Consider the following 56,191-nt stretch of genomic DNA (forward strand, 5'->3'; position numbering starts at 1 on the left):
CGGTGGCGGCAACGGCGCCCGTTCGGCCTCTATCGTTTCGGCGACGGCAACGTCGGCTGACTTTCCGGTCCGCCGCTATGCCATCGGCTTCGTTTCCTCTCCTGCGGTGGTCAACATCAACGCGCGTGTCTCCAGCCAGATCGTGTCGATCGACGTCAAGGACGGGCAGATGGTGAAGGCAGGCGACCTCCTGTTCTCGCTCGACGACCGGGCGCTGAAGGCGCAACTCGCCAAGGACCAGGCAGCGCTTGCCAAGGACCAGGCCCTGCTTGCCAGCTCGAATTCCGATCTTCAGCGCGCCAAGGACCTTGTCGCCAAGCAGGCCGGTACGCAGCAGACCTACGACCAGGCCGTTGCCGCGCAGAAGGCGGCGGCGGCCACCGTCGATGCCGACAAGGCGACGATCGACGCGGACAATGTCCAGCTCGGCTTTGCCGCCATCGCCGCGCCGATCGCCGGCAGGCTGGGTGCGGTGAATGTCGCCGTCGGCGACCTCGTGACTGTCAGCAACGGTAACAGCAGCACGGCGACGCCACTGGTGACCATCACCCAGATGGACCCCTTGCAGGTCAACTTCAATCTGCCGGAAAGCAACCTTGCCCTGCTGCACAAGGCGCTTGCCAATCCACAGCAGAACGCGGTGACGTTGACCCAAAGCGGCGACCCGACGCCGATCGGCAAGGGTACGCTCGATTTCGTCGATTCCAGCGTCGACACCGCGTCGGGCACGATCGCCACACGGGCAAGCATTCCCAATGCCGATCTTTCCTTGTGGCCCGGCCAGTATGTGAATGTCGTCCTTGACGCCGGCATCATGCCGCAGATGACCTCGGTTCCGACCGTCGCGGTCCAGCCCAGCCAAAAGGGACCGTTCGTCTATGTGGTCAAGCCGGACAACACCGTCGAGATGCGGCCAGTGCAGGTGGCGCTGACCGAAGGCCAAAACAGCGCCATCAGCCAGGGACTGAAAAGCGGCGAGAAGGTTGTCACCGAAGGCCAGACAAAGCTGAAGGACGGCGCCGCGGTGCATGAAGGCAAGGAAGCCGCGCCCAAGGTTGCCCAGGCGAACAACGCCGGCGAGGCAGGCCAATGATCTCCGAATTCTGCATCCGCAGGCCAGTCGCCACCCTTCTAATGTCGTTCGCCCTCGTGCTGGGCGGGCTGTTCGCGTACAAATTCCTGCCGGTCGCCGCATTGCCGAGCGCCGAATTTCCGGTGGTCAACGTCTCGGCCTCGCTGCCTGGCGCGTCGCCGGAAACCATGGCCACATCGGTGGCGACGCCGCTGATCAAGCAGTTCGCCACCATCGCCGGCATCGATTCCATCTCGACCACCAACGCGCTCGGCCAGACCTCGATCGCCATCCAATTCGTCCTCAACCGGAATATCGATGCGGCCGCGGCCGACGTGCAAGCCGCGATCGCGCGCACCCAGAAATCACTGCCGCCGCAGATGACGTCGCCACCGAGCTATCGGAAGGTCAATCCGGCCGATGCGCCTATCCTGCTGATGTCGCTGGTCAGCGATACGGTTCCGCTGACCGACCTCGATGCCTTTGCCGAAAACGTCATCTCGCCGTCGCTGTCGACCATCGACGGCGTCGCGCAGGTGTCGATCTTCGGCCAGCAGAAATACGCGGTGCGCATCCAGATCGATCCGACCGCGCTTGCGGCGCGGGGCATTTCTATCGATCAGCTGCAAGCGGCCGTGGCTTCGGCCAACAGCAACACGCCGCTCGGCGTGCTGCAGAACAACAAGCAGCAGCTGACCATCACCGCCAACACGCAGCTTACCGATGCGGCCGGCTTCTCCAACCTCATCATCGCCACCAAGAACGGTCATCCGGTGCGGCTGGGCGAGGTGACCCGTGTCGTCGATTCGGTGCAGACGACCACGACCGCGAGCTGGTACGACGGTACCCGCGCGATTATCATGGCCGTGCAGCGCCAGCCCGACGCCAACACGGTCGACGTCGTCGACAAGGTCAAGGCGATGCTGCCGTCCTTCAAGGACCAGATGCCGGCCGCCGCCCAGATCAAGCTGCTCAACGACCGCTCGAGCTCGATCCGCCAGGCCGTCGACGACGTGCAGTTCACGCTGCTGTTGACCATCGCGCTGGTGGTCCTGGTGATCTTCGTGTTCCTGCGCCGGGTGACGGCGACCATCATCCCGGCCGTGGCGGTGCCGATCTCGCTGATCGCCACGCTGGGCGCGATGTTCCTGTTCGGCTTTTCCATCGACAACATCTCGCTGATGGGTCTGACGCTCGCCGTCGGCCTCGTCGTCGACGATGCCATCGTGATGCTCGAAAACATCTTCCGCCACATGGAAGAGGACGGGCTGTCGGCCTTCGATGCGTCGCTGAAGGGCGCGCGCGAGATCGGCTTCACCATCATCTCGATCTCGATCTCGCTGGTGGCGGTGTTCATCCCGGTGCTCCTGATGGGCGGCGTCATCGGACGCATCTTCAACGAGTTCGCCGTCGTGGTGACCGTCGCCATCCTGGCTTCCATGTTCGTGTCGCTGACGCTGACGCCCATGCTGTGCTCGCGGCTGCTGTCGGTGACCAAGGCCGACCGCGAGGCGCACGGCGCCGGCCACAAGCGCGATTTCATCACGCGCGGCTATGACCGAATCCTGAGCTTCTGCCTGCGGCACACCTTCCTGGTGTTCCTCGTCTTCATCGGCACCGCGGCAGCCTCGGTGTGGCTGATCGAGGTCTCGCCGAAGGGCTTCTTCCCGCAGGAGGATATCGGCCAGATTTCGGTGACCACGATCGCGCGCCAGGACATTTCGTTCGACGCCATGGCCAAGCTGCAAGGGCAGGTGGCCAGCGTGTTCTCGAAGTCGCCCTATGTCGACCATGTGGCGTGGTCGGCGGGCAGTGGCAACAATGCCCTCAACCAGGGGCAGCTCTTCGTCCAGCTCAAGGGCAAGGACCAGCGTCCCGATATCGAGAAGGTGCTTTCGGACCTGCGCAAGCAACTGGCCGGCGTGGCGGGCATCGAGACCTACATGCAGCCGGTGCAGAATCTGCGGCTCGGTTCGCGGTCGTCGGCCAGTGCCTACCAACTCGTGGTTCAGGGCCTCGATACCGGACAGACCGATATCTGGGCGCAGAAGATGAATGACGCGATGGCGGCCGACCACGCGACCTTCGCCGATGTCACCAGCGACCTGCAGAACAATGCGTTGCAGGCGTCGCTGGTGGTGGATCGCGACAAGGCCGCGCAGCTCGGCATCGATACCGACACGCTGCGCTCGGCCCTTTATGGCGGATTCGGCACCGACCAGGTTTCAACGATCTTCGGCTCGGCCGACAGCTACGAAGTCATCACCGAACTCGATCCCAAGATCGAATGGTCGCCGGAGCGGATGCTCGCCATCCAGATGCGGACGGCGAGCGGCAGCCTGGTGCCGCTCGGCGCCTTCGCCCGGGTCGACCGCACGGCCGGCGCCTTGACGGTCAATCAACTCGGCCAGCTTCCGGCCGTGACCATCTCCTACAACCTGCCGCAGGGCGTGGCGCTGGGCGACAGTGTGAAACGCATCGACGCGCTGAAAGAGCAGATCGGCATGCCGACGGCAATCTCCACGACCTTCGCCGGCACGGCCAAGACCTTCCAGGATTCGCTCGCCAACCAGGGCCTGCTGGTCGGCGGCGCCATCCTGACCATCTATATCGTGCTCGGCATTCTGTATGAGAGCTTCATCCACCCGCTCACCATCTTGACGGGCCTGCCGTCGGCTGTGCTCGGGGCGGTTGTCGCCTTGCGCTTCGCCGGCATGGATCTGTCCGTCATCGCGGTGATCGGCATCCTGATGCTGATCGGCATCGTCAAGAAGAACGGCATCATGATGGTCGATGTCGCGCTTGAACTGCGACGAGAAGGCATGTCGGCCACGGATTCGATCCACAAGGCCTGCCTGATGCGGTTCAGGCCGATCATGATGACGACGCTGGCAGCACTGATGGGCACGTTCCCGATCGCGCTCGGCACCGGCGCCAGCGCGGAACTTCGCCAGCCGCTGGGCGTAGCCGTCGTCGGCGGCTTGCTCGCTTCGCAAGCGCTGACTTTGTTCGTGACGCCGGTGATCTATGTCTACATGGAGAATTTCTCAGGCTGGCTGGTCGGGCTCATGCCGAAGCGCAAAGCCGAGTTGCACCTGGTCGAAGAGGGCGATCAGCCTTCGCTGTTCGGCACCAATGACGACATCCCGGGCGAGCCACAGAAAACAGCTGCCGAGTAGCAGGCAGGCAAGGCGCCGGTCCCCGTTGGCCCAAGCCATGGAGCTTGCGGCCGGCGGGTCGGATCCGTAATTTGCGGCCATGTCCCACGATCATGACCACGACAACGAACTCGATCCGTTTGCCGCGCGGGTGCGGGCGCTGGAAACCATCCTGACCCGCAAGGGGCTGATCGATCCGGCCGCGATCGACGTCATCGTCGATACCTACGAGACGAAGATCGGCCCGCGCAACGGCGCCAGGGTGGTGGCCAAGGCCTGGAGCGATCCCGCTTTTGCCGAGTGGCTGAAGCGCGACGCGACGCGGGCGATCGGGTCGCTGAGCTATACCGGCCGCCAAGGCGAGCACATGCAGGCGGTGTTCAACATCGGGGACACCCACAACCTCGTCGTCTGCACGCTGTGTTCCTGTTATCCTTGGTCGGTGCTCGGCTTGCCGCCGGTGTGGTACAAGGCGCCGCCCTATCGGTCGCGCGCGGTGATCGATCCGCGCGGCGTGCTCGAGGAATTCGGGCTGGTGCTGCCGGCCGGGACGAAGATACGCGTCTGGGATTCGACGGCGGAACTGCGCTATCTCGTCGTGCCAATGCGGCCGGAGGGCACCGAAGGCTGGAGCGAGGAGCGGCTGGCGGAACTGGTGAGCCGCGATGCCATGATCGGCACCGCGCTGGCGAGTCAACGGGCATGAACGGGCCGCAAGATCTCGGCGGACAGATGGGGTTCGGGCCGGTCGCGCCCGAAAAGGATGAACCCTATTTCCATGCTCCGTGGGAGCGGCGGGCGCTCGGCGTGACGCTCTGCGCCGGCGGCATGGGCGCCTGGAACATCGACGAGAGCCGGCACGCGCGGGAATCGCTGCATCCTGCCGACTATTACAGCTCCAGCTACTATCAGATCTGGATCAAGGCGCTGGAGACCCTGCTCAAGCGGCATGGTTTCGTCAGCGAGCGCGACCTCGGGGCAGGCGAGGCGATCGATCCGGCGGCGACCCCGAAACGGGTGCTGAAGGCGGAAAACGTTCCGGCCGTGCTGGCCAAGGGCGGTCCGTGTGACCGGCCGGTCGAGACAGCGCCGCGCTTCAAAGCGGGTGATTCGGTGCGGACCAAAAACTTCAACCCGACCGGCCATACCAGGCTGCCGCGCTATGCGCGGGACAAGCAGGGCACGATCGAAGCGGTGCGCGACGGCTTCGTCTTCCCCGACAGCAATGCGCATGGGCAGGGCGAGAATCCGCAGTGGGTCTATACCGTGGTTTTCGACGGCACGGAAATCTGGGGCGAGGGTGCCGACCCGACACTGACCGTCTCGATCGACGCCTGGGAGAGCTATCTTGAACCGGCCTGAAGCAAAGGGGCCTGCCGGCGGTTTGCCCGCCGGCCTCGACGCACCGGTGTTCGCCGAACCCTGGCAGGCCGAAGCCTTCGCCATGACGGTGGCGCTGCACGACAAGGGCCTGTTTTCGTGGAGCGAGTGGGCGGATGCCCTGTCGGCCGAGGTGAAGAAGCCAGGTGCCGCGGCGGACGGCCATGATTACTACGAGCATTGGCTGGCGGCGCTTGAAACCCTGCTTGCTTCCAAGGGGCTGGCCGCCAAACCCGATATCGATGCGATGGCGCAGGCCTGGGAGCGCGCCGCCCACGCCACGCCGCATGGCAAGCCGATTCTTCTGGAGAACGATCCGCGCGCTGCCAGCTGAATGCAGGCTGTTTCGTTCCCTTTACGTTCTTGGTTGCGGCTGATAGCCTGAACCGTAGGGGAGTTCGCCGCCGGCTATGTCGATGCTGGTGGCGGCTATCTTGTGTTTGCCTCGCGAATCCGGTCACACGATCAGATGGAATTTTCACCCCAACAGGACGAGGCGCTGCAGGCGGTCGCCCGCTGGCTGAAGACCGGCAAGCCGCAGCTGTTCCGGCTGTTCGGCTATGCCGGCACCGGCAAGACGACGCTGGCGCGCTATTTCGCCGAACATGTCGACGGCCAGGTGCAGTTCGCCGCCTTCACCGGCAAGGCGGCGCAGGTGCTGCGCTCCAAGGGGGCGGTCAACGCCCGCACCATCCATTCGCTGATCTACCGGCCCAAGGGCGAGGAATCGGTGGCTGACGAGGTGACCGGCAAGACGTCGATGTCGCCGACCTTTTCGCTCAACCGGCAAAGCCCGATCTCGCGCGCGAAACTGGTCGTCATCGACGAATGCTCGATGGTCGACGAACAGCTCGGCCGCGACCTGATGAGTTTCGGCACGCCGATCCTGGTGCTGGGCGATCCCGGCCAGTTGCCGCCGATCTCCGGCGGCGGCTTCTTCACCGATCACGAGCCCGACTTTCTGCTGACCGAGATCCACCGGCAGGCGCGCGACAATCCGATCCTGCGGCTGGCGCTCGACGTGCGCGAGGGCCGCGAATTCATGCGCGGAGACTATGGCAGCGCGCAGGTGATCGGCAAGGAAGACGTCAACCAGGAACTGGTGCTCAGGGCGGACCAAGTGCTGGTCGGCACCAACCGGACGCGGCGGCGCTATAACCAGCGCCTGCGCGAGTTGAAGGGCTTCAATGCGGATTACCCACAAGCGGGCGACAAGCTGGTGTGCCTGCGCAACGACCCAGCCAAAGGCCTGCTCAACGGCTCGCTGTGGAAGGTGATGACCTCGTCGCGCGAGACGGTGAAGCCCGGCATCAACCTTCTGGTGTCGCCTGAAGAGGACGATCCGGATCGTGGCGTCGCCAAGATCAAGCTGCTCAAGGCGGCGTTCGAGGATCCGGACGCCGAAATCCCCTGGCAGCAGAAGAAGCGCTTCGACGATTTCGACTATGGCTATGCGCTGACCGTGCACAAGGCGCAAGGTTCGCAGTGGAACGAAATCGTGCTGTTCGACGAAAGCTGGGCCTTCAAGGAAACGCGCCAGCGCTGGCTTTACACAGCCATCACCCGGGCCGCCGAACGATTGACCATCGTCAGATAGAAGGGGTCGGCGGGTAGGCGGAAAGCCGTTTCATCCTCTTTCTGGAGCGGCCGTGGCCTCCTGGCCGGTCGGCCGCGCCCCGAGCCATTCCCAGGCAGCAGCTTCGTCCTCGATCCTGAAATGCCTGAATTCGACGGGCGACGCAGCGGGCAAGGCGCGTCGTGCGTTCGGCGTCCAGTCAGGGGCGCCGATCGCCGCGCAACGGCCAATATGTTCCAATGCGTGGACGGCACCCTTCTTGATGGTCTCATCGGAGATGTCGGCCCAGTCGACGCCCTCGTGATCGACTATGCGCACGGCCACGTCGATTCTCTGATGGAGCAAATAGGCCGCCTCGAGCAGGCCAAACAGGTTCTCGGCATCGGCGGCCGAGACATGGCCGACCACATCGATGGCAAAGAGGTCGTCGCGGCTGGTCTCGATGCGGCGGATCGCCGGCACGGATTGGAGGAAATTCAAGGCGGTGCCTCCCTTTCGTGGAGGATGTTGGTCTTCTGGAACACCGGAAAGGCCCTATCTGTTCCCGTCAAAGACGCTATAGATGCGCCGTTTCAAATGCGCCGCGCCGGAACGAATGAGCGTGGCGCGCCTCGATTGCCTGTTTCAGGGACGCCAGACCATGCCCGCCAAGCTTTCCGTCAACCTCAACGCCATCGCCATGCTGCGCAACCGGCGCGACCTGCCATGGCCCAGCGTAATCGGTGTCGGCCGCCTTGCCCTTGCCGCCGGAGCGCATGGGCTGACGGTGCATCCGCGCCCCGACGAACGTCACACCCGGCATTCCGACCTGCCCGAGATCAGGGCGCTGGTCGACGACGAGTTCCCGCAGGCGGAATTCAACATCGAGGGCTACCCAAACGAGGATTTCCTGGCGCTTGTGGAGAAGCACCAGCCTGAGCAGGTGACGCTGGTGCCCGACGATCCGGCACAGGCAACCTCCGACCACGGCTGGAACTTCATCGCCGATGCGGCGTTCCTGGCGCCGATCGTCAAGCGTCTGAAGAAGGGCGGTTTCAGGGTCTCGCTGTTTTCCGACGCCGATCCCGCCGGCATAGGGGCTGCGCGCGATACGGGCGCCGATCGTATCGAACTCTATACTGGCCCTTATGGCAGCTACCATTCCGATTCCGGTAAGGCGGCCAAGGAATTGGAAAGGCTGGGAAAAACCGCTGACGTGGCATTTGCCGCCGGCCTCCAGGTCAATGCCGGGCACGATCTGACGGTGGCCAATCTGCCCGCGCTGGCAAAGCGCATTCCGGCATTGGCCGAAGTGTCGATCGGACATGGGTTGACAGCCGACGCATTGGAGTATGGCATGGCCGGCACGGTGGGGCGGTTTCTCAGGGCTTGCGGTTGGTAGGGGTAATGCTTCGTATTGGTATGGCAGCCATCGCGTGCATTTGATAGCTTATCGCCGCATGCATAGAGCACCGCGCGCTTGTCGGAGAGTGGTCGATGGCCCTTGCCAATAGCGGGAGCGAGGCTGAAACCGTCGAGCAATCAAGCCATGCCGGGGTCGAGCAGCACAGCACCAAGGTTCTGATGCTGGGCGCGCTCGGTGTCGTCTATGGCGACATAGGCACGAGTCCGATCTACGCCTTCCGAGAGGCGCTTCACGCTTCGCCCGGCATCGCAACGCGCGTTCACGTGCTTGGCGTGCTGTCGCTGATCGTCTGGGCGCTGACGATCATCGTGACCATCAAATACGTCGCCTTCGTGCTTCGTGCCGACAACAAGGGCGAAGGCGGCACGCTGTCGCTGATGTCGCTGGCACGCAGCGCCTATCCCAAGGGCGCCCGGCTGATCCTCGTGATCGGCCTTTGCGGCGCGGCGCTGTTTTTCGGCGATTCGATCATAACGCCGGCCATCTCGGTGCTGTCGGCGGTCGAAGGCCTGACGGTGGTGACCCCGACGCTGGACGCCTATGTCGTGCCGGTCACGCTGGTCATCCTTGCCATCCTGTTTTCCGTGCAGCGCTTCGGCACGGGAAAGGTGGCGGCGGTGTTCGGGCCGGTGACGGCGCTGTGGTTCCTGGCCATCGGCGTTGCGGGCATCTATCACTTGATGGATGATCCATCGATCCTGCTGGCCATCAATCCCTATTACGCGGTCGCCTATCTGGCCAGCACGCCCACCGCCGCCTTCGTCACTGTCGGCGCTGTCTTCCTGGCCGTGACCGGGGCCGAGGCGCTCTACGTGGATCTCGGCCATTTCGGACGCAGGCCGATCGTGCTGGCATGGTTTTCCGTGGTGTTTCCCTGCCTGCTGCTCAACTATTTCGGGCAGGGCGCCTTTGTGCTCGCCAACGGCGGAAAACCGACCAATCCGTTCTTTGAGATGCTGCCAGACTGGGCGCTGATGCCGATGGTGGGACTTGCAACGGCGGCTACCGTCATCGCCAGCCAGGCGGTCATCTCAGGGGCTTTTTCGCTCACCCGCCAGGCGGTGCAGCTCAATCTTCTGCCACGCATCGAGGTGCAGCATACGTCGGAAATGCAGTCCGGGCAGATCTACATGCCGCGCGTCAACCTTCTTATTGCGTTGGGAGTTATGCTGCTGGTGGTCGGTTTCGGCAGTTCGAGTTCGCTGGCTTCCGCCTATGGCATCTCGGTGACCGGCGAAATGCTGATGACGACGATCCTGCTGTTCGTGGTGATGCGCAAGATGTGGAAATGGAAGCTGGGGCTCGCCCTGGCGCTAACCTTGCTGTTCGGCATCATCGACAGCGGCTTCTTCCTGGCCAACGTCGTGAAGATCGTGGAAGGCGGCTGGGTCTCGATCACCGTTGCCTGCCTGATGGGGCTGATCATGTGGACGTGGATACGCGGCACCCGCTATCTCTTCGACAAGACGCGCCGCAACGAGATCCCGCTCGATTTCCTTGCAGGCAACCTGTTGAAGAAAAAGCCGCAGCTGGTGTCCGGCACCGCGGTGTTCCTGACCAGCGATCCGCTCAGCGCGCCGACCGCCTTGATGCACAGCCTCAAGCACTACAAGGTTCTGCACGAGCAGAACGTTATCCTTTCCGTGGTGACCGCGCCGCAGCCCGTGGTGCCCGACAGCGACCGCGTCAAGATGGAGACGGTCAACGAGCTGTTCATGCGGGTGACGCTGACCTTCGGCTATATGGAACAGCCCAACATCCCGCGCGCGCTGGCGATCTGCCGCAAGCAGGGCTGGAAGTTCGACATCATGACGACGTCCTTCTTCCTGTCGCGGCGCTCGCTCAAGGCTTCGCCCAATTCCGGCATGCCGGTTTGGCAGGACCGGCTGTTCATCGGCCTGGCGCGCTCGGCGGCGGACGCGACGGAGTATTTCCAGATCCCGACCGGCCGCGTCGTTGAAATCGGCACGCAGGTTGCCATTTAACAGACACGTGCTCGCCGGCCCGCAGGTTGTGCCGTGGGTCCGGACGTGAGCCTGCGTAGGAATCGACGTTCGCGGGAAGTCGCCGACAAGGAGCCGCGCGCTGCCGACATGAGTGCCATAACGTTACGGCACTTGATATTGCATTGCAGCAAGCGTAGAGCACCGCGCGTTTATCGGAGTGTCGTACATGGCCCTTGCCAATGCTGGTAGTGAGGCAGAACCCGTCGACCAATCGAGTCATCCCGAAATCGAGCAGCACAGCACCAAGGTGTTGATGCTGGGCGCACTCGGCGTGGTCTATGGCGATATCGGCACCAGCCCGATCTATGCGCTCCGGGAGGCGTTGCACGCTTCGTCCGGCAGCGATGTCGCCACCCGTGCCGATATTCTCGGCGTGCTGTCGCTGATCATCTGGTCGCTGACCATTACGGTCACGGTAAAGTACATCATGTTCGTGCTGCGTGCCGACAACCGCGGCGAGGGCGGCGTGCTGTCGCTGATGGCGCTGGCCCGCGGCAGTTTTCCGAAGCGCTCGGCGGTGATTCTCGGCATCGGCATCGTCGGCGCCTCGTTGTTTTTCGGCGACGCGGTCATTACGCCGGCGATTTCGGTGCTTTCGGCGGTCGAGGGCATGAATGTCGTCACCCCCACCTTCCAGCCCTATGTCGTGCCATTGACGCTGGTCATCCTCGCTGTGGTGTTTGCCGTACAGCGCTTCGGTACCGGCGGCGTTGGGCTGGTGTTCGGCCCGGTGACCGCGGTGTGGTTCCTGGCCATCGGCTTGTCCGGCATCAATCACATCATCGTCGATCCGGAAATCCTGTGGGCCGTCAGCCCGCACTATATCGTCGCTTTCCTGATCAATTCGCCCGACGTCGCCTTCGTCACTGTCGGTGCTGTGTTTCTGGCAGTGACCGGCGCAGAAGCGCTCTATGCCGATCTCGGCCATTTCGGCCGCAAGCCGATCGTGCTTGCCTGGCTTGCGATCGTGTTCCCCTGCCTGCTGCTCAATTATGCCGGGCAAGGCGCCTTCATACTGGCGAATGGCGGCGTGGTGGGCCATCCGTTCTTCGAGATGAACGGGGGTTGGACTCTTATCCCGATGGTAGTGCTGGCGACGGCGGCTACCGTCATCGCCAGCCAGGCGGTCATTTCAGGGGCTTTTTCGCTGACCCGCCAGGCGGTGCAGCTGAACATGCTGCCGCGGCTGGAAATCCTCCACACATCGGAAAAGCAGTCCGGCCAGATCTACATGCCGCGCGTCAATCTGCTGCTGGCCCTGGTGGTGATGATGCTGGTGGTCGGCTTCGGCGAATCGAGCAAGCTGGCCTCCGCCTACGGCATCTCGGTAACCGGCAACATGCTGGTGACGACGGTGCTGCTCTATGTCGTCATGACCCGCATCTGGAAGTGGAAGCTGTCGCTGGCGATCCCGCTGACCGTGCTGTTCGCCTTCATCGATGTCGGCTTCTTCGCCTCCAATATCGTCAAGGTGTTCGAAGGCGGCTGGGCGTCGCTGGTCGTGGCCTTCACCATCGTGCTGGGCATGTGGACCTGGGTGCGGGGCAGCCGCTATCTCTTCAACAAGACGCGCCGCAACGAAATCCCGCTCGATTTCCTCGCCGGCAACCTGTTGAAGAAGAAGCCGCAGCTGGTCTCGGGCACCGCGGTGTTCCTGACCAGCGATCCGCTCAGCGCGCCGACCGCCTTGATGCACAGCCTGAAGCACTACAAGGTTCTGCACGAGCAGAACGTTATTCTTTCGGTGGTGACCGCCCCTCAGCCGGTGGTGCCCGACAGCGAGCGCGTCAAGATGGAGACGGTCAACGAGCTGTTCATGCGGGTGACGCTGACTTTCGGCTATATGGAACAGCCCAATATTCCACGCGCGCTGGCGATCTGCCGCAAGCAGGGCTGGAAGTTCGACATCATGACGACGTCCTTCTTCCTGTCGCGGCGCTCGCTCAAGGCCTCGCCCAATTCCGGCATGCCGGTGTGGCAGGACCGGCTGTTCATCGGCCTGGCGCGCACGGCGGCGGATGCGACGGAATATTTCCAGATCCCGACCGGACGTGTGGTAGAAATCGGCACGCAGGTGGCGATCTGACGAGTTCGATCGTCTCGACCTAAACGGGGAGGCTGAGATGAGCGGCGAATTGGTGCTTGTCACCGGCGGATCGGGTTTCCTCGGCGCACACTGTATTCTTGCCCTGCTGCAGGCAGGCTATCGCGTGCGCACGACGGTGCGCTCCGTCAAGCGCGAAGCCGACGTTATCGCCATGCTGAAGGCCGGCGGCGCCGAGCCGGGCGACAGGCTCTCCTTTGCCATCGCCGACCTCATGGCGGATGCCGGCTGGCCCGACGCTATCGCCGGCTGCGACTATGTCCTGCATGTCGCGTCACCGTTCCCGCCCGGCGTTCCGAAGCATGAGGATGACCTGATCATCCCGGCTCGCGAAGGCGCCTTGCGCGTGCTCAGGGCGGCGCGAGACGCCGGCGTCAAACGCGTCGTGCTGACATCGTCCTTCGCGGCCATCGGCTATGGCAAGATGCCGCCCGACGGCCGGCCCTTCACCGAGGAGAGCTGGACCGATCCAACGGCCAAGGTCAGCGCCTATGTGAAGTCGAAGACGCTCGCCGAACGCGCGGCCTGGGATTTCATCGCCGCCGAGGGTGGCAGCATGGAATTGGCGGTCGTCAATCCGGTGGGAATCTTCGGGCCTGTGCTAGGGTCCGACCATTCGACCTCCACCGCATTTGTCCAGCGCATGATGAACGGTGCCATGCCAGGGCTGCCGCGCCTGTCCTTCGGGGTGGTCGATGTGCGCGACGTGGCGGACCTGCATGTGCGCGCCATGACCAACCCCGTCGCCAAGGGCGAGCGGTTTCTGGCAGTCGCCGGCGATTTCATGACTGTGCGGGCGATTGCGCAGACGGTGCAGATGCGGCTCGGCGCCGCCGCCTCGCGGGTCTCGATGCGGGAGCTTCCCGATTGGCTGGTGCGGATGGTGGGGCTGTTCAACGCGGAAGCCGCGCAACTCGTGACGGAACTCGGCAAGGTCAAGAATGCCACCAACGCCAAGGCGGTGCGCATGCTCGGCTGGGCGCCGCGCTCGCGCGAGGACGCGCTCGCCGCCACCGGAGAAAGCCTGGTCCGGCTCGGGCTTGTCAAAACGCCGAAATAGCGCGGCGGGAGAAAGACTTCCCGCCGCGCTGGTTTCAGCCTGCCAGTGCGGCCTTGTTGGCCTCGAGGAACTGCTTCAGCGGTACCGACTTCCGGCCGGAAAGCTTTTCGACGGAGTCCGTCACCATGCCAAGGCCGCCAACGCGCGTGGCAGCGTCGAAGGATACGAGAAGCCGGGCGATGGGCTCGGGAAGGCCTGCGCTCTTCATCCCCTCGGTCAAGGCTTCGTCCGTGAGCTGAATGACCTGGATCGGCTTGCCGGTGACTTCGGTGACAAGTGCCGCGACTTCGGCTGACGTATAGGCCTTGGGGCCAGTCAGCGTATACGTCTTGCTTTCGGTGTTGTCCGAAGCCAGCCCCGCGGCTATGGCGGCGGCGAGATCGTCACGCGCGCCATAGGAAATGGCGCCGTCGGCCGCGGACGTATACCATTGGCCCGAAGCGAGGATCTGCGGCATCGCCATGAACAGGTTCTCGTCATACCAACCATTGCGGAAGATCGTGTAGGGGATGCCGCTCGCCTTGATCGCCTGTTCGGTGTCGTAATGGTCGGGCGCGAAGAGCACCGGCGAACCCGGCTCCGTGTTGGGCATCGAGGTGTAGAGCAGGTGGGCGATGCCCGCCTGCCCGGCTGCCGCGACGGCGGCAAGCTGCTGCTCGCGCCGCTTTCCCTGGATCGCCAGTTCGTTGGTCGAAATGATGAGCGCCCGGTCGGCGCCGGCGAAGGCTTTGGCAAGCGAGGCTTGATCGTCGAAATCGGCCTCGCGAACAGTGACGCCGCGCGCCGATAGCGCGGCAAGATTGGCGGGCGTGCGGGTCGTGGCGATGATCCGGGCCGCCGGCACCTCTAATGTGTCCAGCAGATGGTTGATGACGCTGCGGCCGAGCTGGCCGGACGCGCCGGTGACGAGAAGAGTTGCGGTCATGGAGGATCCTGACATTGCGCCGGAAAGGCGGTTCGGGTGGTGATCTCAAAAAGAGACCAGCACTAAAATAGGAATTGACCCGCTGCCGTAAAGAAGGCAGTTTTTCGGGAGGTAGGCACACGCAGGGAACCAGTCATGGACAGCCGGACCGTCAATCTGAAATCCAAACTCGAAGTTTACAAAGCGATGACCGAAGGCGGAAACATTGCCGATTGCCCGGTCCGCGACGTCATTCAGGGGCTCAATGGCAAATGGAGCTCGCTGTTGACGGCGGCCCTGGCCGAGCAGCCCTATCGCTTCGGCGAGCTGCGGCGGCTGGTTCCCGACATTTCGCAGCGCATGCTGACCCAGACGCTCTATGATCTGCAGCGCGACGGCTATGTGCGTCGCGAAGTGTTTCCGACCAAGCCGCCCAGTGTCGAATACAGCCTGACCGACCTTGGGCGCTCGATGTTCGACGCTTTGCAGCATTTGTTGCAGTGGGCTGAAAACAACCACGATGCGGTGCGCGATGCCCGCACTGCCTTCGATTCAACACCGGCTTGACCAGCCGGTAGCCTTCGGCGTCGCGACTTGATTTCATCCGGCGGCTGAAGGATTGTCCCGGCCAGTTCGGCTTGGGGGCAGCGGCATTTTCTACGATATCGCAATTGCAGGCGCCGGTCCGGCGGGATTGGCCATGGCGCTCTATCTCAGGCGTGCCGGGCACCGGGTCACCATCTTCGAGCGCTTCGAGGAACCGAAGCCGGTCGGCTCCGGGTTGATCCTGCAGCCGACCGGATTGACGGTGCTTGCCGACCTCGGTCTGCTCGACGACATCATGGCGCTGGGCAGTAGGATCGACCGGCTGCATGGCGCCGATGCCTCCACCGGCCGCACCGTGCTCGACGTCCGCTACGACGCCCAGCACGGCGGTCGCTTCGGCCTGGCGGTGCACCGGGCGGCCCTATTCGGCGTGCTGTTTCGCGCTGCCCGGCGTGAGACCATCGCCATCGAAACCGGCGTCGAAATCGAAACCCTGGAGACCGGCGACCGGGCGACGCTGGTCCGTGCCGATGGACGAAGGGCGGGACCATTCGATCTTGTCGTCGACGCCAGCGGTTCGCGTTCGAAACTGCGGCAGTGCGCCGGCAATGCCGGGGCGCCACGACCACTCACCTATGGCGCATTATGGGCATCGCTGGATTGGCGAGGCGAGGGCTTTGACGAGCACGCGCTTTTGCAGCGCTACGACAAGGCCAGCGTGATGATCGGCGTGCTGCCGATCGGCCGGCCAGAGCCGGGTTCCGAAAGGATGGCGGCATTCTTCTGGAGCCTGAAACCGGCGGATGCCGATGCCGTGCGCAACCTTGGCATCGATGCCTGGAAGGAGCGGGTGGTGCGGCTGTGGCCGCAGGCCGAGGCGTTCACCAGCCAGATCGACAGTTTCGACCAGCTCTCGCTGGCCCGCTATGGCCATCACACGATGAAGTCTCCGGTTGGCCGGCGTTTGGCCGTGATCGGCGACGCCGCGCATTCGACCAGTCCGCAGCTTGGCCAGGGCGCCAACATGGCGCTGCTCGACGCCGCGGCGCTCAGCCATGCGCTGGAGCGAACGGGCAGCGTCGAGGCTGCGCTCGAAGGCTATGCGAAAGCGCGGCGCTGGCATGTGCGGGCCTTCCAGGCGCTGTCGCTGGCATTCACGCCCTTCTATCAGTCGGACTCCGTGGCGCTGCCTTTCATCCGCGACAGGCTGGTGGCGACGATCGCCAAGATTCCGCCGGCGCCGCGGTTCCTGGCCTCGATGGTGGCCGGCACGGTGATCGATCCGTTCAGGCGAGTTGGGCTTGCCGAAGCGCGCTGGCCGGATCGCGTTGCCGAATGAGGCTCGATAGAAAAGACCCCTTCGCCCGCAGGAAAGCATGCAGGCGCTGCGGATAATCCGGCGCCACGGCCTGCCTGATCGACCGACGGTCGCTCAACGCTTCGCGCCAGGCCTGGACGAGCGGCTTGCCTTCCAGGATGCCGAAATCGCCGATCCGGTCGAAAGCGTCGAGGTAGCGGAAGACCGGACCGTAAACGGCATCGACGAGGGAAAAGCGGCTGCCAGCGAACCATGGCCCGCTCCGTGGGGTATCGTTAGCGAGTTCAGCCTCAAGGCGGTCGAACATCGCCGACAGCGCGCTGGACTCGGCGAGGAAGCCGGCCTCGCTCGGCGCTGAATAGAACCGGCCGATGGCGCTGAGGATGGCTGAGCCATACTCGATCCAGGCACGGTGCCGGGCGCGGGCATAGGGGTCGGCAGGGTGGAGCGGATTGGCCTGTGTTTCCTCGAGGAATTCGAGGATGACCGCGGATTCGAAGATTATCGTCTCGTCGCCAGTTCGCTGTACGCGCAGCAGCGGCACCTTGCCGAGCGGCGAGATCGCCTTGAACCAGTCCGGCTTGTCGGCGAGGTCGATGTCGATCCGCTCGAACGGGACGCCTTTCTCGGCCAGCGAGATCGCCGCACGTTGGACATAGGGGCAGAGGGGATGGCTGACGAGAATGAGGGTGTCGGCGGGTCTCATGGGATGTACCTTTCAATGTCGATGCAATTGCATTTACGTAGATGCATATGCATTGATCGTCAAGCTTGATGCAGTAGCATCTATCTCTTAGGATACGGCCATGACAGAGACAGCCATGCCTTCGCCGGATGCCATCAAGGTCTGGGCCCGCCTGATGCGGGTGTCGCGCCAACTGATGGAACGTGCCGAGGGCGCGCTGAAGGAGGACGGCCTGCCGCCGCTTGCATGGTACGACGTGCTGCACGAGCTTGCCGAGGCCGGCGAGGGCGGCTTGCGGCCATTTCAACTGATCGAACGCACTCTGTTTGCGCAATACAACATCTCGCGGCTGTTGGCCCGGCTCGAGGCCGACGGGCTGGTCGAGAAACTGCCGGTGGCCGATGACGGCCGTGGGCAAACCATCCGCATCACGGCCAGGGGACGTGAGACGCGCCGCCGGATGTGGACGATCTACGGACGCTCGATCGCCGAACTGGTGGGTGCCAAGCTCTCGCCGGATGAGTTGAGCACGGTCTCGGCACTGCTCGGCCAGCTGCGCCATCCGCCTGCCGCGGACTGATTCCGCAGGGACGAGCCCGGCCTGGCGGGTCAAGGCAGATGGCTGCCCCACAGAAAAGACAGCGTCGCCAGCACACCGAGCGCCGCGCGGACCAGGTGCAGATTGCCCCATCTGACGATCAGCGCCCTGGCCTGCGGATTGACCGCTTCCGGGTCCATTGCCTCCAGCACTCGATTGGTCGGCATCATCACAACAAGGGTCCACGGCCAGGGCAGGATGATCGCCACCGCGCTGCCGAGAAAGGCAAGCCCGCCGGTCTGCCACCAGGCGACAAGGCCGAGAACGCAGGCGACGATGGCGATCGATGCCTGCATGGCCGCACCGCGTTTGTAGGAAGGCTGCCATTCCTGGAGCAGGGACCTGTCATCCAGCCGCAACCGTGCCGGCTGCTCGGCCACGCTGACATAGATCGCCGCACCGGTGAACACGGCGGCTATGGCCAAGGCCAGCAAACCGACCAACATGTTTCCCCCTTTAGGACGGCGGCAGCGAAGCCGACCGGAGAGAAATAGGGCTTGCCAGGTTCGGTGCAATAGGTCATAGAAAGGCCGAACCGTAACGTACGGTACGGCTTGCCGAAAATGACTGGCTTGGTCGCCGCGAGGAAAGAGCATGTTGCACATCGTGCCTGACATCGACAACAGCGAGACGCTGACGGAGCGGCAGCAGGCCGTCCTGGATGCGGCACTGCGGCTGCTGGTCGAGGAAGGCGACGACCTGACCATGACCGCCGTGGCGCGGCGTGCGAGCTGTTCCAAGGAAACGCTCTACAAATGGTTCGGCGACCGCGACGGGCTGCTGACGGCGACCGTGCAGTGGCAGGCGTCGAAGGTGCGTGTGGCGCAGGTTGACGGGAAGGGGCTCGACCTTGCCTCGCTGACGGCGAGCCTGGAGCGCTTTGCCTGCGACTGGCTCAAGGTCATTTCAAGCGATACCTCGATCGCGCTCAATAGGGTGGCGGTTGGTCATGCGGGGTCGGGTAGGGACAATCTCGGCGCCGTCGTGCTGGAGAATGGGCGCTTTGCACTGGCCAAGCGGCTGAAGCCGGTGCTTGAAGCCGGCCGGCAGGCAGGACTCCTTGAATTTGCGGATGCCGAGACGGCATTCCGTACCTTTTTCGGGCTGGTTGGCCGGGATGTGCAGATCCGTCTGCTGCTCGGTGACCGGCTGGAATTGACTGAGGCGGCGATCAGCGGCGATGCCATCCGCGCGACGCAACAGTTTCTCGCTCTTTTCGGAGCAAAAACCGGGCCTCAAGGCCTTTGATCTTCAAAACGGGAAGGAAGTAAAATGCGTGTCTATTACGATCGTGATGCCGATCTCAACCTGATCAAGGGCAAGAAGGTCGCCATCATCGGCTATGGCAGCCAGGGCAGGGCGCATGCGCTCAACCTCAAGGATTCCGGCGCCAAGGAGATCGCCATCGGCCTCAAGGCCGGCTCGGCGACTGCCAAGAAAGTCGAGGCCGACGGGCTCAAGGTAATGAGCGTCGCCGATGCCGCCAAATGGGCCGACCTGATGATGATGGCAACCCCCGACGAATTGCAGGCCGACATCTACAAGAACGAGATCGCGCCGAACATCCGCGACGGCGCCGCGATCGCCTTCGCGCACGGCCTCAACGTGCATTTCGGCCTCATCGAGCCGAAGTCGACCGTCGACGTCGTCATGATCGCGCCGAAGGGCCCGGGCCACACGGTGCGCGGCGAATACCAGAAGGGCGGCGGCGTGCCGTGCCTGGTCGCAGTCAACCAGGACGCCTCGGGCAACGCGCTCGACCTCGCTCTGTCCTACGCCTGCGGCGTCGGCGGCGGCCGTTCGGGCATCATCGAGACCAATTTCCGCGAGGAATGCGAGACCGACCTGTTCGGTGAGCAGGTCGTGCTGTGCGGCGGCCTGGTCGAACTGATCCGCGCCGGCTTCGAGACGCTGGTGGAAGCCGGTTACGCGCCGGAAATGGCCTATTTCGAGTGTCTGCACGAGGTCAAGCTGATCGTCGACCTGATCTATGAAGGCGGTATCGCCAACATGAACTACTCGATCTCCAACACCGCCGAATGGGGCGAATACGTCTCGGGTCCGCGCATCATCACCGCCGAGACCAAGGCCGAGATGAAGCGCGTGCTGAAGGACATCCAGACGGGAAAATTCACCTCGGAGTGGATGCAGGAATACCGCGCCGGCATGTCGCGCTTCAAGGGCATCCGCCGCAACAATGACAGCCACCAGATCGAGGAAGTCGGCGCCAAGCTGCGCGCGATGATGCCGTGGATTTCCAAGAACAAGCTGGTCGACAAGGCCAAGAACTGAGCGAAATCGACAGGCTCGAAGCCCTCTAACTTCGAACGGTCAAAACCAAAACGGCGCCAGGTGGCGCCGTTTTCATTTCTGGTGTCAGCCGTAGTCAGCTCAGCTATAGGGCGACCAGCACTGCTGGCGCGGGCCGTTATAGGGCTGGAACGTGTTGTCGTAGGCGCGATATGAACGGTAGCGGTTGTAGCACCACCGGACATGGGCGCTCGAAAGCCGGCCGGCGCGGTAGTAGCGGCGCGGCGCCGGCGTATAGTAATCGTAGTTGTTATAATTGTTGTACATGCTGCCGAGGCCAAGCCCCAGGCCAAGACCGAGGATTGCGGCGGCGCCATCATCATAGTAGCCGCCGCGATAGTGGCGGCGGCCATGACGCCAGCGCCAACCATCGCCGCGGTCCCAATTGCCGCCATTCCAATGGCGACCGCCCCAGTTGCCGCCGCCATTCCAGTGGCGGCCGCTCCAGTTGCCCCCACCATTCCAGTGGCCGCCGTTCCAGTTGCGGCGCCATCTCCAATCGCCGCCACCATTGTTGCCGCCCGCCCAGCCTTCGCGGACCGGGGTGACCGTTGGCGCGGCGGTGCTGGTCGGGACCGATACATCCGGCTGCAGGATCGGACCGGCGGCGGATGGCGCCGTGATACCGGAGACAATACCGAGCGCAATCAGCCCGGATTTGACAGTGGAAGAAAAGAGCGAATTCATTGCACTCTCCAAGAGACACAGGCCCCACGCCTACCCTGGGAATGGGCTTACTGTGGGCCTTTGCGTCTGAACGGCGGATGAACGGAAAGGTTCCGTCAACCATAGGGCGAAGGCCACCAGGACCAAAGCATCGCTGCTTGTGGTCCCGCGATCTTGTTTTCCGGTGCTCTTGCAGGCAAATGTCAGGGCATGTCGCTGCGCCTTGCCACCTTCAATGTCGAGAACCTGATGAACAGGTTCGATTTTTCCGGCTATCGCAACCAGCTCAACGAGGATCGCACGCTGGCGATGTTCGATATCCAGAGCGAGGCCGAATACAAGATACTGGAGCAGGCGCGCGCCATCGCGCAATCCGACGACACGCGCCAGCTGACGGCACTAGCCATCGCCGCCACCCGCGCCGACATCATCTGCATGCAGGAGGTCGACAACATCGAAGCGCTGAAGGCGTTCGAGTACGGCTATCTGTTCAAGATGGTGGGGCAGGGTTACCGCCAGAAATACACCACGTCGGGCAATGATTCGCGCGGCATCGATGTCGCCGTGATGATGCGCAACGAAACCGCGCAGGGACAACCGATCGAATTCGTGCGCATGACCAGCCACGCCTATGTCACCTACGAGCAGTTCGGGTTGCACACGCCGGAGCTGGCGGCCCTCGGCAACCTGCCCAATGAACGCATCTTCCGGCGCGACTGCCTGGAAGTCGACATCAAGGTGGGCGGCGCGCCGATGACGCTTTATCTCGTGCACTTCAAGTCGATGGGCTCGCCCCGCAACGGGCTCGACGGACGCGAAGCGACAATGCCGGTGCGCGTCGCGGAAGCGCAGGCCGTGCGGCGCATCATCGAGGAGCGTTTCGGTGTGGATCATGCTGCCGACAAGCGCTGGGCGATCTGCGGCGACATGAACGATTACCGCCAGCGGGTGAAGATCGCCGGCGATGAGGTGGACGGCTACCGTTTCGAGGTGGTTGACGAGAACCTGTCCTGCATCAATGTGCTGACAGCGGGCGGCTTCTGCGAAAACGTGGTGGAGCGGCGGCCGGAAATGAACCGCTGGACCTTCTATCACACACGCGGACCCGAAGAGCGGCATCTGTGCCAGCTCGACTATATCCTGCTTTCCAGGGGACTGGCGGCGAAGAACGCCACCGCGGTTCCCGACATCATCCGCAACGGTCAGCCCTGGCGCACGATCTTTCCCGCGGGCCAGGAAGTTGAGCGCTTTCCGCGCGCCGGCTGGGACCGGCCCAAGGCTTCGGACCACTGCCCGGTGGCGATCACGCTGGACATGGCCTGATGGGGAGTACGGGCATGATGGGGAGTATGGGGCCTGATGGGCAGGATCGGGCCTGAGCCGACATGAGCTTTGATCTTCCACGCAATGTCATCCTGCCGGTCGACGCCATCGATGTGCGCCTCGATGCAGGCCCGCATCCCTTCGCGGTGGATAATGCCGGGGCGATCGCCGAGAACTGGCAGAGCGAGATCGAGACCAATCCGGCGCTCTTCGACGGCACCGTGGTTCTGCTTTCGGAACTTGCCTATCGCGACCGCAGTCTCATTGGCCTCTGCCATGCGGTCAACTACTCGACCTTCATGCTGTGGCGGAAGCGGCGCGAGAATTCCGGCGCCGAACACGCCTATGCCCATGCCGTGCTGGTGGCCGGCGACAATGCGCTGGTGGCGATCCGCATGGGACCGCGAACCGTCAATGCCGGCCGGGTCTATTTCGCCGCCGGTTCGTTCGAGCCGAGCGATTTCCGCGATGGGCTGGTCGATGTCGATTTCAACATGATCCGCGAGGTGCGCGAGGAGACCGGGCTCGACCTGTCGGATGCCAGGCGCGGGGTGCGCTGGCACGCGCTGTCGACGGCAAGCGGCACCGTCATCTTCCGCCGCTATCACGTCGACGAGCCTGCCGATGAGATAGCGCGCCGAATCTTGGCCTTCGTCGCCACCGAAGCCGATCCGGAGATCGAGGGGCCGGTGATCATCCGCCATGCCGACGACCTGCCGGACGGTCTGTCGCCGCACATGAAGCCCCTGATCGAGTGGCATTTTTCGAATTAGCGCGCCGCCTTGCGGTCGTTGCGCGCGGCGACGAAGAACAGGATGAAGCCGATGCCCAGCAAGCCGCCCATCGCCATACCCATGGTCTGGCCGACGACCGCCTGGAAATCCGGTTTGACGCGATCGGGACTGGCCATCCCGTAATCGGCGAGATACCACCAGATGCCTGCCAGGACAGCTTCGATAACCACCATTGTCAGGACCACGCGCGCTTTCTTGCTCATCAGCTGCTCCTCGACCAGGAATGCCTTGGCATAACATCGCCAACACAGCGACGACAGGGTTGGGTGGGGCGGAAACGTCGAAGGTTGTGTAAAACGGCTCGGAGTGCCGGGCGCCTTTGCAGCTTGCTCGTTACTCATGCCTTAGCGCGTCGATCGGATCGAGCCTGGCGCCGCGCAGGGCCGGGAAGAAGCCGAATACCATGCCGATCAGCGCGGAGAAGCCGACGGCGAGCAGGATGACCGCCGGGCTTGGCGCGAAGGGTATGGTCAAGGTCATCGAGGCGAGGCCAGCCAGCGCCAGGCCAATCAGGATGCCGATGATGCCGCCGAGCAGCGACAGCACCGTCGCCTCGACCAGGAACTGGATGAGGATGTGCTTTTCATGCGCGCCGATGGCGAGCCTGATGCCGATCTCGCGCGTTCGCTCGGTGACCGACACCAGCATGATGTTCATGATGCCGATGCCGCCGACCAGCAGGCTGACGCCGGCGACCGCGCCCAGCATGCCGGTCATCGTCGTGGTTGCGCTGGCCATAGCGTCGGCGATCTGGGTCATGTCGCGGATGGCGAAATCGCTTTCGCGGTCCGGGGTTATACGGCGCGCATCGCGCAAAATATCCTCGACGCGCGGCTGCAATTCGGTGGTCGGCGTGCGGTCGTCGGCGGCGATGTAGATGTTGTCGATATCGCGGTTGCCGGCGATGCGGCGCTGATAGGCGGCGAGCGGCATCAGCACGACATTGTCCTGGTCCTGGCCGAAGCCGGTATAGCCCTTCGGCTCGAGAAGGCCGACGATCTTGCAGGAGGTGCGGTTGACGCGGATGATCTCACCCTCGGGATCGCCGGCGCCGAAGAACTGCTGGCGCACCGTCTCGCCGATCAGGCACACGCCGGTGCCCGAACGGCTCTCGGAATCGCTGAACGGGCGGCCGGACACCAGTTTCCAGTCGCGTGCATCGAGATAGGCGCTGTCGGTGCCGGTGACGCCTGAGGTCAGGCTTTCGGTGCCGAAGATGACGCGGACCTGCTTCTGCGATGCCGGCGAGATGGCGCGCGCGCCGGAGAGATGCGCAACCAGCGCCGCCAGGTCCTTTTCCGCCAGCGGCCGCACCGCTTGATCGAGCCCGCCCGGACCGCCGGGACCGGCCGGGCGCCCGGCCCGGACGACCAGCAGATTGCTGCCGAGTTTGGAGATGTCGGCCTTGACCTTTTGCGTGGTGCCGGAGCCGATGGTCAGCATGGCAATGACGGCGGCGACCCCGATGACGATGCCGAGCAAGGTCAGGAACGAGCGCAGCACGTTGCGGCGGATCGAGCGCAGCGAGAGGCGGATGGTTTCCCAGATCATGCCGTCTCCATGTTCATTGTGTCGGAGGCGACATGGCCGTCGAGGAAGCGGATGGTGCGCTCGGCATATTCGGCGACATCGGCCTCGTGCGTGACCATGGCGACGGTCAGGCCAAGCTCCTTGTTCAGCCGCGTCAGCAGTTCCATGATTTCGTGGGTGCGCGCCGTGTCGAGATTGCCGGTCGGCTCGTCGGCGACGAGCAGCGTCGGCCTGGTGACGATGGCGCGTGCGATCGCCACGCGCTGCTGCTGGCCGCCGGAGAGCTCGGCCGGCGTGTGATGCTCGCGGCCGACAAGACCGACCTCAGCCAGCGCCTGCATGGCAAGGTCGCGGCGCTCGCGGGCGGCGACGCCGCGATAGATCAGCGGCAGTTCGACGTTCTCCGCCGCGGTGGTGCGGGCCAAGAGATTGTAGCCCTGGAAGACGAAGCCGACATAAAGGTTGCGCAGCATGGCGCGACGGTTGCGGTCGAGCCGGCCGGCATCGACGCCCATGAAGGAGTAGGTTCCGGCCGTCGGCGTGTCGAGGCAACCGATGATGTTCATTGCCGTCGACTTGCCGGAGCCCGACGGACCCATGATGGCGACGAATTCGCCGCGCCGGATGGCAAGGTCGATGCCGGCCAGCGCATGCACCTTGGCTTCGCCTTGGCCGTAGCTCTTCCAGACCGTGTCGAAGGTGATGAGGGGCGCGCCCGCGGCCATAGCCTCAGCTCCGCGACTGCGAGGCGGTGATGATCTGCGCGCCTTCCTCCAGGCCGGAGGTGATCTCTGTCAGTTCGCCATCGGTGGAGCCGATCTTGACGTTGACCGGATGCGGCCGGCCGTTCTCCAGCACATAGAGCGTGCGAGAACCATCGGTCGGGGCCTTCGCCGCCTGGCGTTGGCGGTCGGGGCGGCCCATGCGGCCGGTGAACAGGTCGCTGAGACTCCAGCCGCGCGGGGCCTGCTGCGCCGGTCGGTAGCGGAAGGCGCTGGCCGGCACGGTGAGCACATCCTTGGCCTGCCGCGTAACCACCGAAACGGTGGCGGTCATGCCCGGGCGCAGCAGAAGTTCGCTGTTGTCGACCTCGAGCCGCGCATTGTAGGTGACGACCCCATCCGTCGTGACCGAGGCATAGGAAATGTCGCGGATCTCGGCATCGAACGGCCGGTCGGGGAAGGCGTCGACGGTGAAGCGGGCATGCTGGCCTGACTTGACCGCGCCGATGTCGGCTTCGTCGACCGCCGCCACCAGCTCCATGTTCCTCAAATCAGCGGCGATGATGAACAGCACCGGCGCCTGCAGCGAAGAGGCGACCGTCTGGCCGGGGTCGACCGAACGGGTCAGCACGATGCCGTCGATCGGCGCGTAGATGGTGCTGTTGGCGAGATCGGTCTGCTGCGATTTCAAGTCTGCATTGGCGATGGCGAGATTGGCCTCGGCGCTGTCGAGCGCTGCCTTGGAGCGGTCGCGGGTCGCGGTCGCGGCCTCGAGCGACTGGTCAGTGGCCATGCCGCGCTTGGTCAGGGCCGCCGCGCGGACAAGCGCGCTCTCGTTCTCGGTGAGCGTCACCCGGGCGTCCTCGACGTTGGCAGCCGCCCCTTTTGCGGACGCTTCGGCCCGTTCGATCTGGACCTGCAGCTTGGCGGTGTCGAGTGCAGCCAGCACGTCGCCCTTCTTCACCTGCTGGTTCTCGTTGACCGTGACCGAGCGGATGATGCCGGAGAGCTGGCTTGATATGTCGACTTGGGTGAGGGGTTGCAGCGTGCCAGTCGCCGAAACCTGGACGGTGAGGTTGGCCTTGCCGGCCGGCACTGTCGTATAGTCGATCCTGGTCGGCGTGCCGGCATACCATTGGTATCCGGCAAAAGCCGCGACGAGGACGATCAGCGCCAGCAGCGCGTAGAGCCAGCCGCGGCGGCGCGTCCTGCGCCGGCCGATCTGGTCGAGCCCCAGCGCCGTCTCAATGGCGGAATCCGATTCCGCCTTTGGCAGATTGACAATCTGGTCCACGTCGGACCCCTATTATGCGTAATGTCCCTGTCTGTGCACAGATCAGGCTTATCGGTTCAAATATCAAATTAAATTTCGCCCATGTTGGGATTGAGGCAGGAATGCAAACCCGGAATTACTTGCTTTACGATGTGTTTACGACCGAGCGACTGGCCGGCAACCCGCTGGCGGTGGTGTTGGATTGCAAAGGTCTGGACACCGCCGCGATGCAAGCCATCGCGCGCGAGTTCAACCTGTCCGAATCGGTCTTCGTGCTGCCGCCGGACAATCCCAAGCACCGAAACCGCATCCGCATCTTTACCCCCGATTATGAAATGCCGTTCGCCGGCCACCCGACGGTGGGCTCGGCAATCGCGCTGGCGGAACTGGCCGGTGAGGGCGGTGCCGGCATTTTCGTGCTGGAAGAAAACATTGGTCCGGTGCGTTGCGCCGTGAGCAAGCACGATGGCGCCACCTTCGCCGAATTCGACCTCGCCAAGCTGCCGGAGCCGCTGAAGCTCGAAGCCGATCCGGAGGCGATCGGCGCGGCACTCGGCCTGACACCGCACGAAATCGGCTTCGAGAATCACCGTGTCGCCTTCTGGTCGGCGGGCGTGCCCTATGTGACCATCCCGGTCGCCAACCTCGAGGCGGCGGGCCGGATCCGGCTGGACAACCAGGCGTGGTCGGAACTGGCGCCGCGCAAGAGCGAATGGGCCTTCGCCAGCCCGTACGTCTATTGCCGTGAAACGGTGAATCACGAAAGCGCGTTCCATGTGCGCATGATCGTGCCCGGCACGCCGTCCTACGAGGACCCGGCGACCGGTTCGGCGGCGGCGGCCTTCGCCGGCGCCATCATGCATTTCGACGGCCCGACGGACGGGGTTTCGCAATTGTGGATCGAGCAGGGACTGGAGATGGGGCGGCCATCGCGCATCTGCCTCGAACTGACTGTGCTAGGCGGAAAGCTGGCATCCGCGCGCATCGGCGGCAACGCGATCAAGGTGGCGGAAGGCAAGCTTTTCGTCTGATCGCCTCCGCATTCTTTCCCGGCACGACAAGGCTTGATGCGATTTGTCGGGAAATGATTCCAGCAGGGCTGGACAGGACCGGTGTCGGCGGCTATATGCCCGCCAACGCCGGTTTTTGCCGGCCGAGTGGGTGCGTAGCTCAGTTGGTAGAGCAGCTGACTCTTAATCAGCGGGTCCACAGTTCAATCCTGTGCGCACCCACCAAATTCTAACAAAATCAATTTGTTGGACGAGGTGAGGGACCCTGACGGATGCAGGCGGAAGTCCGTGTCCGCACTATGTCCAAATGTTTTGGGCCAGCACCCACACTTTTCGCATCATGCTCTAGATGCGTGTCATACCATTCTCCCGGGTGCCAAATGTCGCGCTGGCGGTGGCCGATCAGTGCTTGGCCCTTGGTCTGTTCCACAGCCCACTTCGATGATTCCCACCAGTGCGCGAACAAACTCAACCATGTCGTTTGCCGTGATGGCTGCCGTGTCGGGGTTTTGCCCGATGTGCTCGGCGGCTCCGCAACATGCGCGGCGGATGAGATCGTAGTGTATATCCCTTTCATCCTCCGGCAACGCCGCCAACTTCATGGCTCGGCTATGAATCAACCGCAGCAATAGTTCGAGAGCTGCTCCGACACTCATGCGTTTGCTCCGCATTGGTCGAGCGTCCCGGCGCTTGAGGGCGCGCGTTTGGAACGTCCGATGAGGAGGCGTTTCCCGTCCCCGTATGGAAGGCTGCATCACAGTCGTTAATATATTCTTTCTTGCTAATATGCATCCATCGCTGAGCCTGCAGAAAGGCCGGGCGGCGCCCGGTGCCTCTTCTTGCGGTTGAAATTTCCCTCAGTCCGAGCAAGGACTTCGCGAACCCCCTGTTTTGGGGCCTTCGAAAATTTATGAGGGTTTGTACATCAAGGCGATCCGCGCATTACTTTTCCGAGACGCCCGCCTCGGCAAAACTCGCCATTCTCGCATGACACTCCAGCGCCGAGCGCACGATGTTGACGGCCAGGCACGCGCCGGAGCCTTCGCCGAGCCGCATCCCAAGGTCGAGCAACGGCGGCAGGGCGAGCGCTTCGAGCAGGCCGCGATGGCCCGATTCGGCGGAGACATGTGCCGCGGTCGTATGAGCAAGGCCGGTTGGGTGCAGCTTTGCCAGCGGCGCGGCGGCGGCGGTGCAGACGAAGCCGTCTAGCAGCACGGGTATGCCCAGATGCCGTGCGGCGAGCGTGGCGCCGAAGATGGCGGCGAGTTCGCGCCCGCCGAGGCTGGCTGCGACCCCCAGCGGATCGGCAAGGGCAGCGGCGTGGCGCTTCAGGCCGGCTTCGATGGCGACCACCTTGCGCTTCAGTCCGGCATCGTCGACGCCGGTGCCGCGCCCGGTCCATTTTTCGGCACCACCGCCGAAAAGCGCCGCCGAAATGGCGGCGGCCGGCGTGGTGTTGCCGATGCCCATTTCGCCAAAACAGACGAGGTCCAGATCTTTCGTCACCGCGTCGTAACCGGCCGAGACGGCGGCGAGGAAGGTTTTCTCATCCATTGCGGGCACTTGGGTGAAATCGCCGGTTGGATGATCGAGGTCGAGCGGGATGACGTCGAGCTCGGCGCCGGCGATGCGGGCGAGCTGGTTGATGGCAGCACCCCCGCCAGCGAAATTCGCCACCATTTGCACGGTGACTTCCGAAGGATAGGCCGACACGCCTTGCGCGGTGACGCCGTGGTTGCCGGCGAAGACGAAGACCTTCACGCGGTCGAGCTTCGGCATGTCGCGGCCTTGCCAGCGCGCCAGCCACGCGGCGATCGTTTCCAGCCGGCCGAGGCTGCCTTGCGGCTTGGTCAGCGTATCCTGGCGGCTGGCAACGGCACTGGCTGCCGCCTCGCTGCCGGTGGGCAGGTCGAGACAGGCGGCGCGCAGTTCATCGAGGGATTTGAAGGGCATGGGGGCAAGGTCTCCGGAAGGGAATCAGGCAAAAGGGGATCAGGAAAGAGCTACGGAAGCGACGAGAAGCACCGCGATCTCGCTCAATTGCTGCAAGGCGCCAACCGTGTCGCCGGTCTGGCCATTGATCTGGTTGAGGCAAAGGGCGTGAAAGGCAGCAAACAGCAGGCCAAGCAGGATGAGCGCGGCGATGGCGCCGCCGGGGCCAAGCAGGAGCAGCGGAATCGCGCCAAGCACGGCGCCGGCTATTGCCATTTCGAGTGAGACGGTGCCGGCGTTTGCCGAGAGGCCGTCGGATCGCGCTGACGGCAAAAGATGCATAAAGGCGCCGAGCACGCCGCGCGAAGCGGCATGCGCAGCCACCAGAGCAAAGAGGGCTTGCGTGGGATCGGTGAGTTCCGAAAGCGCGCTCCAGCGGATCAGCAGCGATAGCGCCAGCGCCGTGGCCCCATAGGCGCCGATGCGGCTGTCGCGCATGATCTCGAGCTTGCGTCCGCGCGACTTGCCGCCGCCGAAGCCATCGGCGACGTCGGACAGCCCATCCTCGTGCAGGCAGCCTGTGGTGAGCACGGTTGCAACGAGGGCGAGGGCGGCCGACGGTCCTATGGCAAGGCCAAACCGTTCCGCCGTGGCAAAGACGATCGCGCCGATCAAGCCGACGACAAGGCCGGCAATGGGGGCGGCCCAGATCGCGGCGGCGAGGCTGCGGCCACGAAAATCGAAGACGGGCAGCGGCAGGCGGGTGAAGAAGACCAGGCAAAGGGCGATGTCATCGAGGACTTGCCGAGGCGACAGGGTGATTCTTGGGCGCCTCATGGTTTAGGCCCGTGCAATGGCGTGGAAGAAGGTGCCACTGACATGGCCACGCCGGTAGCCGGAAGTGCCGAGCGGATTGCCCTGGCCGTCGGCGAGGTCGGCCAGCGGCTCATCATTGCCGGTGGCCATCATCTGCGCATAGTGGAATTCGTGACCTCGGATCAGTGCGCCTTGCGGCCCCAGCGGACAGTCGGCGCGCAGCCGTGCTTCACGGTAGCCGAGATTCATCTTGCGCCTGGCGAAGCTGGTGGAATGGCCGAGCAGGCCGAGCATGCGATGCGTTTCGCCGCCGGCATCCTCCAGCGCTTCACCAAGCACCATGAAGCCACCGCACTCACCATGGATCGGCTTCTTCTCGGCGAAACGCGCCATTCCCACATGGAAATTCGTGGCGGCGGCCAGCTTGCCGGCGTGAAGCTCTGGATAGCCGCCGGGCAGCCAGCAGACATCGCAATCCTCGTCCGGCGCTTCGTCGGCGAGCGGCGAGAACGGGACAATTTCCGCGCCTGCCTTGCGCCAACAGGCGGCGACATGCGGGTAGAGGAAGCTGAAGGCGGCATCCTCGGCCAGTGCGATGCGCTGGCCGGGCGGCCGCAGCGCGTCGGTGAAGTCGCCAATCGCCGGGGCGAGGGGTGTTGCCAGCGCCATGATCGCGTCGAGGTCGAGCGACTTCTCCGCCATGTCGGCCAGCCGGTCGAGATGCGCCATCAGATCGTCATATTCTCCGGCCTGGACGAGGCCGAGATGGCGCTCGGGCAGGTTCAACGTGGGATCACGCAAGATGGCGCCGACGACGGGCAGGCCGATCGCCTCGATGGCGTCGCCGGACAGCCGCCGGTGACGCTCGCTGCCCAGCCGGTTGAGCACGACACCCGCCATCCGCACATCCGGATCGTAGGTGGCAAAACCCTTGGCGACGGCCGCCGCCGTGGTCGACTGGCCGGACACATCGAGCACCAGCAGCACCGGCAGGCCGTAAAGCCGGGCGAGATCGGCGGCGGAACCGGTGCGGCCGGACGAGGCCGGAATACCGTCGAACAGGCCCATGGCGCTTTCGAGGATGACGAAGTCGGCATCGTCGGCCGCCTGTGCGGCCAGCGCATTGAGCAGTGACGGCGACATCGCCCAGCTGTCGAGATTGACACCGGTCAGGCCGGTGGCGGCGGTGTGGAAGCCGGGGTCGATATAGTCCGGGCCGGATTTGGCGCCGCGCACCTTCAGGCCGCGCCGGGTGAGCGCGCGCAGAATGCCGATGGTGACGCTGGTCTTGCCCGAGCCGGAGCGCGGCGCGCCGATGATGATCGCGCGCGCCGTCATGCTTGCGCCGCCAGTGCCGCGCGCATCGCGACGATGCCGCCGACGACGATCAGTGCCGGTGAGGCGAGCCCGGCAGCCGCCGCTTCCTCGGCAATGGTGGCGAGCGTGGCGACGACGGTTCGCTCCTGTGGTGTCGTCGCGGCGACAATCACGGCCGCCGGCGTCGATGGCGCCAACCCGCCGTCGAGCAGGGCGGCTGCTATCAGCGGCAGGTTGGCCATGCCCATATAGACGACCACAGGCTGGCCGGTGCGGGCGATCGCTGCCCAGTCGATGTCGTCATCGGTGCCGGCGGCATGGCCGGTCGCCAGGATGATAGCCTTGTTGATGCCGCGCATGGTGGCCGGGATGCCGGTGGCGGCCAATGCGCTGAGGCCAGATGTCAGGCCCGGCAGCACACGGAACGGGATGTTTTCGCGCGCCAGCGCCAGCGCCTCTTCGCCGCCGCGGCCGAAAATATAGGGATCGCCGCCCTTCAGCCTGACGACGCGGCGGCCTTCACGCGCCAGCCGCACCAGCAAAGCGGTGATGTCGTCCTGCTTCATCGAGGGCTGGCCGCCGCGTTTTCCGGCAAAGAAAAGCTCGGTGTTACCGGCCACTGCCACGACATCTGGCGAAACCAGCGCGTCGTAGACCAGCGCATCCGCTTCGGCCAACGCCGCCAGCACTTCCAGGGTCAGGCAGCCAGGGTCACCGGGGCCGGCGCCGGCCAGCCAGACATGGCCCGGCTCAAGCGGACGCGGCTTGAAGTTCAGCCGCGCGAGCGCCTGTTCGAGCGTGGCGTTTTCGCCTTTGTTGCTGGTGCTGCCGCTCACAATCCGTCCCGTCCGCGAAAACGCCGCTGATAATGGGCGTCGTATAATGAACTCTCGCCAAAGTCTTCCGCCGCCAGCGAGCGGCCGACGAAGATGAGCGCCGTACGCTCCATCGGATCGGCGGCCAGCAGCGCCTCGATGGTCTCCAACGTGCCGGTCAGCACGCGCTCGTCCGGCCAGGAGGCGCGGAAGACGATCGCGACCGGGCAATCCACGCCATAGTGCGGCGTCAGTTCGGCAACGACGCGGTCGATGGCGTGGATGGCAAGGTGAATGGCCAGGGTGGCGCCGGTGCGGCCGAAGGCGGCCAGCGTTTCGCCGGGCGGCATTTTCGACGCACGCCCTGAAACGCGGGTCAGCACCAGGCTTTGCGCGACTTCGGGAATGGTCAGCTCGCGGCGAAGTGCTGCTGCGGCGGCGGCGAAGGAAGGAACGCCCGGGGTTAGCGTGTAGGGGATGCCATGCTTTTCCAGCCGGCGGATCTGCTCGGCGACAGCGCTCCACACCGACAGGTCGCCGGAGTGCAGGCGGGCAACCTCATGGCCGGCCTTGTGGGCCGCCACATATTCAGCCTCGATCTCGTCCAGCGACATCGGCGCGGTGTCGATCAATTTTGTTCCCGGCGCGCAATGCTGCAGCAATTCCGGCGCGACGATGGAGCCGGCGTGGAGACAGACCGGGCAACGCGCCAAGAGCCTGGCACCGCGCAGCGTGATGAGGTCGGCCGCACCCGGCCCGGCGCCGATGAAATGAACGGTCATGGTGCGTCTCCGCTGATGGCGATGGCGCAGGTGACCGCGCCGAGCACGGTGCGTGGACCAAGCAGGCTGGCGCCTTTGCCGGCGACGGCAAGGGCGGAGGCTTCCGAGACCGATGGGGTGCCGGCCAGGTCCCGCGAGAGGCTGGAGTTGCTGAGCGTCCGCGGCGAGGCGGCCTGAAGGGCTGCGTTATCGACGATGATGACGGGAAGGTTCAGCTTGCGACCGGCGGCGGCGATCGCGTCTTCATCCTTCTTGAGCGCCGCGGTGGCCAATGCCGAAAGAGCCGTCATCGCTAATCCGTGTGCTTCCAGAGCGGTTTCTATCACCGCGAGCACGTCTTTGACGGTGACGCCTTTGCGGCTGCCGATGCCCGCGACCATCATGGCTTAACCCAGCTCCATTGCGTGATAGGCATGGCCGGCCGCCATGCCTGCATGGAGCCGACCGGCGAAGCGCGGGAGATGGCGATGCGGGTGAGATCGCCGCCGCGCTTTGTGTGCTGGGCGAGAAGCAGGGCTTCCATTTCCAGCGTCACCGCGTTGGCGACAAGACGGCCACCGGCGCGCAGGGCCTTGATGGCGGCGGTCAACATGCCGGCGTCGCTGCCGCCGCCGCCGATGAACACGGCATCGGGCATCTCCAGCCTGGCCAGTGCCTTGGGCGCGCTGCCTTCCACAATGACGAGGCCGGGAACGCCACAGGCAACGGCGTTGTGGCCGATGCGGGCGGCGCGGGCCGGATCGGCCTCGATGGCGATGGCGCGCATCGAGGGGTGGGCGAGCATCCATTCGATGCCAATCGAACCCGAGCCGGCGCCGACATCCCACAGCAATTCGCCGCGCCTCGGCGCCAGCGCCGACAGGGTAACGGCGCGGATTTCGCGTTTGGTGATCTGGCCGTCATGCTCGAACAGATGATCGGCAAGGCCTGATGTGAGCGGCAGCACGCGCGCTTGCGGTTTCGAATCAATTTCGATGGCCAGCACGTTGAGGGGATTGATGTTTTCGAGGTTGAAGGCGTCGGCACGAACCGAACGCAATGTCTCCTTCGGCCCGCCTAACGCTTCCAGGACCGTCAACCGCGAAGCGCCGAAGTCTAGTTCGGTGAGCAGGCGCCCAATTGCAGCAGGTGCATCGCCATCCGATGTCAGCGCCAGGATGCGTGCGTTGGGCTGCAGCAGCGGGCGGATCAGGTCGATCGGCCGGCCATGCAGTGAGACGGTTTCGATGTCCTGCAGCGCCCAGCCAAGACGGGCGGCTGCCAGCGAAATGGCTGACGGCGCTGGGATGACATACATCTCGCGCGGGTTGACCTTGCGGGCGAGGGTGGCGCCGACCCCGTGGAAGAACGGGTCACCGGAGGCGAGCACGCAGACGTTTCTGCCGGCAAGCGCCAAGACCTCGGCCATCCCGGCATCGAACGGAACCGGCCAGGGTCGCGGCTTGCCCCTGGCAAAGGAAGCGACGAGCGCCAGGTGCCGCTTGCCACCGAAGATGAACTCCGCCTCGGCGATCCGCCGCTTGGCCTCGTCGCCGAGACCCGCTAAACCGTCCTCGCCGATGCCGACGATGGTGAGCCATCTGGAGTTGAGCTTGGCGCCGCGCGGACCCTTAGCAGGCATGATGACCCACCGCATTCTGATCCTTGGCGGTACCACCGAAGCCCGGCAACTGGCCGGAGAACTGGCGGCGCGCGCCGATTGCTGGGTCACGCTTTCGCTGGCCGGCCGCACGCAAAGCCCCGTTGCGCAGGGTGTGCCCGTGCGAAGCGGAGGATTCGGCGGCGCCGATGGTCTGGCTGCTTATCTCAGCGAGACAGCCACTGGTCTGCTGATCGATGCCACGCATCCCTACGCGGCGCGAATCTCCGCCAATGCGGCGATGGCCGCGCGCAAGACCGGCGTGCCGATCCTTGCCTTGCGGCGCCCGGGCTGGGAGGCCGGCCAAGGCGACCGCTGGCTTGAGGTCGACAGCGTTGCCGAGGCCGCGCGGGCGCTTGGCGATGCGCCGCGCCGTGTGTTTCTGGCGCTTGGCCGCCAGGAGGTCGCAGCCTTCGAGGCAGCGCCCCAGCACCATTATCTCATCCGCAGCGTCGATCCGGTCGAGCCGAAGCTGGCGGTTGCCGATGCCGTGTACCTGTTGGCGCGCGGACCGTTTGGCGAGACCGACGAGCGCGCTCTGCTCGAAAAACATCGCATCGATGTCGTGGTATCGAAGAACAGCGGCGGCGCGGCCACCTATGGCAAGATCGCCGCCGCGAGGGCGCTTGGCATCGAGGTGGTCATGGTGCGCAGGCCCGATCTGCCGGACGTGCCTTCGGCTGAAACCGTCGAAGCGCTGGCCGCGATGGTGCGTCATTTTGTGGAGCCCGATGCCGAGCGCGGCGTGTAGACCAGCGCCGGCTTGTCGCCACGCTTGATGATCCGGGTCTCCGGCGAGCCGATGATGATGCAGGTCGCCATGTCGGCCTTTTCTGCGTCGACATCGGCCAGCAGATAGGCCTCGATGCGCTCGTCCGGACGGCCGGCGGCGCGGCCGAAGATCACCGGCGTCGTGCCGGGCAGGATGGCGGTCAGGCATTCGAAGGCGCGGCCAAGTTGCCAGGGACGCGCCTTGCTGATCGGGTTGTAGAGAGCGATGACGAAGCCGGCGCCGGCCGCCGCCAGCAGGCGCAACTCGATCAAATCCCAAGGCTTCAGATTGTCGGACAGCGAGATGGCACAAAAATCATGGCCGAGCGGCGCGCCGATGCGGGCGGCGACCGCCAGCATGGCGGTGACGCCAGGCACGACTGTGACATCGACCGCACGCCATTCGGCCGGACCGGCCTCGATCGCCTCACAGACCGCCGCGGCCATGGCGAACACGCCGGGATCGCCACCGGATACCACGGCGACGTCGTGGCCCTCGGCGGCCTTGGTCAGGGCCTCCTTGGAGCGGGCGAGTTCCTCACGATTGTCTGAAGCGACGCGGGTCTGGTCGGGGCGGAGGTCAAGCCGGTCGAGATAGGGCTTGTAGCCATAGAAGAATTTTGCCTCCGCGATAGCGCGGCTGGCTTGCGGGGTGACCTGGTCGGCATTGCCGGGCCCGAGGCCGATGACGGTGAGACGGCCGCTCATGCCTGCGCTCCAGCCACGCCGGGTCGACCGGACCAGCCGGCAACCAGCACGATGGCGAAATAGGGCGCCTTGTCGTCCGGCTTGTCGACAAGCTTCATCGAGACGCTGCCGGCCATGGTACCGCGCTCGACGTAGACGGCACGCGTCAGCTTGCCGGTCACCTCCAGGGCGCGCTTGATCTTAGGCAAGTTGCGACCGACCTTCATGATGACGGCGGCATCGGTGTCGGCAAGGCGGCGCGTCAGGTCGAATTCGCTCATCGTGCCAGGCAGCACGGTCAGCACGTCGTCGCCCTGGACGATCGGCACGCCGGTCTGCGACCAGCAGCCGGACATGGCGGTGATGCCGGGAATGACCTCGGTCGGGTAGCGATGGGCAAGGCGCACATGCAGGTGCATGTAGGAGCCGTAGAACAGCGGGTCGCCTTCGGAGAGCACGGCAACCATTTTGCCGGCGTCGAGGTGCTCGGCGACCCTGTCGGCCGACTCCTCGTAGAAACCTGATATCTGCGAGCGGTAATCGTCGTGATCCTTGTCGATCTCGGTGGTCACGGGATAGAGCAGCGGCAGTTCCAGCATGTCGGGCCGGAAGCGCGCCTCGACGATGGCGCGGGCATTGCTGTTGTTGCCGCGTTTGGCGAAATAAGCCACGACATCGGCCTCGGCCAAGGTCCGTGCGGCCTTCAGCGTCAGCAATTCGGGGTCGCCGGGACCGGTGCCGACGCCGACGAGACGGCCTTTGGGGAGCGCGTTCACAGGCCCGGCCTCGCCAGTGAATTGAGCGCTGCGGCGGTCATGGCGCTGCCGCCAAGCCTGCCGCGCACGATGGCGTAGGGCACGCCGTAGGAATTTTCGGCCAGCGCATCCTTGGATTCGGCAGCACCGACAAAACCGACTGGCATGCCGATGATGGCGGCTGGCTTAGGCGCGCCATCGCGCAGCTTTTCCAGCAAGTAGAAGAGTGCGGTCGGCGCATTGCCGATGGCGACGACCGAACCGGCCATGCGCTCGCCCCAAAGGTCGATCGCGGCGGCCGAGCGGGTATTGCCGATCTCCCTGGCGATGTCGTGCGTGCGCTGGTCCCGCAAGGTGCAGATCACCTCATTGCCGGCCGGCAGCCGGGCGCGGGTGACGCCATGCGAGACCATTTCCGCGTCGCAGAAGATCGGCGCGCCGGCCGCCAGAGCGGTGCGGGCGGCGGTGACGAAATCGTTGGAGAAAACGAAACGACTTGCTGCCTCGACCTGGCCGCAGGCATGGATCATGCGGATGGCGACATCGGCCTCGGCTTCGGAAAAGCGCGACAGATCAGCCTCGGCGCGAATGATGGCGAAGGAGCGCTCGTAGATCGCTGTGCCGTCGTGGATATAGTCATAGGCGGCCATGCTCATTCCTGTTTGTAGGTCTCAGCGATGCCGGCCGGTCCTAGCCTTGTCAGGCAAGCGGCGGCGGGTTCGCCTTGAAATCGTGCGCTGCGGATCACCGCCGCGACGCGGCTGATGCCGCGCGCGGCGTCATAGCCCGGCCTGTAGCCGGCAGGAAGGGCCTTTGCCGTCGCGTTCACGACAAGTCCGGCTCCATTTTCACCGCCGACAATTGTTAGTGCTGCTGGGCCGGGATGTGCGCAGCCCTTGGCGCAGCCGGAAACGTGCAGGGTAAAGTCGAGGATGTCCGCGTTCTCGGCGGCGATCGCCTCGGCGATGTCGCGGGTCGCGATCCGGCCGGACGCACAGGCCGGCGTGCCGGGGCAGGCGGCGATGCGCGTGCGCGGGTCGGCGGGGGAGGTGACGAAGCCGAGGGTGGCGGCGGCCTCATGAAGGGATTGTTTGGCGTCCGCCGGCTGGCCGAGGAACAGCAGGGCGCGGCCTGGGACGAGGCGGATTTCGGTTGCGCCGAGGGCGAGGGCGCTTTGCGCGAGGCCGATGATTTTTTCAGCTGGCATGCTGCCGTAGGGGAGGCCGATGCCGAGGGCGTGGCCGTTGTGCACGTCGAAGATGCCAACCGGTAGGCGGCTGCGCTCTACGGCGCCCCCCTCTGTCCTGCCGGACATCTCCCCCTCAAGGGGGGAGATCGGCAGCTTTGCCCCTAGCACTTCCGTTTCAACGTCAAGAATTGGCGAAGACAGCGATAACAGCGCAATCTCCCCCCTAGAGGGGGAGATGTCCGGCAGGACAGAGGGGGGCGCCACAGAGTGCCAGCTTGCGAGAGACTCCAATTGCCGCCTCGACAAATCCCGCGTGTGCGCCTCGCGGCCTTTCTCGGCAACCATCCGCAGCGCCGCGACAGCAATGTCGCGCGCCGCATCCTCATCCGCCACAGTGAGCAGCTTGGCGGTCTGCCCATCACCCGCGACAGACACACGCCAACGGTAGCCAGCATCGGCCCGCACCGCCTTCAACCTGACATCCGCCGTCACCGCATCCAGCGTCAGTTGCCCGCCGCCGTCGACGATCACCGCAACCTTCGGCCCCAGCCTTGTTGCCAGCCCGGCTTCCTCAACGGCCACCCTGATCCGCTCAGCCATCGGTCTCGGATCGGCGATCTCCCGCGGGTCAATGCCGGCCAGCGGGCCGGTCTCGACCGGGACGCCGGTGCGCACCGCGATGCCCAGCGCATCGACCTCCACTGCCAGCAACGCAGCGCTTTCCGCTGTCAGGCCGCGTATCTGCAGGCTGCCGCGCGCCGTTACTTCCATGATGCCGTTGCCGTGCCGCACAGCGGATTCGGCCAACGCGATCAAGAGCTTCGGCGATAGGCCTCCTGGGACCGGGTTGAGCCGCACCAGCAGGCCGTCGCCTGTCTGCATCGGTGCCGACAAAGCAGGGCAGGCGCCACGGCGCGAGAAGGCGTTCATGCCGCGACCCCGAGCGCGTTGGCCTCGGCGATCAGTGCGGCGAGATCGTCGTCGATGGAATTGCGCAAGGGATGCCAGAGGCCGCGCCGGCGCGCCGACAGGAAGCGCTCGGCGATGACTTTGGCGGCGGCGGGGTTTTCGCGCAGGATGAAGGCGCGAACTTCCGGATCGCCGAGATAGGCATCATGCACGGCCTCGATCAGCGCGCCTGAAATGACATGGGTGGTCTCGGCGAAGCCGACCAGCCGGTCGACCGTCTCGGCGAATTCGGAGGCGCCGCGCGGACCGTGGCGCATCTGCCCAGATATGAAGCGGGCGTTGACGGCACGGGCACGCACCACGCGCGACACTGCTTCGCCAACCGATCGCGGTGTCGGCTTCTGCGGGTCCGTGGTGTCGAGCACGATGACGTCGGCGTTCCTGCCGAGTGTCGCCAAGGCGGCCGAAAAGCCGCCGATGAAGGCGACGTCGGCGGAACCTTCGAGAATGTCGCGGCCGGGGTCGTCGCCGGTGTGGACCAGAAGATCGGCTTCGGCGATGCGGTCTTCAAACGCTCCGGGTGCCGAGACGCCTTCGCCGCCGGCACCGCCATAGGCATGCGAGGTGGCGTCGAGATAGGCGCGGCCGATTTCTTCCCGCGCCGCCCAGTCGCCGCTGGACAAAATCTCTTCGACGCCGGCGCCGTAAGTGCCGGGCGAGGTGCCGAAGATGCGTGGGCTGACCTTGCCGTCGGCGCGGGTCCTGGCGGCGAGCGGGTTTTCTGAATCGTCCTCGTCGCGCGCAGCAACGGCGTTGGCGGCGGCGTCGATCAGTGCGATCTGGGTCGGGAACATGTCGCGGAACAGGCCTGATATGCGCCAGGTGACGTCGACGCGCGGGCGGCCGAGCGTCGCCGGCGGCAGCACCTCGATGCCGGTGATGCGGCCGGTCGCGGCGTCCCATTGCGGCCGGCAGCCCATCAACGCAAGGCCCTGCGCGATCTCCTCACCGCCGGTGCGCAGCGAGGCCGAGCCCCAGAGGTCCGTCACCAGCGAGCGCGGCCAGTCGCCATGCGATTGCATGTAGGCGCGCACCACTTCTTCCGCCGCCGCCTTGCCGAGATCATAGGCGGTCGGGGTCGGCATGGTGCGCGGGTCCGAGGTGAACAGGTTGCGGCCAGTGGGCAAGACATCGGAGCGCCCGCGCGCGGGCGCGCCGGCCGGGCCCGCCATGACGTGACGGCCATCGAGCGCGCCGAGCAGCGCGGCCTTCTCGGCTTCCGCGCTTTGCCTGCGCATGGGATCGGGCTCGTCGTCCGGGACGCGACCATAGATATGCAGCCCGTCCTTGATGGCAAAGTCCTTGAGATCGCAGAGCCAGGCGTCGATGCGGCGCAGCGCTTCGTCGGGCGCATCGGTTTTGGCGACGCCGGCTTCGGAGGCGAGGCCGGTCTTTTGCGCGGTTTCGACAATCAGTTTCGCCAGCCGGTCACGACGACGGCGGTCGAGGCCGTCGGCCTGGGCGTATTCGTCGACCAGCCGTTCGAGCCGTTGCTGGTTCTCGTCCAGTCCGGCGCCTGTCAGCGGCGGCGGCAGATGACCAAGGGTGACCGCGGCAATGCGCCGTTTGGCCTGTGCCGCTTCGCCGGGGTTGGAGACGATGAAGGGATAGATGACGGGCAGGGAGCCGGTCACGATCTCGGGAAAGCAGGCTTGCGAAAGCGCGACGGTCTTGCCGGGCAGCCATTCCAGCGTGCCGTGTGCGCCGACATGGATGAGAGCGTGGACGCCAAGCGATTTGCGCAGCCACAGGCCGAACGCGATCAAAGCGTGGCGCGGAGGCAGCGTCGGATCGTGGTAGTCGGCGCGGCGGTCCGCGGAACGGCCGCGGTCGGGGGCGAGTGCGACGGTGATGTTGCCGAAATGCGCGGCGCGGAAGGCGAAGTGTTTTTTGCCTGATAGCGAAGGTCTTCGCGAGGCGCCCCCCTCTGTCCTGCCGGACATCTCCCCCTCTAGGGGGGAGATTGGCAGCTTCGGCGCTCCGCTCGCCTCTGCGACAGTGGGCATTGGCGAAAACGGTGATGAGGGCTCGATCTCCCCCCTTGAGGGGGAGATGTCCGGCAGGACAGAGGGGGGCGCCTCGCGACGACCTGTCACGCTTTCCGCTCTGCCCCAAGCAGCCTCAACTGCGGCCATTGCCGCTCCTGGCAACTCCGTCGAAAAGGAGTGATAGTCTTCCAGCCTCAGCCCACCGTCGCCGCGCTCCAGCAAATCCAGCAATTCACGCGGCGTTTGCGGAATCCCATCAACGGCATAGCCCTGTTCGCTCAAGTCCCGCAGTATGGCCAGCACGCTGGACGGCACATCCAGCCCGACCGCATAGCCGGTGCGGCCGGGAGCACTGGGATAATCGGGAATGAGGATCGCCAGCTTGCGTTCGGCGCGCGGGGTCTGCTGCAAACGGGTGAAGGCCTCTACGCGCCTAGCCACTTGCTCAACACGATCCAGTTCCGGCCGGTTGGCCAAGGCGCGGTGGCCCAGCGCCGGGTCGACATCGCTCTCGCCCTTGAAAGAGATGGCGCCGGCAAGGATGCGGCCATCGAGTTCGGGCAGCACGACATGCATGGCAAGGTCGGCGGGCGCCAGTCCGCGCTGATTGTTTTCCCATACGTCGCGGCGCGTGGTGGCGACGATGACCTGGAAGACAGGCACGCCGGCGCGGTCGAACGGGGTTTCCACGCCGGGCTCGGCGCCAGAAGCGAAAGCTGTCGCGGTGATGATGGCGGCGGGTTTCAGCGATGCGATGGCATTTTCGACGAACGCCAGGGACACCGGATCCTTGAGACTGGAAACGAAGATCGGGACCGGTGCCAGTCCCTGGGAGTGCAAAGCCTCGGCCAGCGCATCGATCGGGGCGACATCGGCTGCAAGCAGCATCGATCGGTAGAAGAGAATCGGGATGATGGGAGCGCCGGCATTTGAAAGGTCCGGCTGTTCTGCGACCCCCAATCCAGATTGATAGTAACCAGCCTTCGGCACGCTGACCGGACTGGCGACGGGCATATCCTGTCCAGCCAGGCCTGCCAGCCTGTGCACCAGGGCGCTCATATTGGCCGGGCCGCCCTCGCGGAAATAGCCGAGCAGGCCGTCGAGTTCGGCGCGCGGCAGCGTCGAGGCTTCGATCAGCCTGAGATCCTCGTCATGGCTTTCACCCGGAAGCAGCGCCAGCTTTATGCCGCGCTCGCGGGCGATTGCCGCGAGCTGGTCGCAGCCATAGCGCCACCAGTCGTAGCCGCCGAGGATGCGCACCATGATGACCTTGGCATGGCGGGCGACGCTGTCGATCCAGAGATCGACGGACATGGGATGGCGCAGGTCGCGCAGTGCGGCGAGCCGCATCGACGGCAAGCGATCGGCGTCGGCCTTCCATGCCGCCGCCAGCCCGGCGAGATCGCTGTCGGTGAAGGACAAGGCCACGATATCCGCCGGCACCTGCCGGAGGTCGACAGGCTCGGCGAGATCGTCGAGCGAGGCGGAGTTCGTGGTGAGGATGTGCATCGCGGCCCGTGCCTGAAAATCAGCCGGCGAGGATACGTTCGATCGCCGGACGGTTCAGCCCCTTGAGGCCAATGACGACGAGGCGCGAGCGGCGGTCGTCCCCGGCGGTCCAGGCCCGGTCGTAGTAATGATTGACGCGCGGGCCGACGGCCTGCAGCAGGAGCCGCATCGGCTTGCCACCAACCTCGACGAAGCCTTTCACCCGCAGCACGTTTTCCTGTTCGGCGGCGGCGGCGACGCGTCTTGCCAGTTCGTCCGGATTGGCGATCGAGGGCATGTCGACGATGAACGAGTCGAAGTCGTCATGCTCGTGGTCGAATGCGCCGTCGTGATGGGATTTGCGGTTCTCGATGTCGTCCTCGACGGCGAGACCAAGCCCGAGCAGCACCGAGGGATCGACCTTGCCGTGAGACGTCGGCACGATCTTCACGGCGCGTGCGGAGTGTTCGTTGACGATGGCGTTGGCGCGGGCCGAACCGGCGGCGTCCATCAGGTCGCTCTTCGACAGGATGATCAGATCGGCGCAGGCGATCTGGTCCTCGAACACCTCCTCGACCGGATCATCATGGTCGAGGCTTTCATCCCCGGCGCGCTGCGCCTGCAGGGCGTCCATGTCGTTGGCGACGCGACCTTCGGCAAGTGCGGGACCATCGACCACGGCGATGACGCCATCGACGGTCACGCGGCTCTTCACCGTCGGCCACTGGAAGGCCTGGACCAGCGGCTTGGGCAAAGCGAGGCCCGAGGTTTCGATCAGGATATGGTCAACCTTCGGCGTCAGCGACAGGATCTGGTCGAGCGCCGGCACGAAATCGTCGGCGACGGTGCAGCAGATGCAGCCATTGGCCAGCTCGACGATGTTTTCCGCTGGGCAGGTGTCGATACCGCAGCCCTTGAGGATCTCGCCGTCGATGCCGATGTCACCGAACTCGTTGACAATGATCGCGATACGCTTGCCGCCGGCGTTTTCCAGGAGATGGCGGACCAGAGTCGTCTTGCCGGCGCCGAGGAAACCGGTGACGACGGTGCAGGGAACACGGGAAACGGATGCGGTCATATCAAGTCTTTCAGCATGTCGAGGGGAGGGATGCGGGCCACGAGGCCGCGCTTGAGGCTATCGGGCCGGCCTCGCCAGGGAATGAGGCCGTCGCTGGAGGTGGCGAAGAGTTTCGCGCCGGTGACGAGATCGGCGCCGCTGGTCGTGGTCAGATCGCCGAAGACATAGCTCCAGCACCCGTCACGCAGGATCGCGGCGCTCAGTCGGCGTTTGCAATTGCCGAGGCATTCGACGGTGCGGATGCGGATGTTGTCGCCCGAGGCGGCCTGGCGCGTATCTTCGGCCAAAAGTTCGCCGGCCCGAGGGTGGGCGTCGGAGCCGGTCTCGTCGCGACAGGAGGCGCAGACGATGACAGTGATGCCGGCCAGGGAATCATCCCCGCCGGACGAAATGTCCGTTGTTTCAGCCGAAAAACTGCTGTCGCGATCCAAATCAGGCTCCTTGCCCGGAAAACCCGCCGGGCGATCGGATACTTGCATTCCAGACGGCAGGTCTCCTGGCTCGCGGGTCATCGCCTTTGGGTAGCCGCCTTCCCGGGACAATCCCAGTGGCTTTCGGCCTTGGCTCTTCGCTCACAGTTGCGGGGACAGCCGCGGATTTGGGATTTTTCAATCCCGCACCGCATTCCCTCTTGGCTCCTCCCTTTGCCGAGAGGAGACCGTCTGGATCCGATTTAGGCTCTTGCGGGCAGCGGTGTCAACGCGAGCTTACGACACCGTGATGTCGGACAGCGCCGGGCCCAGATCGCCGGCAGGCGTCACTTCGATGCGTTCGAGGCCAAGCCAGTCCTGCATCTGCTTCAATTCCTCGAAGAGCTGAGCGGCGGTTCCGGGCGGTGCGCAGGCCTCGGCGTAAGCGGCATGGACACGCAGGACACTTGCCGGCCGGTCTGCCTTGAGGTCGACGCGCGCAACGATCCTGTCGCCGAGCAGGAAGGGCAGGACGTAATAGCCGTATTGGCGCTTGTCGGCCGGCGTGTAGATCTCGATCCGGTAGTGAAAATTGAACAGCCGCTCTGAGCGCGAGCGCTCGAAGACAACGGGGTCGAACGGCGCCAGCAGGGCGCGGGCCTCGATCTTGCGTGGCAAACGCGCGTCTCTATAGAGGTAAGCCGGCTTGTCCCAGCCCTCGACGCGAACAGGCAGCAGTTCGCCGAGTTCGACCAGTTCCTCCAGCCGGCCTTTCATGTCGGCGGGGGAGAGTCGAAAATAGTCGCGCAGGTCGCCTGATGTCGCGATGCCGTGGGCGCGGGCGGAGATGCGCAGCAATTCACGATGCGCGTCTTCAGTTGCGGGCACCGGCGTATCGAGGATCGCCTGCGGCAGCACCCGCTCCGGCAGGTCGTAGAAGCGCTCGAAGCCGCGCCGGTGCGCCGTGGTGATGCGCCCGGCCCAGAACAGCCATTCGAAGGCGTGCTTGGCGTGGCTCCAGCCCCACCAGCCGCCGGAGCCTTTCTGGCCCTCCAGCGCGGAAGCGGCGACCGGGCCGCGTGCGACGACCTCGCGGTAGATCTTTTCTATATAGGCGGCGTGCTCGCGGCCCCATTTGGCCAGCCCCAGATACATTTCATCGCCTTGCTCGGCGCGCAGCATGCGCCAGCGCATCAGCGGGTAGGTCTCGACCGGCAGGAACGAGGCCTCATGCGCCCAGTATTCGAAGACCGTGCGCTTGCGGGTCACGGCGGCGTTGTCGAGCAAAGCGAGGGGATAGGGGCCAAGACGCGAATAGAGCGGCATGTAGTGGGCGCGAACCACCGCACTGACGGAATCGATCTGCAGCAGGCCGGTGCGGGACAGAACGCGGGCGAAGTGGCGGCGGTCGGGCGTACCGGCGGGGCGGGGATCGAGAAACCCTTGAGCGGCGAGCGCGATGCGCCGGGCGGCGGCAAGCGAGATCTTTTCCTTCATGCGGATGCGTCTCTGATGGACCTGTCTGGCGTCATTGCGAGGCGTGATTCCAGCCCATGCTAGCAGGGTTTTGGCGGCAACCCTGTCAGGAGAGAAAAGTGGAGTAAATGGCGAAGGAAATCAAACAGGAGCGTATGGGACCAGTTTCTCCCGGATTGCCGTCCAGCTCGGTGTTTTGAACAAGGTTTGACTTGCTTCGCTGGAAGTGCTGCGCTAACCCTCGCCGCGTTGCAGCATAGGCTCCTTAAAACGGTTCAGCGGTTAAACTGTCACGCTTCCGCATTAAGGTCCGGTGCTGTAATCAACGTGGATTGGCGCCAACGGAAAGCCGCTGCATGAACGCACTCCTCAGTTCGTACCTGCCCATCGTCCTATTTATCGGCGTGGCGCTGGTGGTCGGTCTGGCGCTGCTGGCCGCGCCCTTCCTGGTAGCCTACCGCAACCCGGATCCCGAGAAGCTGTCCGCCTATGAATGCGGATTCAACTCGTTCGACGATGCCCGCATGAAATTCGACATCCGCTTCTACCTGGTGTCGATCCTGTTCATCATCTTCGACCTGGAAGTAGCCTTCCTCTTCCCCTGGGCGGTGTCCTTCTCGAAGATTGGCATGCTCGGTTTCTGGTCAATGATGGTGTTTTTGGCAGTGCTGACCATCGGCTTTGCCTATGAATGGAAAAAAGGAGCGCTGGAATGGGATTGAACGACAGTTCAGGCACCCTCGTCGCGCCGAAGCCCAAGGGTATCATCGATCCCAACACCGGCAAGCCGGTGGGGGAGGACGATCCCTTCTTCCTCGAAATCAACAACGAGCTTGCCGACAAGGGTTTTCTGGTCACCTCGACCGAGGCGCTGATCACCTGGGCGCGCAGCGGTTCGCTGATGTTCATGACCTTCGGTCTGGCGTGCTGCGCGGTCGAGATGATCCACACCTCGATGCCGCGCTACGATTCGGAGCGCTTCGGTGTCGCGCCGCGCGCGTCTCCGCGCCAGTCAGACATCATGATCGTGGCCGGCACGCTGACCAACAAGATGGCGCCGGCGTTGCGCAAGGTCTACGACCAGATGCCGGAGCCGCGCTACGTCATCTCGATGGGCTCTTGCGCCAATGGCGGCGGCTACTACCACTATTCCTATTCGGTGGTGCGCGGCTGCGACCGGGTCGTGCCGGTCGACATCTATGTGCCCGGCTGCCCGCCGAGCGCCGAAGCCCTGCTCTACGGCATTCTTCTGCTGCAGAAGAAGATCCGCCGCACCGGCACGATAGAACGGTAAATCCATGGCCGCATCCCTTAGCGAACTGTCGACCTATCTCGGCGAGAAGCTGATCGGCCGCGTCAATGACGCGGTGCTCGCCTATGGCGAGCTCTCCATCAATGTCGAGCCGCGCGATCTGGTCGAAGTGATGACCTTCCTGCGCGACGATGCGCGCTGCCAGTTCATCTCGATCATCGATGTCTGCGGCGCCGACTATCCGTCGCGGGCCAAGCGCTTCGACGTCGTCTACCATCTGCTGTCGCCGAAACAGAATGTCCGCATCCGGGTCAAGGTGCAGGCCGACGAAGAGACGATGGTGCCGTCGATCACCGGCGTTTATCCAGGCGCCGACTGGTTCGAGCGCGAGACCTACGATCTCTATGGCGTGCTGTTCTCAGGCCACCCCGACCTGCGCCGCCTGCTGACCGATTACGGGTTCGAAGGCCATCCGCTGCGCAAGGATTTCCCGCTGACCGGTTTCGTCGAAGTGCGCTACGACGACGAGGCCAAGCGCGTGATCTATGAGCCGGTCGAGCTCAAGCAGGAATTCCGCAATTTCGATTTTCTTTCCCCGTGGGAAGGCACCGACTATGTGCTGCCCGGGGATGAGAAGGCAAAGCAGTAAATGGCTGAAACCTCCGTCCGCAATTTCAACATCAATTTCGGCCCTCAACACCCTGCGGCGCATGGTGTTTTGAGGTTGGTTCTCGAACTCGACGGCGAAGTCGTCGACCGCGTCGATCCGCATATCGGCCTGCTGCATCGTGGTACGGAAAAGCTGATCGAGGCCAAGACCTATCTGCAGGCGGTGCCTTATCTCGATCGGCTCGACTATTGCGCCCCGATGAACCAGGAGCATGCCTTCGCGCTCGCCGCCGAGCGCCTGCTCGGCATCGAGGTGCCGAGGCGCGGCCAGCTGATCCGCGTGCTCTATTGCGAAATCGGCCGCATCATGTCGCACATCCTCAATGTGACGACGCAGGCGATGGACGTCGGCGCTCTGACGCCGCCGCTGTGGGGTTTCGTCGAGCGCGAAAAGCTGATGGTGTTTTATGAGCGGGCCTCCGGCTCGCGCATGCATGCGGCCTATTTCCGTCCCGGCGGCGTCCACCAGGACCTGCCGCGCCAACTGGTCGAGGACATCGGCAAGTGGATCGACCCGTTCCTGAAATCGCTCGATGACCTCGACAAGCTGCTCACCGGCAACCGCATCTTCAAGCAGCGCAATGTCGATATCGGCATTGTTTCGCTGGCCGACGCCTGGGCCTGGGGCTTTTCGGGCGTCATGGTGCGCGGCTCGGGTTCGCCTTGGGACCTGCGCAAGTCGCAGCCCTATGAATGCTATTCGGAAATGGATTTCGACATCCCGATCGGCAAGAACGGCGACTGCTTCGACCGTTATCTCCTGCGCATGGAAGAAATGCGCCAATCGGCGCGGATCATGCGCCAATGCGTCGACCTGCTGCTCGGCAAGGAGAGCACCGGTCCGGTGTCGAACCTCGACGGCAAGGTGGTGCCGCCCAAGCGTGCCGCGATGAAGCGTTCGATGGAAGCGCTCATCCATCACTTCAAGCTCTACACCGAAGGCTATCGCGTGCCGGCCGGCGAGGTCTATGCGGCGGTCGAGGCGCCGAAGGGCGAGTTCGGCGTCTATCTGGTCTCCGACGGCACCAACAAGCCCTACCGCTGCAAGCTGCGCGCACCTGGTTTCGCGCATCTGCAAGCCATGGATTTCCTCTGCCGCGGCCACCTGCTGGCCGACGTCACCGCCGTTCTTGGCTCCCTCGACATCGTGTTTGGTGAGGTCGATCGCTAAATGTCAGTCCGCCGTCTCGCAGAAGCCAGCGTCCAGCCAGCCTCCTTCGCCTTCAACCGGGCGAACGCGGCGGCTGCCAAGCAATGGATCAAGAAGTATCCCAAGGGCCGCGAGCAGTCGGCGATCATTCCGCTTTTGATGCTTGCGCAGGAGCAGGAAGGCTGGGTCACCAAAGCGGCAATCGAGACCATCTCCGACATGCTCGACATGCCTCGCATCCGCGGGCTCGAGGTCGCGACCTTCTACACGCAGTATCAATTGAATCCCGTTGGTACCCGCGCGCACATCCAGGTTTGCGGCACCACGCCGTGCATGCTGCGCGGCTCGGAAGCGCTGATGGATGTGTGCCGCTCGAAAATCCACCACGACCAGTTCCACACCAATGACAAGGGCACCTTGTCGTGGGAGGAGGTGGAGTGCCTCGGCGCCTGCGTCAACGCGCCGATGGTCATGGTGTTCAAGGACACGTTCGAGGATCTGACACCCGAGCGTCTGGCCGAAATCATCGATCTCTATGATGCCGGCAAGGGGGCCTCGGTGGCGCCCGGACCGCAGAATGGCCGTACAGGCTCGGAGCCGGCCTCCGGTTTGACGACGCTGAAGAGCGAAAAGGCGATCCTCAAGTCGACCCGCGACCGGGAGGCCCGGGAAGCAGCCAAGGCTGCCAAGGCAGCACCCGGCGCGATCATCGCGGCGCCGGTGCCGCCACCGGCGGCTGGTGCTCCTGCCGCCCCTGTCGCGCCGTCCAATGCCAGCAAGCCGAAGACCGACGCGCCTGAGACCAGCCCGGCGTTGAAGACGCCTTCAAAGGCCAAGGTGGCGCCGGCGACGGAGAAGGCGGCGAGCGTTTCTGCGCCGCTGCATTCGGCCGCCAATGCCAACAAAGCGGCGCCGGAAGTGGAGAAGGTCTCCAAGCAGCGCAGTGGACCGACGGTCAGGGCCGAACCGGCATCGGCCTTCAAGGCGCCGGAAGCCAAGGTGCCAGTCGCAAAGCCGGCAAAACCATCGCTGGAGGACAAGAACCGTCCGGCCGGTATCGACAGGCCGGCCGCGGTCGACGATCTCAAGTTGATCTCCGGGGTCGGTCCGAAGATCGAGGGTATCCTGCACACGCTGGGCATCTTCACCTTCGCGCAGGTCGCGTCGTGGAAGAAGGCCGAACGAGAGTGGGTCGACGGCTATCTCTCCTTCCAGGGCCGCATCGACCGCGACGACTGGGTCCGCCAAGCCAAGGCGCTCGCCAAGGGCGGCGTCGCCGAATACATCCGCGTCTTCGGCAAGAAGCCGGTCTGAGGGACGAAAAATGCTTCAGGACAAAGACCGCATCTTCACCAATATCTACGGCCTCTTCGACAAGTCGCTGGCTGGTGCCATGGCGCGCGGTGCCTGGGACAACACGCCCGGCATCGTCGCCAAGGGGCGTGAGTGGATCGTCAACGAGATGAAGGCGTCGGGCCTGCGCGGACGCGGCGGGGCCGGCTTTCCGACCGGGCTGAAATGGTCGTTCATGCCCAAGCAGAGCGACGGCCGGCCGAGCTATCTCGTCATCAACGCCGACGAATCCGAGCCCGGCACCTGCAAGGACCGCGATATCCTGCGCAACGACCCGCACACGCTGGTCGAAGGCGCGTTCCTGGCCGGCTTCGCCATGGGCGCGATTGCCGCCTACATCTATGTACGCGGCGAATTCATCCGCGAGCGCGAGGTGCTGCAGCGGGCGATCGAGGAGGCTTACGAGGCCAAGCTGATCGGCAAGAACAATACGTCGGGCTATGATTTCGAAATCTATATGCATCACGGCGCCGGCGCCTATATTTGCGGCGAGGAAACGGCGCTGCTGGAAAGCCTCGAAGGCAAGAAGGGCCAGCCCCGGCTGAAGCCGCCATTCCCGGCCAATGTCGGCCTTTATGGTTGCCCCACGACGGTCAACAATGTGGAATCGATCGCGGTGGCACCGACCATCCTGCGCCGCGGAGCTGCGTGGTTCTCGTCCTTCGGCCGGCCCAACAATGTCGGTACCAAGCTGTTCTGCGTCTCCGGCCACGTCAACAATCCGTGCACCGTCGAAGAAGCGATGTCGATCCCGTTCCGCGAACTGATCGAGACGCATTGCGGCGGCATCCGCGGCGGCTGGGACAATCTGCTCGCGGTCATTCCGGGCGGCGCCTCGGTGCCGCTGGTGCCGGCGGAGCAGATCATCGACACGCCGATGGATTTCGACGCGTTGCGCGATCTCAAATCCGGCCTCGGCACGGCGGCCGTCATCGTCATGGACAAGTCGACCGATGTCGTGAAGGCGATCGCGCGGCTTTCCTACTTCTACAAGCATGAAAGCTGCGGCCAGTGCACGCCGTGCCGCGAGGGCACCGGCTGGATGTGGCGGGTGATGGAGCGGCTGGTGCGCGGCGAGGCGCAGAAGCGCGAGATCGACATGCTGCTCGACGTCACCAAGCAGGTCGAGGGCCACACGATCTGCGCGCTGGGCGATGCGGCGGCATGGCCGATCCAGGGCCTGATGCGGCATTTCCGTGGCGAGGTGGAGCGGCGCATCGACGAATTTTCGCGCAACGCGCACCGGGCCGAACCGGTGATGGTGGCGGCGGAATAAAAAGAAACTTTTGAACTTGGGAAGAAAACGGGGCGGGACGAACGAAGAATCGACCAGGAGAACTCTATGGCGCCGTATTCGACACCCTACCCATTGATGCCCAATTTGGACCAGATCGAGAAGATGAACCAAGACCTGACCAGGATGCTGCCGAAGGAGATGGCCAACGCCGTCAACCTTTTCGCGCACCCTGTCGCGGGTGCGGTGGCGATGTCGGCGCTTGGCATGGGGCTCGCCAATCATGCGTTCGGCGTCTGGATGGGTGCGCTTTCGGGAGCCGCCGAGGCGTCACAGCGCCTCATGCAGCCGCTGATCGACGATTTCGAAGCACGCGTCGAGCAATTCGAGGACGCGAACTCGTCGTCCACCAGGGCGCGGGCGACGGCGAAGACCATGATTGCCGAGGCGCAGTCCTTCGCCCAGGAAGTCACCGATATCGCAGCCAGGGAAGCCGCCATCATCGCGCCGACCGCGAATGCCGCTCCGGCAACAAGCGAGGCCGCCGATGTGCTGCTGCCCGAGGATTTCCGTCAGCCCAAAGCCATGGCGAAGCCGGCGAGGCCGTCGGACCTCAAGGCGATATCGGGCATCGGTCCGAAGCTGGAAAAAGTGCTGAACGGCCTCGGTATCTGGACGTTCGCCCAGATCGCCGCATGGTCGCCGCAAGAGATCGCCTGGGTCGACGATTATCTGTCGTTCAACGGCCGTATCGGCCGCGACGGCTGGACTGCCCAGGCCGCGGCGCTGGCCGCCAAGAAGTAAACGGAATGTCGGGCGCTGCTTCTGTCGCGCCCGGGAAATGAGATTGCGGGAAATCCGCAGGGGTTTGAGACGAATGGCAAAGCTCAAGGTCGACGGGAAAGAAATCACTGTACCCGACCATTACACGCTGCTGCAGGCGGCCGAGGACGCGGGCGCGGAAGTGCCGCGCTTCTGCTTCCACGAGCGGCTGTCGATCGCCGGCAATTGCCGCATGTGCCTGATCGAGGTGAAGGGCGGGCCGCCCAAGCCGCAGGCCTCCTGCGCCATGGGCGTGCGCGACCTGCGCCCCGGTCCGAACGGCGAGCCGCCGGAAATCTTCACCAACACGCCCATGGTCAAGAAGGCCCGGGAAGGCGTGATGGAATTCCTGCTGATCAACCACCCGCTGGATTGCCCGATCTGCGACCAGGGCGGCGAGTGCGACCTGCAGGACCAGGCGATGGCCTTCGGCGTCGATTCCTCCCGCTACCACGAGAACAAGCGCGCGGTGGAAGACAAGTATATCGGCCCGCTGGTCAAGACGGTGATGAACCGCTGCATCCACTGCACGCGTTGCGTCCGCTTCACCACCGAGGTAGCCGGTATTTCCGAACTTGGCCTGATCGGCCGTGGCGAGGATGCCGAGATCACTACCTATCTCGAGCAGGCAATGACCTCGGAACTGCAGGGCAATGTCATCGATCTCTGCCCGGTCGGCGCGCTGACCTCGAAGCCTTTCGCCTTCCAGGCGCGGCCGTGGGAGCTGACCAAGACCGAATCCATCGACGTCATGGATGCCGTCGGCTCGGCGATCCGCGTCGATAGCCGTGGGCGCGAAGTGATGCGCATCCTGCCGCGCGTCAACGAGGCCGTGAACGAGGAATGGATTTCCGACAAGACCCGCTTCATTTGGGACGGCCTGCGCACGCAGCGCCTCGACCGCCCCTATGTGCGCAAGGACGGCAAGCTGGTTCCGGCGAGCTGGGCCGAAGCGTTCGCATCGATCAAGGACGCGGTGTCGAAGACGACGCCTGAGAAGATCGGCGCTATCGCGGGCGATCTCGCGGCGGTCGAGGAAATCTTTGCGCTGAAGCTTTTGATGGCTTCGCTCGGTTCGAAGAACATCGATTGCCGCCAGGATGGCGCCGCGCTCGATCCGGCGCTCGGACGCGCCAGCTATATCTTCAACCCGACCATCGAAGGCATCGAGCAGGCGGACGCGGTGCTGATCATCGGCGCCAATCCGCGCTTCGAGGCTTCGGTGCTCAATGCCCGCATCCGCAAGCGCTGGCGCCTGGGCAATCTGCCGGTCGGCGTCATCGGCGATGTCGGCGATACGCGCTATGACTACGAACAGCTGGGCGCCGGACCGGACTCGCTGAAGGATCTGGCGGATGGCAACGGCAAGTTCTTCCAGACGCTGAAGAAGGCGACGCACCCGCTGATCATAGTGGGCCAGGGTGCGCTGGCGCGCGCCGATGGCGCGGCCGTGCTCGGCCAGGCGGCCAGGCTCGCCGCTGCCGTGAATGCTGCCCGCGCCGACTGGAACGGCTTTGCCGTGCTGCACACTGCAGCCGCGCGCGTTGGCGGCCTCGACCTCGGTTTCGTGCCGGGCGAGGGCGGCAAGGCCGTTGCCGGCATGCTGGGCGAGACGGATGTGCTGTTCCTGCTTGGTGCCGACGAGATCGACATGAGCAAGACCGGCGGCGCCTTCGTCGTCTATGTCGGCACGCATGGCGACGCCGGCGCGCACCGCGCCAATGTCATCCTGCCGGCGGCCGCCTATACCGAAAAGTCGGCCACCTATGTCAACACGGAAGGGCGCGTGCAGCAGACCAACCGTGCCGGCTTCGCGCCGGGCGATGCGCGCGAGGATTGGGCGATCCTCAGGGCACTGTCCGACGTGCTGGGCAAGAAACTGCCGTTCGATTCGCTGCCGCAACTGCGTGCCAAGCTTTATGGCGAATACCCGCATCTCGCCCGCATCGACCAGGTCGCGGCTGGTAATGCCGAAGACATCGCCAGGGTCGCGAAGCTAGGCGGACGGCTGAACAAGGGCACCTTCACCTCGCCGGTCAAGGATTTCTACCTGACCAATCCGATCGCGCGGGCATCGGCCGTGATGGCGGAATGCTCGGCACTGGCCAAGAGCGGCTTCAAGCAGGCGGCGGAATAAGCATGGACACCTTCTTCTCCTTCTACGTGCTGCCGGCGCTGCTGATCCTGCTGAAGTCAGTCGTGCTGATCGTCGTGCTGCTGATCTTCGTCGCCTACATCCTCTACGCCGATCGCAAGATCTGGGCGGCCGTGCAGTTGCGCCGTGGCCCGAACGTCGTCGGCCCCTGGGGCACGCTGCAGGCCTTCGCCGATTTGTTGAAGTTCGTCTTCAAGGAACCGGTCATTCCGTCCGGCGCCAATAAGGGCGTCTTCCTGCTGGCGCCGCTGGTCTCGGCCGTGCTGGCGATCTCGGCCTGGGCGGTCATTCCGGTCAGCCAGGGTTGGGCGATCGCCAACGTCAATGTCGGCATCCTCTATGTCTTCGCCATCTCGTCGCTCGAGGTCTACGGCGTGATCATGGGCGGCTGGGCGTCCAACTCGAAATATCCGTTCCTCGGCGCGCTGCGGTCGGCCGCGCAGATGGTGTCCTATGAAGTCTCGATCGGCTTCGTCATCGTCACCGTGCTGCTCACCGCCGGTTCGCTCAACCTCAGCGATATCGTGCTGTCGCAGCAGGGTGGGCTCGGTACGCGGCTTGGCCTGCCCAACACGTTCCTCGACTGGAACTGGCTGGCGCTGTTCCCGATGTTCATCATCTTCTTCATCTCGGCGCTGGCCGAGACGAACCGTCCGCCCTTCGATCTGGTCGAAGCCGAATCGGAGCTGGTCGCCGGCCACATGGTCGAATACTCGTCGACGCCGTTCCTGCTGTTCTTCCTCGGTGAATATGTCGCCATCGTGCTGATGTGCGCGCTGGCCACCATCCTGTTCCTCGGCGGCTGGCTGCCGCCCTTCGACTTCGCGCCTTTCACCTGGGTGCCCGGCGTGATCTGGTTCGTGCTGAAGGTCTGCTTCGTGTTCTTCGGCATCTCGATGGTGAAGGCCTTCGTGCCGCGCTACCGCTACGACCAGCTGATGCGGCTGGGCTGGAAAGTGTTCCTGCCGATCTCGCTGTTCATGGTCGTCGCCACGGCGGCCTTCCTCAAGATCACGGGGTTTGCGTGATGTCCGCTTTGTCTCAAGCCGCAAAATCGCTGCTGCTGCAGGATTTCGTCAGCGCCTTCTTCCTGTCGATGCGCCAGTTCTTCGCGCCGAAGGAGACGATCAACTATCCGCACGAGAAGGGGCCGATCAGTCCGCGCTTCCGGGGCGAGCATGCGCTGCGCCGCTATCCCAATGGCGAGGAACGCTGCATCGCCTGCAAGCTGTGCGAGGCGATCTGCCCGGCGCAGGCGATCACCATCGAGGCCGGCCCGCGCCGCAATGACGGCACGCGCCGCACGGTGCGTTACGACATCGACATGGTGAAGTGCATCTATTGCGGCTTCTGCCAGGAAGCCTGCCCGGTCGACGCCATCGTCGAGGGGCCGAATTTCGAATTCGCGACGGAGACGCGCGAGGAACTCTACTACGACAAGGACAGGCTGCTGGCGAATGGCGACCGGTGGGAGCGCGAACTGGCGCGCAACATCTCGCTGGATGCGCCCTATCGCTGACATTTGACGCATGGACGGGGCGAGGGGCCTCGTCTAGAGGATGATCCCGAAAAGTTGCGGACTTTTCGGACAAGATCATCCTCCGGAAGACAAAAGTGTCGCATGTTTCTTTCGATCGGGTATTTCAACCCGATCGGAACATGCGATAGGACAACGCGGCTTCGGTACCGGAAGCGGTACGAAGCCAGAGATAGCGAACAGGACGATTGTCCTGTTTCGACAGGAACCCGGGGGATCCCCAATGCTGAGTGGACTAGAGGCGGCCTTTTTCTACCTCTTCGCCTTTGTCGCGGTGGCATCGGCGTTCATGGTCATTTCGTCGCGCAACCCCGTGCATTCGGTGCTGTTCCTGATCCTGACCTTCTTCAACGCGGCCGGCCTGTTCATGCTCACCGGCGCCGAGTTCCTGGCGATGATCCTGCTCGTCGTCTATGTCGGCGCCGTCATGGTGCTGTTCCTGTTCGTCGTCATGATGCTCGACGTCG

The 56,191-nt window shown here is 64.5% G+C and carries 54 protein-coding genes, 1 tRNA gene and 1 riboswitch (2 of these 56 running past the window's edge); of the genes, 31 read left to right on the forward strand and 24 right to left on the reverse strand.

Annotated elements, in window-relative coordinates; all coding sequences use genetic code 11:
* From O7B34_RS09585 to O7B34_RS09610, 6 genes are all read left to right on the forward strand, one after another.
* A protein-coding gene (locus tag O7B34_RS09585) for an efflux RND transporter periplasmic adaptor subunit (RefSeq protein ID WP_337145803.1) crosses the window boundary here: on the forward strand, positions 1-1,093 show its 3' portion. 167 nt of this gene lie to the left of the window's left edge; the window shows 1,093 of its 1,260 coding nt (coding positions 168-1,260); the start codon falls outside the window, past its left edge; the stop codon is at positions 1,091-1,093.
* Entirely contained in the window at positions 1,090-4,251 is a 3,162-nt protein-coding gene (locus tag O7B34_RS09590) for an efflux RND transporter permease subunit (RefSeq protein ID WP_337145805.1), read from the forward strand. Before O7B34_RS09585 ends, O7B34_RS09590 begins: the two co-directional genes overlap by 4 nt.
* Before the next feature lie 79 nt (positions 4,252-4,330).
* Entirely contained in the window at positions 4,331-4,936 is a 606-nt protein-coding gene (nthA, locus tag O7B34_RS09595; RefSeq protein WP_337145807.1) for a nitrile hydratase subunit alpha, read from the forward strand.
* Positions 4,933-5,592, forward strand: a complete 660-nt coding sequence (nthB, locus tag O7B34_RS09600; RefSeq protein WP_337145809.1) for a nitrile hydratase subunit beta — start codon at positions 4,933-4,935, stop codon at positions 5,590-5,592. The genes nthA and nthB overlap by 4 nt, the downstream gene beginning before the upstream one ends.
* The gene (locus tag O7B34_RS09605; protein ID WP_337145812.1) at positions 5,579-5,944 is read left to right on the forward strand and encodes a nitrile hydratase accessory protein; all 366 of its coding nucleotides are present in this window, start codon (positions 5,579-5,581) and stop codon (positions 5,942-5,944) included. Before nthB ends, O7B34_RS09605 begins: the two co-directional genes overlap by 14 nt.
* Before the next feature lie 135 nt (positions 5,945-6,079).
* On the forward strand, positions 6,080-7,207 hold the full coding sequence (locus O7B34_RS09610) for an ATP-dependent DNA helicase (RefSeq protein ID WP_027146532.1): 1,128 nt from the start codon (positions 6,080-6,082) through the stop codon (positions 7,205-7,207).
* 30 nt (positions 7,208-7,237) lie between these two features.
* Here O7B34_RS09610 and O7B34_RS09615 read toward each other — a convergent pair whose 3' ends face one another.
* Positions 7,238-7,666, reverse strand: coding sequence for an STAS/SEC14 domain-containing protein (locus O7B34_RS09615; RefSeq protein ID WP_337145813.1), 429 nt, complete (start codon positions 7,664-7,666; stop codon positions 7,238-7,240).
* Positions 7,667-7,826: 160 nt separating this feature from the next.
* On the opposite strand from O7B34_RS09615, the gene O7B34_RS09620 reads away from it, so the two are divergent.
* The 4 genes from O7B34_RS09620 (at position 7,827) to O7B34_RS09635 (ending at position 13,761) form a co-directional block, all read left to right on the forward strand.
* Positions 7,827-8,567, forward strand: a complete 741-nt coding sequence (locus O7B34_RS09620; RefSeq protein WP_337146124.1) for a pyridoxine 5'-phosphate synthase — start codon at positions 7,827-7,829, stop codon at positions 8,565-8,567.
* 95 nt (positions 8,568-8,662) lie between these two features.
* A complete protein-coding gene (locus tag O7B34_RS09625) occupies positions 8,663-10,576 on the forward strand; it encodes a potassium transporter Kup (protein WP_337145815.1) in 1,914 nt (637 codons plus the stop codon).
* Positions 10,577-10,763: 187 nt separating this feature from the next.
* Entirely contained in the window at positions 10,764-12,683 is a 1,920-nt protein-coding gene (locus O7B34_RS09630) for a potassium transporter Kup (protein WP_337141652.1), read from the forward strand.
* A gap of 37 nt (positions 12,684-12,720) precedes the next feature.
* A complete protein-coding gene (locus O7B34_RS09635) occupies positions 12,721-13,761 on the forward strand; it encodes an SDR family oxidoreductase (RefSeq protein ID WP_337145817.1) in 1,041 nt (346 codons plus the stop codon).
* 34 nt (positions 13,762-13,795) lie between these two features.
* On the opposite strand, the gene O7B34_RS09640 is transcribed toward O7B34_RS09635, so the two are convergent.
* Complete coding sequence (locus tag O7B34_RS09640; RefSeq protein ID WP_337145819.1) at positions 13,796-14,686, reverse strand: SDR family oxidoreductase; 891 nt, start codon at positions 14,684-14,686, stop codon at positions 13,796-13,798.
* A gap of 135 nt (positions 14,687-14,821) precedes the next feature.
* On the opposite strand from O7B34_RS09640, the gene O7B34_RS09645 reads away from it, so the two are divergent.
* Positions 14,822-15,232 (forward strand): winged helix-turn-helix transcriptional regulator, encoded by a 411-nt coding sequence (locus tag O7B34_RS09645; RefSeq protein ID WP_337141655.1) that lies wholly within the window; start codon positions 14,822-14,824, stop codon positions 15,230-15,232.
* Positions 15,233-15,284: 52 nt separating this feature from the next.
* On the forward strand, positions 15,285-16,550 hold the full coding sequence (locus O7B34_RS09650; RefSeq protein ID WP_337145821.1) for an FAD-dependent oxidoreductase: 1,266 nt from the start codon (positions 15,285-15,287) through the stop codon (positions 16,548-16,550).
* Here the strand turns inward: O7B34_RS09650 and O7B34_RS09655 are convergent.
* Positions 16,498-17,235: a glutathione S-transferase family protein gene (locus O7B34_RS09655; protein WP_337145823.1), complete on the reverse strand. Its 738-nt coding sequence runs from the start codon at positions 17,233-17,235 to the stop codon at positions 16,498-16,500. The genes O7B34_RS09650 and O7B34_RS09655 overlap by 53 nt on opposite strands.
* Positions 17,236-17,335: 100 nt before the next feature.
* Between O7B34_RS09655 and O7B34_RS09660 the strand changes: the two genes are divergently transcribed.
* Complete coding sequence (locus tag O7B34_RS09660) at positions 17,336-17,794, forward strand: MarR family winged helix-turn-helix transcriptional regulator (RefSeq protein WP_337145825.1); 459 nt, start codon at positions 17,336-17,338, stop codon at positions 17,792-17,794.
* Positions 17,795-17,823: 29 nt separating this feature from the next.
* Here the strand turns inward: O7B34_RS09660 and O7B34_RS09665 are convergent, their stop codons facing one another.
* Entirely contained in the window at positions 17,824-18,255 is a 432-nt protein-coding gene (locus O7B34_RS09665; protein WP_337146125.1) for a DUF1772 domain-containing protein, read from the reverse strand.
* Positions 18,256-18,406: 151 nt separating this feature from the next.
* Between O7B34_RS09665 and O7B34_RS09670 the strand changes: the two genes are divergently transcribed.
* A complete protein-coding gene (locus tag O7B34_RS09670) occupies positions 18,407-19,060 on the forward strand; it encodes a TetR/AcrR family transcriptional regulator (RefSeq protein WP_337145827.1) in 654 nt (217 codons plus the stop codon).
* Between the two features lie 24 nt (positions 19,061-19,084).
* Positions 19,085-20,104 carry a ketol-acid reductoisomerase gene (gene ilvC / locus O7B34_RS09675; protein ID WP_013531065.1) on the forward strand — a complete coding sequence of 340 codons (1,020 nt, stop codon included), beginning with the start codon at positions 19,085-19,087 and terminating at the stop codon, positions 20,102-20,104.
* Between the two features lie 99 nt (positions 20,105-20,203).
* Here ilvC and O7B34_RS09680 read toward each other — a convergent pair whose 3' ends face one another.
* The gene (locus O7B34_RS09680) at positions 20,204-20,809 is read right to left on the reverse strand and encodes a BA14K family protein (protein WP_337145829.1); all 606 of its coding nucleotides are present in this window, start codon (positions 20,807-20,809) and stop codon (positions 20,204-20,206) included.
* Positions 20,810-20,998: 189 nt separating this feature from the next.
* On the opposite strand from O7B34_RS09680, the gene O7B34_RS09685 reads away from it, so the two are divergent.
* Entirely contained in the window at positions 20,999-22,111 is a 1,113-nt protein-coding gene (locus O7B34_RS09685) for an endonuclease/exonuclease/phosphatase family protein (protein WP_337141661.1), read from the forward strand.
* Between the two features lie 62 nt (positions 22,112-22,173).
* Entirely contained in the window at positions 22,174-22,884 is a 711-nt protein-coding gene (locus O7B34_RS09690) for a hypothetical protein (protein WP_337145831.1), read from the forward strand.
* Here the strand turns inward: O7B34_RS09690 and O7B34_RS09695 are convergent.
* From O7B34_RS09695 to O7B34_RS09710, 4 genes are all read right to left on the reverse strand, one after another.
* Positions 22,881-23,108 (reverse strand): hypothetical protein, encoded by a 228-nt coding sequence (locus tag O7B34_RS09695; protein ID WP_337145834.1) that lies wholly within the window; start codon positions 23,106-23,108, stop codon positions 22,881-22,883. The two genes, O7B34_RS09690 and O7B34_RS09695, sit on opposite strands and share 4 nt — an antisense overlap.
* Before the next feature lie 130 nt (positions 23,109-23,238).
* A complete protein-coding gene (locus O7B34_RS09700; protein WP_337145836.1) occupies positions 23,239-24,456 on the reverse strand; it encodes an ABC transporter permease in 1,218 nt (405 codons plus the stop codon).
* On the reverse strand, positions 24,453-25,160 hold the full coding sequence (locus O7B34_RS09705; protein WP_337145838.1) for an ABC transporter ATP-binding protein: 708 nt from the start codon (positions 25,158-25,160) through the stop codon (positions 24,453-24,455). Before O7B34_RS09705 ends, O7B34_RS09700 begins: the two co-directional genes overlap by 4 nt.
* 4 nt (positions 25,161-25,164) lie before the next feature.
* The gene (locus tag O7B34_RS09710; protein ID WP_337145840.1) at positions 25,165-26,451 is read right to left on the reverse strand and encodes an efflux RND transporter periplasmic adaptor subunit; all 1,287 of its coding nucleotides are present in this window, start codon (positions 26,449-26,451) and stop codon (positions 25,165-25,167) included.
* A 101-nt stretch (positions 26,452-26,552) separates the two neighbouring features.
* On the opposite strand from O7B34_RS09710, the gene O7B34_RS09715 reads away from it, so the two are divergent.
* Both O7B34_RS09715 and O7B34_RS09720 read left to right on the forward strand, forming a co-directional pair.
* On the forward strand, positions 26,553-27,461 hold the full coding sequence (locus tag O7B34_RS09715; RefSeq protein WP_337145842.1) for a PhzF family phenazine biosynthesis protein: 909 nt from the start codon (positions 26,553-26,555) through the stop codon (positions 27,459-27,461).
* A gap of 128 nt (positions 27,462-27,589) precedes the next feature.
* Positions 27,590-27,665: transfer RNA gene (locus O7B34_RS09720), tRNA-Lys, on the forward strand.
* Between the two features lie 717 nt (positions 27,666-28,382).
* Here the strand turns inward: O7B34_RS09720 and cobT are convergent.
* The 7 genes from cobT to cbiE are packed head-to-tail and all read right to left on the reverse strand — an operon-like array spanning position 28,383 to position 34,723.
* Entirely contained in the window at positions 28,383-29,393 is a 1,011-nt protein-coding gene (cobT, locus tag O7B34_RS09725) for a nicotinate-nucleotide--dimethylbenzimidazole phosphoribosyltransferase (RefSeq protein ID WP_337145844.1), read from the reverse strand.
* 39 nt (positions 29,394-29,432) lie between these two features.
* Entirely contained in the window at positions 29,433-30,209 is a 777-nt protein-coding gene (gene cobS / locus O7B34_RS09730; protein ID WP_337145846.1) for an adenosylcobinamide-GDP ribazoletransferase, read from the reverse strand.
* A 3-nt stretch (positions 30,210-30,212) separates the two neighbouring features.
* On the reverse strand, positions 30,213-31,526 hold the full coding sequence (locus O7B34_RS09735) for a cobyrinate a,c-diamide synthase (RefSeq protein WP_337145848.1): 1,314 nt from the start codon (positions 31,524-31,526) through the stop codon (positions 30,213-30,215).
* A complete protein-coding gene (gene cobA / locus O7B34_RS09740) occupies positions 31,523-32,341 on the reverse strand; it encodes a uroporphyrinogen-III C-methyltransferase (protein WP_337145850.1) in 819 nt (272 codons plus the stop codon). The genes O7B34_RS09735 and cobA overlap by 4 nt, the downstream gene beginning before the upstream one ends.
* Entirely contained in the window at positions 32,338-33,102 is a 765-nt protein-coding gene (cobM, locus tag O7B34_RS09745; protein WP_337145852.1) for a precorrin-4 C(11)-methyltransferase, read from the reverse strand. Before cobM ends, cobA begins: the two co-directional genes overlap by 4 nt.
* Positions 33,099-33,485 carry a cobalamin biosynthesis protein gene (locus tag O7B34_RS09750; protein WP_337145854.1) on the reverse strand — a complete coding sequence of 129 codons (387 nt, stop codon included), beginning with the start codon at positions 33,483-33,485 and terminating at the stop codon, positions 33,099-33,101. The genes cobM and O7B34_RS09750 overlap by 4 nt, the downstream gene beginning before the upstream one ends.
* Positions 33,482-34,723 (reverse strand): precorrin-6y C5,15-methyltransferase (decarboxylating) subunit CbiE, encoded by a 1,242-nt coding sequence (cbiE, locus tag O7B34_RS09755; RefSeq protein WP_337145855.1) that lies wholly within the window; start codon positions 34,721-34,723, stop codon positions 33,482-33,484. Before cbiE ends, O7B34_RS09750 begins: the two co-directional genes overlap by 4 nt.
* A gap of 1 nt (position 34,724) precedes the next feature.
* Between cbiE and O7B34_RS09760 the strand changes: the two genes are divergently transcribed.
* Positions 34,725-35,492: a cobalt-precorrin-6A reductase gene (locus O7B34_RS09760; protein WP_337145857.1), complete on the forward strand. Its 768-nt coding sequence runs from the start codon at positions 34,725-34,727 to the stop codon at positions 35,490-35,492.
* Here the strand turns inward: O7B34_RS09760 and O7B34_RS09765 are convergent.
* The 8 genes from O7B34_RS09765 to O7B34_RS09800 all read right to left on the reverse strand — a co-directional run bounded on the left by O7B34_RS09765 (position 35,456) and on the right by O7B34_RS09800 (position 45,573).
* The gene (locus O7B34_RS09765) at positions 35,456-36,220 is read right to left on the reverse strand and encodes a precorrin-3B C(17)-methyltransferase (protein WP_337145859.1); all 765 of its coding nucleotides are present in this window, start codon (positions 36,218-36,220) and stop codon (positions 35,456-35,458) included. The genes O7B34_RS09760 and O7B34_RS09765 overlap by 37 nt on opposite strands.
* Entirely contained in the window at positions 36,217-36,975 is a 759-nt protein-coding gene (locus tag O7B34_RS09770; RefSeq protein WP_337145861.1) for a precorrin-2 C(20)-methyltransferase, read from the reverse strand. The genes O7B34_RS09765 and O7B34_RS09770 overlap by 4 nt, the downstream gene beginning before the upstream one ends.
* The gene (locus tag O7B34_RS09775; RefSeq protein WP_337145862.1) at positions 36,972-37,604 is read right to left on the reverse strand and encodes a precorrin-8X methylmutase; all 633 of its coding nucleotides are present in this window, start codon (positions 37,602-37,604) and stop codon (positions 36,972-36,974) included. The genes O7B34_RS09770 and O7B34_RS09775 overlap by 4 nt, the downstream gene beginning before the upstream one ends.
* A 2-nt stretch (positions 37,605-37,606) precedes the next feature.
* Complete coding sequence (gene cobG, locus O7B34_RS09780) at positions 37,607-39,073, reverse strand: precorrin-3B synthase (RefSeq protein WP_442920958.1); 1,467 nt, start codon at positions 39,071-39,073, stop codon at positions 37,607-37,609.
* Positions 39,070-42,609 carry a cobaltochelatase subunit CobN gene (locus tag O7B34_RS09785; RefSeq protein WP_337145863.1) on the reverse strand — a complete coding sequence of 1,180 codons (3,540 nt, stop codon included), beginning with the start codon at positions 42,607-42,609 and terminating at the stop codon, positions 39,070-39,072. The genes cobG and O7B34_RS09785 overlap by 4 nt, the downstream gene beginning before the upstream one ends.
* Before the next feature lie 19 nt (positions 42,610-42,628).
* The gene (gene cobW, locus O7B34_RS09790) at positions 42,629-43,666 is read right to left on the reverse strand and encodes a cobalamin biosynthesis protein CobW (protein ID WP_337145864.1); all 1,038 of its coding nucleotides are present in this window, start codon (positions 43,664-43,666) and stop codon (positions 42,629-42,631) included.
* Positions 43,663-44,097, reverse strand: a complete 435-nt coding sequence (locus O7B34_RS09795) for a DUF1636 family protein (RefSeq protein ID WP_337146126.1) — start codon at positions 44,095-44,097, stop codon at positions 43,663-43,665. Before O7B34_RS09795 ends, cobW begins: the two co-directional genes overlap by 4 nt.
* Positions 44,098-44,135: 38 nt before the next feature.
* Positions 44,136-44,344, reverse strand: a riboswitch (cobalamin riboswitch).
* A gap of 29 nt (positions 44,345-44,373) precedes the next feature.
* The gene (locus tag O7B34_RS09800; protein ID WP_337145865.1) at positions 44,374-45,573 is read right to left on the reverse strand and encodes a winged helix-turn-helix domain-containing protein; all 1,200 of its coding nucleotides are present in this window, start codon (positions 45,571-45,573) and stop codon (positions 44,374-44,376) included.
* 335 nt (positions 45,574-45,908) lie between these two features.
* Here O7B34_RS09800 and O7B34_RS09805 point away from each other — a divergent pair, with 335 nt between their 5' ends.
* The 11 genes from O7B34_RS09805 to O7B34_RS09855 all read left to right on the forward strand — a co-directional run.
* On the forward strand, positions 45,909-46,274 hold the full coding sequence (locus tag O7B34_RS09805; RefSeq protein WP_010910112.1) for an NADH-quinone oxidoreductase subunit A: 366 nt from the start codon (positions 45,909-45,911) through the stop codon (positions 46,272-46,274).
* Positions 46,265-46,846, forward strand: coding sequence for a NuoB/complex I 20 kDa subunit family protein (locus tag O7B34_RS09810; protein WP_027145296.1), 582 nt, complete (start codon positions 46,265-46,267; stop codon positions 46,844-46,846). Before O7B34_RS09805 ends, O7B34_RS09810 begins: the two co-directional genes overlap by 10 nt.
* A 4-nt stretch (positions 46,847-46,850) precedes the next feature.
* The gene (locus tag O7B34_RS09815) at positions 46,851-47,453 is read left to right on the forward strand and encodes an NADH-quinone oxidoreductase subunit C (protein WP_027145295.1); all 603 of its coding nucleotides are present in this window, start codon (positions 46,851-46,853) and stop codon (positions 47,451-47,453) included.
* A complete protein-coding gene (locus O7B34_RS09820) occupies positions 47,454-48,644 on the forward strand; it encodes an NADH-quinone oxidoreductase subunit D (RefSeq protein WP_027145294.1) in 1,191 nt (396 codons plus the stop codon).
* On the forward strand, positions 48,645-49,937 hold the full coding sequence (locus O7B34_RS09825) for an NADH-quinone oxidoreductase subunit E (RefSeq protein ID WP_337145866.1): 1,293 nt from the start codon (positions 48,645-48,647) through the stop codon (positions 49,935-49,937).
* A 10-nt stretch (positions 49,938-49,947) separates the two neighbouring features.
* Positions 49,948-51,252 carry an NADH-quinone oxidoreductase subunit NuoF gene (gene nuoF / locus O7B34_RS09830; protein ID WP_337145867.1) on the forward strand — a complete coding sequence of 435 codons (1,305 nt, stop codon included), beginning with the start codon at positions 49,948-49,950 and terminating at the stop codon, positions 51,250-51,252.
* A 66-nt stretch (positions 51,253-51,318) separates the two neighbouring features.
* Positions 51,319-52,014: an NADH-ubiquinone dehydrogenase gene (locus O7B34_RS09835; protein ID WP_337145868.1), complete on the forward strand. Its 696-nt coding sequence runs from the start codon at positions 51,319-51,321 to the stop codon at positions 52,012-52,014.
* Between the two features lie 73 nt (positions 52,015-52,087).
* Positions 52,088-54,169 carry an NADH-quinone oxidoreductase subunit NuoG gene (gene nuoG / locus O7B34_RS09840; protein ID WP_337145869.1) on the forward strand — a complete coding sequence of 694 codons (2,082 nt, stop codon included), beginning with the start codon at positions 52,088-52,090 and terminating at the stop codon, positions 54,167-54,169.
* Positions 54,170-54,171: 2 nt separating this feature from the next.
* Complete coding sequence (gene nuoH, locus O7B34_RS09845) at positions 54,172-55,215, forward strand: NADH-quinone oxidoreductase subunit NuoH (RefSeq protein WP_023763315.1); 1,044 nt, start codon at positions 54,172-54,174, stop codon at positions 55,213-55,215.
* On the forward strand, positions 55,215-55,706 hold the full coding sequence (gene nuoI, locus O7B34_RS09850) for an NADH-quinone oxidoreductase subunit NuoI (RefSeq protein ID WP_027025978.1): 492 nt from the start codon (positions 55,215-55,217) through the stop codon (positions 55,704-55,706). Before nuoH ends, nuoI begins: the two co-directional genes overlap by 1 nt.
* A gap of 241 nt (positions 55,707-55,947) precedes the next feature.
* Positions 55,948-56,191, forward strand: partial view of an NADH-quinone oxidoreductase subunit J gene (locus tag O7B34_RS09855; RefSeq protein WP_027145289.1) — the 5' portion only. 377 nt of this gene lie beyond the right edge of the window; 244 of the gene's 621 nt are visible here — the first part of the coding sequence; the start codon lies at positions 55,948-55,950; the stop codon falls past the right edge of the window.

The organism is Mesorhizobium sp. Cs1299R1N3 (assembly GCF_037179625.1).
Taxonomy (GTDB): Bacteria; Pseudomonadota; Alphaproteobacteria; order Rhizobiales; family Rhizobiaceae; genus Mesorhizobium; species Mesorhizobium salmacidum.

Bases quoted from the DNA above. Each gene is read 5' to 3' on its own strand.
- O7B34_RS09590 (WP_337145805.1), top strand. From the start codon at position 1,090: ATGATCTCCGAATTCTGCATCCGCAGGCCAGTCGCCACCCTTCTAATG.
- nthA (WP_337145807.1), top strand. From the start codon at position 4,331: ATGTCCCACGATCATGACCACGACAACGAACTCGATCCGTTTGCCGCG.
- nthB (WP_337145809.1), top strand. From the start codon at position 4,933: ATGAACGGGCCGCAAGATCTCGGCGGACAGATGGGGTTCGGGCCGGTC.
- O7B34_RS09610 (WP_027146532.1), top strand. From the start codon at position 6,080: ATGGAATTTTCACCCCAACAGGACGAGGCGCTGCAGGCGGTCGCCCGC.
- O7B34_RS09620 (WP_337146124.1), top strand. From the start codon at position 7,827: ATGCCCGCCAAGCTTTCCGTCAACCTCAACGCCATCGCCATGCTGCGC.
- O7B34_RS09625 (WP_337145815.1), top strand. From the start codon at position 8,663: ATGGCCCTTGCCAATAGCGGGAGCGAGGCTGAAACCGTCGAGCAATCA.
- O7B34_RS09630 (WP_337141652.1), top strand. From the start codon at position 10,764: ATGGCCCTTGCCAATGCTGGTAGTGAGGCAGAACCCGTCGACCAATCG.
- O7B34_RS09635 (WP_337145817.1), top strand. From the start codon at position 12,721: ATGAGCGGCGAATTGGTGCTTGTCACCGGCGGATCGGGTTTCCTCGGC.
- O7B34_RS09640 (WP_337145819.1), bottom strand. From the start codon at position 14,686: ATGACCGCAACTCTTCTCGTCACCGGCGCGTCCGGCCAGCTCGGCCGC.
- O7B34_RS09645 (WP_337141655.1), top strand. From the start codon at position 14,822: ATGGACAGCCGGACCGTCAATCTGAAATCCAAACTCGAAGTTTACAAA.
- O7B34_RS09655 (WP_337145823.1), bottom strand. From the start codon at position 17,235: ATGAGACCCGCCGACACCCTCATTCTCGTCAGCCATCCCCTCTGCCCC.
- O7B34_RS09660 (WP_337145825.1), top strand. From the start codon at position 17,336: ATGACAGAGACAGCCATGCCTTCGCCGGATGCCATCAAGGTCTGGGCC.
- O7B34_RS09670 (WP_337145827.1), top strand. From the start codon at position 18,407: ATGTTGCACATCGTGCCTGACATCGACAACAGCGAGACGCTGACGGAG.
- ilvC (WP_013531065.1), top strand. From the start codon at position 19,085: ATGCGTGTCTATTACGATCGTGATGCCGATCTCAACCTGATCAAGGGC.
- O7B34_RS09680 (WP_337145829.1), bottom strand. From the start codon at position 20,809: ATGAATTCGCTCTTTTCTTCCACTGTCAAATCCGGGCTGATTGCGCTC.
- O7B34_RS09685 (WP_337141661.1), top strand. From the start codon at position 20,999: ATGTCGCTGCGCCTTGCCACCTTCAATGTCGAGAACCTGATGAACAGG.
- O7B34_RS09690 (WP_337145831.1), top strand. From the start codon at position 22,174: ATGAGCTTTGATCTTCCACGCAATGTCATCCTGCCGGTCGACGCCATC.
- O7B34_RS09695 (WP_337145834.1), bottom strand. From the start codon at position 23,108: ATGAGCAAGAAAGCGCGCGTGGTCCTGACAATGGTGGTTATCGAAGCT.
- O7B34_RS09700 (WP_337145836.1), bottom strand. From the start codon at position 24,456: ATGATCTGGGAAACCATCCGCCTCTCGCTGCGCTCGATCCGCCGCAAC.
- O7B34_RS09705 (WP_337145838.1), bottom strand. From the start codon at position 25,160: ATGGCCGCGGGCGCGCCCCTCATCACCTTCGACACGGTCTGGAAGAGC.
- O7B34_RS09715 (WP_337145842.1), top strand. From the start codon at position 26,553: ATGCAAACCCGGAATTACTTGCTTTACGATGTGTTTACGACCGAGCGA.
- cobT (WP_337145844.1), bottom strand. From the start codon at position 29,393: ATGCCCTTCAAATCCCTCGATGAACTGCGCGCCGCCTGTCTCGACCTG.
- cobS (WP_337145846.1), bottom strand. From the start codon at position 30,209: ATGAGGCGCCCAAGAATCACCCTGTCGCCTCGGCAAGTCCTCGATGAC.
- O7B34_RS09735 (WP_337145848.1), bottom strand. From the start codon at position 31,526: ATGACGGCGCGCGCGATCATCATCGGCGCGCCGCGCTCCGGCTCGGGC.
- cobM (WP_337145852.1), bottom strand. From the start codon at position 33,102: ATGACCGTTCATTTCATCGGCGCCGGGCCGGGTGCGGCCGACCTCATC.
- O7B34_RS09750 (WP_337145854.1), bottom strand. From the start codon at position 33,485: ATGATGGTCGCGGGCATCGGCAGCCGCAAAGGCGTCACCGTCAAAGAC.
- cbiE (WP_337145855.1), bottom strand. From the start codon at position 34,723: ATGCCTGCTAAGGGTCCGCGCGGCGCCAAGCTCAACTCCAGATGGCTC.
- O7B34_RS09760 (WP_337145857.1), top strand. From the start codon at position 34,725: ATGACCCACCGCATTCTGATCCTTGGCGGTACCACCGAAGCCCGGCAA.
- O7B34_RS09765 (WP_337145859.1), bottom strand. From the start codon at position 36,220: ATGAGCGGCCGTCTCACCGTCATCGGCCTCGGGCCCGGCAATGCCGAC.
- O7B34_RS09775 (WP_337145862.1), bottom strand. From the start codon at position 37,604: ATGGCCGCCTATGACTATATCCACGACGGCACAGCGATCTACGAGCGC.
- cobG (WP_442920958.1), bottom strand. From the start codon at position 39,073: ATGAACGCCTTCTCGCGCCGTGGCGCCTGCCCTGCTTTGTCGGCACCG.
- O7B34_RS09785 (WP_337145863.1), bottom strand. From the start codon at position 42,609: ATGCACATCCTCACCACGAACTCCGCCTCGCTCGACGATCTCGCCGAG.
- cobW (WP_337145864.1), bottom strand. From the start codon at position 43,666: ATGACCGCATCCGTTTCCCGTGTTCCCTGCACCGTCGTCACCGGTTTC.
- O7B34_RS09800 (WP_337145865.1), bottom strand. From the start codon at position 45,573: ATGAAGGAAAAGATCTCGCTTGCCGCCGCCCGGCGCATCGCGCTCGCC.
- O7B34_RS09805 (WP_010910112.1), top strand. From the start codon at position 45,909: ATGAACGCACTCCTCAGTTCGTACCTGCCCATCGTCCTATTTATCGGC.
- O7B34_RS09810 (WP_027145296.1), top strand. From the start codon at position 46,265: ATGGGATTGAACGACAGTTCAGGCACCCTCGTCGCGCCGAAGCCCAAG.
- O7B34_RS09815 (WP_027145295.1), top strand. From the start codon at position 46,851: ATGGCCGCATCCCTTAGCGAACTGTCGACCTATCTCGGCGAGAAGCTG.
- O7B34_RS09820 (WP_027145294.1), top strand. From the start codon at position 47,454: ATGGCTGAAACCTCCGTCCGCAATTTCAACATCAATTTCGGCCCTCAA.
- O7B34_RS09825 (WP_337145866.1), top strand. From the start codon at position 48,645: ATGTCAGTCCGCCGTCTCGCAGAAGCCAGCGTCCAGCCAGCCTCCTTC.
- nuoF (WP_337145867.1), top strand. From the start codon at position 49,948: ATGCTTCAGGACAAAGACCGCATCTTCACCAATATCTACGGCCTCTTC.
- O7B34_RS09835 (WP_337145868.1), top strand. From the start codon at position 51,319: ATGGCGCCGTATTCGACACCCTACCCATTGATGCCCAATTTGGACCAG.
- nuoG (WP_337145869.1), top strand. From the start codon at position 52,088: ATGGCAAAGCTCAAGGTCGACGGGAAAGAAATCACTGTACCCGACCAT.
- nuoH (WP_023763315.1), top strand. From the start codon at position 54,172: ATGGACACCTTCTTCTCCTTCTACGTGCTGCCGGCGCTGCTGATCCTG.
- nuoI (WP_027025978.1), top strand. From the start codon at position 55,215: ATGTCCGCTTTGTCTCAAGCCGCAAAATCGCTGCTGCTGCAGGATTTC.